The 56,150-nt window shown below is 64.3% G+C and carries 51 protein-coding genes and 1 pseudogene (2 of these 52 cut by a window edge); 27 read left to right on the forward strand and 25 right to left on the reverse strand.

Annotated features, from left to right (window positions below):
* Positions 1-996: the 5' portion of a murein L,D-transpeptidase family protein gene (locus AAFG16_RS44120; protein ID WP_342735348.1), read on the reverse strand. It extends 138 nt beyond the left edge of the window; only the first 996 of its 1,134 coding nucleotides appear in the window; it begins with the start codon at positions 994-996; the stop codon falls past the left edge of the window.
* 153 nt (positions 997-1,149) lie between these two features.
* Between AAFG16_RS44120 and AAFG16_RS44125 the strand changes: the two are divergent.
* Together AAFG16_RS44125 and AAFG16_RS44130 are read left to right on the forward strand one after the other, a co-directional pair.
* Positions 1,150-2,502: pseudogene (locus AAFG16_RS44125) on the forward strand (IS1182 family transposase); the annotation flags it as partial.
* A gap of 246 nt (positions 2,503-2,748) precedes the next feature.
* Positions 2,749-3,012: a hypothetical protein gene (locus AAFG16_RS44130; RefSeq protein WP_283082422.1), complete on the forward strand. Its 264-nt coding sequence runs from the start codon at positions 2,749-2,751 to the stop codon at positions 3,010-3,012.
* 143 nt (positions 3,013-3,155) lie between these two features.
* Here the strand turns inward: AAFG16_RS44130 and AAFG16_RS44135 are convergent, their stop codons facing one another.
* Positions 3,156-4,526, reverse strand: coding sequence for an IS1182 family transposase (locus AAFG16_RS44135; RefSeq protein ID WP_342735350.1), 1,371 nt, complete (start codon positions 4,524-4,526; stop codon positions 3,156-3,158).
* 263 nt (positions 4,527-4,789) lie between these two features.
* On the opposite strand from AAFG16_RS44135, the gene AAFG16_RS44140 reads away from it, so the two are divergent.
* Positions 4,790-5,914 (forward strand): hypothetical protein, encoded by a 1,125-nt coding sequence (locus tag AAFG16_RS44140; RefSeq protein WP_342735352.1) that lies wholly within the window; start codon positions 4,790-4,792, stop codon positions 5,912-5,914.
* A 280-nt stretch (positions 5,915-6,194) separates the two neighbouring features.
* Here the strand turns inward: AAFG16_RS44140 and AAFG16_RS44145 are convergent, their stop codons facing one another.
* From AAFG16_RS44145 to AAFG16_RS44170, 6 genes are all read right to left on the reverse strand, one after another.
* A complete protein-coding gene (locus AAFG16_RS44145) occupies positions 6,195-7,394 on the reverse strand; it encodes an ABC transporter substrate-binding protein (protein ID WP_342735354.1) in 1,200 nt (399 codons plus the stop codon).
* 106 nt (positions 7,395-7,500) lie between these two features.
* Entirely contained in the window at positions 7,501-9,339 is a 1,839-nt protein-coding gene (locus tag AAFG16_RS44150; RefSeq protein ID WP_342735356.1) for an AMP-dependent synthetase/ligase, read from the reverse strand.
* Between the two features lie 149 nt (positions 9,340-9,488).
* A complete protein-coding gene (locus AAFG16_RS44155; protein ID WP_342735358.1) occupies positions 9,489-10,277 on the reverse strand; it encodes an ABC transporter ATP-binding protein in 789 nt (262 codons plus the stop codon).
* A 3-nt stretch (positions 10,278-10,280) separates the two neighbouring features.
* Positions 10,281-11,039, reverse strand: a complete 759-nt coding sequence (locus tag AAFG16_RS44160) for an ABC transporter ATP-binding protein (RefSeq protein ID WP_027562020.1) — start codon at positions 11,037-11,039, stop codon at positions 10,281-10,283.
* Complete coding sequence (locus AAFG16_RS44165) at positions 11,036-12,187, reverse strand: branched-chain amino acid ABC transporter permease (RefSeq protein ID WP_283082428.1); 1,152 nt, start codon at positions 12,185-12,187, stop codon at positions 11,036-11,038. The genes AAFG16_RS44160 and AAFG16_RS44165 overlap by 4 nt, the downstream gene beginning before the upstream one ends.
* A gap of 6 nt (positions 12,188-12,193) precedes the next feature.
* Positions 12,194-13,069 carry a branched-chain amino acid ABC transporter permease gene (locus AAFG16_RS44170; RefSeq protein WP_283082429.1) on the reverse strand — a complete coding sequence of 292 codons (876 nt, stop codon included), beginning with the start codon at positions 13,067-13,069 and terminating at the stop codon, positions 12,194-12,196.
* A 262-nt stretch (positions 13,070-13,331) separates the two neighbouring features.
* On the opposite strand from AAFG16_RS44170, the gene AAFG16_RS44175 reads away from it, so the two are divergent.
* The gene (locus tag AAFG16_RS44175; protein ID WP_283087105.1) at positions 13,332-14,081 is read left to right on the forward strand and encodes an ABC transporter ATP-binding protein; all 750 of its coding nucleotides are present in this window, start codon (positions 13,332-13,334) and stop codon (positions 14,079-14,081) included.
* Positions 14,078-15,604: a permease gene (locus tag AAFG16_RS44180; protein WP_342735362.1), complete on the forward strand. Its 1,527-nt coding sequence runs from the start codon at positions 14,078-14,080 to the stop codon at positions 15,602-15,604. The genes AAFG16_RS44175 and AAFG16_RS44180 overlap by 4 nt, the downstream gene beginning before the upstream one ends.
* A 33-nt stretch (positions 15,605-15,637) precedes the next feature.
* Here AAFG16_RS44180 and AAFG16_RS44185 read toward each other — a convergent pair whose 3' ends face one another.
* Complete coding sequence (locus tag AAFG16_RS44185; protein WP_342735364.1) at positions 15,638-16,804, reverse strand: acyltransferase; 1,167 nt, start codon at positions 16,802-16,804, stop codon at positions 15,638-15,640.
* Positions 16,805-17,167: 363 nt separating this feature from the next.
* On the opposite strand from AAFG16_RS44185, the gene AAFG16_RS44190 reads away from it, so the two are divergent.
* From AAFG16_RS44190 to AAFG16_RS44205, 4 genes are all read left to right on the forward strand, one after another.
* Positions 17,168-17,980, forward strand: coding sequence for an MBL fold metallo-hydrolase (locus tag AAFG16_RS44190; protein WP_342741081.1), 813 nt, complete (start codon positions 17,168-17,170; stop codon positions 17,978-17,980).
* A gap of 65 nt (positions 17,981-18,045) precedes the next feature.
* On the forward strand, positions 18,046-18,990 hold the full coding sequence (locus AAFG16_RS44195) for an EamA family transporter (protein WP_342735366.1): 945 nt from the start codon (positions 18,046-18,048) through the stop codon (positions 18,988-18,990).
* 74 nt (positions 18,991-19,064) lie between these two features.
* On the forward strand, positions 19,065-19,595 hold the full coding sequence (locus tag AAFG16_RS44200; RefSeq protein WP_342735368.1) for a hypothetical protein: 531 nt from the start codon (positions 19,065-19,067) through the stop codon (positions 19,593-19,595).
* 218 nt (positions 19,596-19,813) lie between these two features.
* Positions 19,814-20,866, forward strand: coding sequence for an amidohydrolase family protein (locus AAFG16_RS44205; protein ID WP_342735370.1), 1,053 nt, complete (start codon positions 19,814-19,816; stop codon positions 20,864-20,866).
* 82 nt (positions 20,867-20,948) lie between these two features.
* Here AAFG16_RS44205 and AAFG16_RS44210 read toward each other — a convergent pair whose 3' ends face one another.
* Positions 20,949-21,404: a cupin domain-containing protein gene (locus AAFG16_RS44210; RefSeq protein ID WP_342735372.1), complete on the reverse strand. Its 456-nt coding sequence runs from the start codon at positions 21,402-21,404 to the stop codon at positions 20,949-20,951.
* Positions 21,405-21,638: 234 nt separating this feature from the next.
* Here AAFG16_RS44210 and AAFG16_RS44215 point away from each other — a divergent pair, with 234 nt between their 5' ends.
* Entirely contained in the window at positions 21,639-22,193 is a 555-nt protein-coding gene (locus AAFG16_RS44215) for a hypothetical protein (RefSeq protein WP_342735374.1), read from the forward strand.
* 227 nt (positions 22,194-22,420) lie between these two features.
* On the opposite strand, the gene AAFG16_RS44220 is transcribed toward AAFG16_RS44215, so the two are convergent.
* The gene (locus tag AAFG16_RS44220) at positions 22,421-23,677 is read right to left on the reverse strand and encodes an aminopeptidase (protein ID WP_342735376.1); all 1,257 of its coding nucleotides are present in this window, start codon (positions 23,675-23,677) and stop codon (positions 22,421-22,423) included.
* Positions 23,678-23,790: 113 nt separating this feature from the next.
* A complete protein-coding gene (pcaB, locus tag AAFG16_RS44225; protein ID WP_342735378.1) occupies positions 23,791-25,152 on the reverse strand; it encodes a 3-carboxy-cis,cis-muconate cycloisomerase in 1,362 nt (453 codons plus the stop codon).
* A 445-nt stretch (positions 25,153-25,597) separates the two neighbouring features.
* On the opposite strand from pcaB, the gene AAFG16_RS44230 reads away from it, so the two are divergent.
* Complete coding sequence (locus AAFG16_RS44230; RefSeq protein WP_342735380.1) at positions 25,598-27,151, forward strand: winged helix-turn-helix domain-containing protein; 1,554 nt, start codon at positions 25,598-25,600, stop codon at positions 27,149-27,151.
* 177 nt (positions 27,152-27,328) lie between these two features.
* Here AAFG16_RS44230 and AAFG16_RS44235 read toward each other — a convergent pair whose 3' ends face one another.
* Entirely contained in the window at positions 27,329-27,751 is a 423-nt protein-coding gene (locus AAFG16_RS44235; RefSeq protein WP_027562006.1) for a GFA family protein, read from the reverse strand.
* Positions 27,752-27,900: 149 nt separating this feature from the next.
* Positions 27,901-28,689, reverse strand: coding sequence for a methanethiol S-methyltransferase (gene mddA / locus AAFG16_RS44240; RefSeq protein WP_283082439.1), 789 nt, complete (start codon positions 28,687-28,689; stop codon positions 27,901-27,903).
* A 133-nt stretch (positions 28,690-28,822) separates the two neighbouring features.
* Here mddA and AAFG16_RS44245 point away from each other — a divergent pair, with 133 nt between their 5' ends.
* Positions 28,823-30,373, forward strand: a complete 1,551-nt coding sequence (locus AAFG16_RS44245; RefSeq protein ID WP_342735384.1) for a winged helix-turn-helix domain-containing tetratricopeptide repeat protein — start codon at positions 28,823-28,825, stop codon at positions 30,371-30,373.
* A 56-nt stretch (positions 30,374-30,429) separates the two neighbouring features.
* On the opposite strand, the gene irr is transcribed toward AAFG16_RS44245, so the two are convergent.
* Positions 30,430-30,909, reverse strand: a complete 480-nt coding sequence (irr, locus tag AAFG16_RS44250) for a Fur family transcriptional regulator Irr (protein WP_342735386.1) — start codon at positions 30,907-30,909, stop codon at positions 30,430-30,432.
* A gap of 183 nt (positions 30,910-31,092) precedes the next feature.
* Here irr and AAFG16_RS44255 point away from each other — a divergent pair, with 183 nt between their 5' ends.
* Positions 31,093-31,404, forward strand: coding sequence for a hypothetical protein (locus AAFG16_RS44255; RefSeq protein WP_283082441.1), 312 nt, complete (start codon positions 31,093-31,095; stop codon positions 31,402-31,404).
* A 3-nt stretch (positions 31,405-31,407) separates the two neighbouring features.
* Here the strand turns inward: AAFG16_RS44255 and AAFG16_RS44260 are convergent, their stop codons facing one another.
* The 3 genes from AAFG16_RS44260 to AAFG16_RS44270 all read right to left on the reverse strand — a co-directional run bounded on the left by AAFG16_RS44260 (position 31,408) and on the right by AAFG16_RS44270 (position 33,598).
* Complete coding sequence (locus tag AAFG16_RS44260) at positions 31,408-31,977, reverse strand: DUF2147 domain-containing protein (RefSeq protein WP_342735388.1); 570 nt, start codon at positions 31,975-31,977, stop codon at positions 31,408-31,410.
* 32 nt (positions 31,978-32,009) lie between these two features.
* On the reverse strand, positions 32,010-32,666 hold the full coding sequence (locus AAFG16_RS44265; protein WP_342735390.1) for a DUF3313 domain-containing protein: 657 nt from the start codon (positions 32,664-32,666) through the stop codon (positions 32,010-32,012).
* A gap of 296 nt (positions 32,667-32,962) precedes the next feature.
* On the reverse strand, positions 32,963-33,598 hold the full coding sequence (locus AAFG16_RS44270; protein WP_342735392.1) for a TetR/AcrR family transcriptional regulator: 636 nt from the start codon (positions 33,596-33,598) through the stop codon (positions 32,963-32,965).
* Between the two features lie 216 nt (positions 33,599-33,814).
* On the opposite strand from AAFG16_RS44270, the gene AAFG16_RS44275 reads away from it, so the two are divergent.
* From AAFG16_RS44275 to AAFG16_RS44290, 4 genes are all read left to right on the forward strand, one after another.
* On the forward strand, positions 33,815-35,365 hold the full coding sequence (locus AAFG16_RS44275; protein WP_342735394.1) for an ABC transporter substrate-binding protein: 1,551 nt from the start codon (positions 33,815-33,817) through the stop codon (positions 35,363-35,365).
* 239 nt (positions 35,366-35,604) lie between these two features.
* On the forward strand, positions 35,605-36,576 hold the full coding sequence (locus AAFG16_RS44280) for an ABC transporter permease (RefSeq protein WP_342735396.1): 972 nt from the start codon (positions 35,605-35,607) through the stop codon (positions 36,574-36,576).
* Complete coding sequence (locus AAFG16_RS44285) at positions 36,573-37,412, forward strand: ABC transporter permease (protein WP_342735398.1); 840 nt, start codon at positions 36,573-36,575, stop codon at positions 37,410-37,412. Before AAFG16_RS44280 ends, AAFG16_RS44285 begins: the two co-directional genes overlap by 4 nt.
* 2 nt (positions 37,413-37,414) lie before the next feature.
* The gene (locus AAFG16_RS44290; RefSeq protein ID WP_342741082.1) at positions 37,415-39,034 is read left to right on the forward strand and encodes an ABC transporter ATP-binding protein; all 1,620 of its coding nucleotides are present in this window, start codon (positions 37,415-37,417) and stop codon (positions 39,032-39,034) included.
* A 448-nt stretch (positions 39,035-39,482) separates the two neighbouring features.
* Here the strand turns inward: AAFG16_RS44290 and AAFG16_RS44295 are convergent, their stop codons facing one another.
* Entirely contained in the window at positions 39,483-39,668 is a 186-nt protein-coding gene (locus AAFG16_RS44295; RefSeq protein WP_342735400.1) for a hypothetical protein, read from the reverse strand.
* Between AAFG16_RS44295 and AAFG16_RS44300 the strand changes: the two genes are divergently transcribed.
* The 3 genes from AAFG16_RS44300 (at position 39,655) to AAFG16_RS44310 (ending at position 41,114) form a co-directional block, all read left to right on the forward strand.
* Positions 39,655-39,831, forward strand: a complete 177-nt coding sequence (locus AAFG16_RS44300) for a hypothetical protein (RefSeq protein ID WP_283087162.1) — start codon at positions 39,655-39,657, stop codon at positions 39,829-39,831. The two genes, AAFG16_RS44295 and AAFG16_RS44300, sit on opposite strands and share 14 nt — an antisense overlap.
* Positions 39,828-40,037, forward strand: coding sequence for a hypothetical protein (locus tag AAFG16_RS44305; protein ID WP_027561994.1), 210 nt, complete (start codon positions 39,828-39,830; stop codon positions 40,035-40,037). The genes AAFG16_RS44300 and AAFG16_RS44305 overlap by 4 nt, the downstream gene beginning before the upstream one ends.
* A 147-nt stretch (positions 40,038-40,184) precedes the next feature.
* Positions 40,185-41,114 (forward strand): AEC family transporter, encoded by a 930-nt coding sequence (locus tag AAFG16_RS44310; RefSeq protein ID WP_283082449.1) that lies wholly within the window; start codon positions 40,185-40,187, stop codon positions 41,112-41,114.
* A gap of 12 nt (positions 41,115-41,126) precedes the next feature.
* On the opposite strand, the gene AAFG16_RS44315 is transcribed toward AAFG16_RS44310, so the two are convergent.
* Positions 41,127-41,411 carry a hypothetical protein gene (locus AAFG16_RS44315; RefSeq protein WP_283082450.1) on the reverse strand — a complete coding sequence of 95 codons (285 nt, stop codon included), beginning with the start codon at positions 41,409-41,411 and terminating at the stop codon, positions 41,127-41,129.
* Positions 41,412-41,594: 183 nt separating this feature from the next.
* On the opposite strand from AAFG16_RS44315, the gene AAFG16_RS44320 reads away from it, so the two are divergent.
* From AAFG16_RS44320 to AAFG16_RS44335, 4 genes are all read left to right on the forward strand, one after another.
* Positions 41,595-41,915: a hypothetical protein gene (locus AAFG16_RS44320; RefSeq protein WP_283082451.1), complete on the forward strand. Its 321-nt coding sequence runs from the start codon at positions 41,595-41,597 to the stop codon at positions 41,913-41,915.
* A 223-nt stretch (positions 41,916-42,138) separates the two neighbouring features.
* Positions 42,139-42,864 carry an outer membrane protein gene (locus AAFG16_RS44325; RefSeq protein ID WP_342735404.1) on the forward strand — a complete coding sequence of 242 codons (726 nt, stop codon included), beginning with the start codon at positions 42,139-42,141 and terminating at the stop codon, positions 42,862-42,864.
* Between the two features lie 165 nt (positions 42,865-43,029).
* Entirely contained in the window at positions 43,030-45,183 is a 2,154-nt protein-coding gene (locus AAFG16_RS44330) for a methyl-accepting chemotaxis protein (RefSeq protein ID WP_342735406.1), read from the forward strand.
* A gap of 219 nt (positions 45,184-45,402) precedes the next feature.
* Positions 45,403-46,464: an MBL fold metallo-hydrolase gene (locus AAFG16_RS44335; RefSeq protein ID WP_342735408.1), complete on the forward strand. Its 1,062-nt coding sequence runs from the start codon at positions 45,403-45,405 to the stop codon at positions 46,462-46,464.
* A 199-nt stretch (positions 46,465-46,663) separates the two neighbouring features.
* Here the strand turns inward: AAFG16_RS44335 and aroQ are convergent, their stop codons facing one another.
* Entirely contained in the window at positions 46,664-47,095 is a 432-nt protein-coding gene (gene aroQ, locus AAFG16_RS44340) for a type II 3-dehydroquinate dehydratase (protein WP_283082455.1), read from the reverse strand.
* 339 nt (positions 47,096-47,434) lie between these two features.
* On the opposite strand from aroQ, the gene hemA reads away from it, so the two are divergent.
* Both hemA and AAFG16_RS44350 read left to right on the forward strand, forming a co-directional pair.
* Positions 47,435-48,664, forward strand: a complete 1,230-nt coding sequence (gene hemA / locus AAFG16_RS44345) for a 5-aminolevulinate synthase (protein ID WP_342735410.1) — start codon at positions 47,435-47,437, stop codon at positions 48,662-48,664.
* 378 nt (positions 48,665-49,042) lie between these two features.
* The gene (locus AAFG16_RS44350) at positions 49,043-52,552 is read left to right on the forward strand and encodes a PAS domain-containing hybrid sensor histidine kinase/response regulator (RefSeq protein ID WP_283082457.1); all 3,510 of its coding nucleotides are present in this window, start codon (positions 49,043-49,045) and stop codon (positions 52,550-52,552) included.
* A 13-nt stretch (positions 52,553-52,565) separates the two neighbouring features.
* On the opposite strand, the gene AAFG16_RS44355 is transcribed toward AAFG16_RS44350, so the two are convergent.
* The 4 genes from AAFG16_RS44355 to AAFG16_RS44370 all read right to left on the reverse strand — a co-directional run bounded on the left by AAFG16_RS44355 (position 52,566) and on the right by AAFG16_RS44370 (position 55,524).
* Positions 52,566-53,390, reverse strand: coding sequence for an SDR family NAD(P)-dependent oxidoreductase (locus AAFG16_RS44355; RefSeq protein ID WP_342735413.1), 825 nt, complete (start codon positions 53,388-53,390; stop codon positions 52,566-52,568).
* Between the two features lie 17 nt (positions 53,391-53,407).
* The gene (locus AAFG16_RS44360; protein ID WP_283082459.1) at positions 53,408-53,971 is read right to left on the reverse strand and encodes a cytochrome P460 family protein; all 564 of its coding nucleotides are present in this window, start codon (positions 53,969-53,971) and stop codon (positions 53,408-53,410) included.
* 72 nt (positions 53,972-54,043) lie between these two features.
* Entirely contained in the window at positions 54,044-55,072 is a 1,029-nt protein-coding gene (locus AAFG16_RS44365) for an alpha/beta hydrolase (protein ID WP_283082460.1), read from the reverse strand.
* Between the two features lie 32 nt (positions 55,073-55,104).
* Positions 55,105-55,524, reverse strand: a complete 420-nt coding sequence (locus AAFG16_RS44370) for an organic hydroperoxide resistance protein (RefSeq protein ID WP_342735415.1) — start codon at positions 55,522-55,524, stop codon at positions 55,105-55,107.
* A gap of 198 nt (positions 55,525-55,722) precedes the next feature.
* Here AAFG16_RS44370 and AAFG16_RS44375 point away from each other — a divergent pair, with 198 nt between their 5' ends.
* On the forward strand, positions 55,723-56,150 hold the 5' end (the start) of the coding sequence (locus AAFG16_RS44375) for a winged helix-turn-helix domain-containing protein (RefSeq protein WP_342735417.1). The gene runs 2,413 nt beyond the window's last position; 428 of the gene's 2,841 nt are visible here — the first part of the coding sequence; its start codon is at positions 55,723-55,725; its stop codon lies off the right edge, out of view.

Consider the following 56,150-nt stretch of genomic DNA (forward strand, 5'->3'; position numbering starts at 1 on the left):
CAGTTGCGGCAGATAAGATGCATACGGCATCACTTTCGCAAGCGTCACTCTGACCAGATACTTTGCTAGAAAAGCCTCGTTCATTCCGCCGTCCAGTCCGCTGTAGATCGGGGCTGCCGGCACGTTGTCATTGAGCAATCGCGCGAATTCGAGTTCGTCGGTGCGTTGCTTCTCAAGCGCCCGCCGCGCAATTTTGGAATCCACGACAAACGCGGGGCATTTATCGGTGGGACTGAACACGAGAGGATAAGGCGAATTTGGTGGAGCTTGCGCATCGAACACATAGCGTCGATTGCACACGTCCACCCTAGGTTCGAGATGCGTCGTCTCGAAGTGATCGCTGCCGACTTTGAGCATTTTCCAGAAGGAGAGGTTCGGGCTATTTCGATGCTGCGCCAGGTTTGCCGGCGTCAGGCGGAATGGATAAGCCTGGACCTGAAAGGACGGTCGGCCGCCGAGGAATGAGTCCCGCGCTAGCGAATAGATCTCGCTTATCTGTTCGTCGGTCATGGCATAGCAACCGCTCGATGAGCAGTCGCCATGGATCATGAGTAAGCTGCCGTCGCGATTGTTTGCCTTGTCGAAGCTGTTGGGAAAGCCGACGTTGATCGCAAGATGGTAATCGGAGTTGGGATTCATCAGCTCGGGAGTAATCGTATAGAACCCCTCTGGAGCCTGACGGTCACCCTCCTTCAGTTTCGGCCCGAGATCCCCCGACCATCGACAGATCGGGTACACCTTGAGGATTTTGAAAAGGCCGGTGGTGTCCTGTTTCCAGACTTCGAGCTCCGCCTCTTGCTTGAAGACGCGCACAAGGATAGGCGAGTATTTTGGCATCTTCTTTTGTCGGAGCAGCGAGAGCAACTCGGGTGGTAGCTCCTTTGTTGCCTTGGCCGGCAAGCGGTTGCTGTTTTCGCCAAGGCAGGTGGCCGGCGACAACGCCGCGAAAAAAGCTGCAGTCAGCACAAGCGCACGGAGTGCCGTGGCGCCGATCATGACCTTACCTCGGGCGTGGAATCTGCTCATTTGGGTAGCGTGTAGTTAGTGGGTCCGTAAGGCAAGCCCAGATGGGCGCAGTCTCGGAGAAGTTCGAGCTTGTCGTCGGCCTTGGGGATGCCAAGACGCTCGGTCTCGTCGTCCGCTTCGGGCCCTGTCCGTGTGATCGATGCGTTTGTCGATGCGCTCGATTTGGCCGAGATGAGCTTCGAGGTTGAGCCGGCGGCGACCGGTCGGCCATCGTACCATCCCTCGGTTCTCTTGAAGCTCTACATCTATGGCTATCTGAACCGGGTGCAGTCGAGTCGGCGGCTCGAACGAGAAGCCGGACGCAATGTCGAACTGATGTGGCTGCTGGGTCGGCTCACTCCCGATCACAAGACGATTGCCGACTTCCGCAAGGACAATGGCCTGGCGCTGCGCAGGGTGTGTGCGCGCTTCGTTGAACTCTGCCGTGGGATGGGTCTCCTGACGACGGCGAGCGTTGCCATCGACGGCAGCAAGTTCAAAGCGGTGAACAACCGGGACAGGAACTTCACCCGGGCGAAGGTGGAGCGGCGACGCTCCCAGCTGGAGGAGAGCGTCGCGCGGTATCTAGGCCAACTTGACACGGCCGACCGGCAGGAGCCGACGGAGGCCCTGGCCACGAAGGTGACGAGGCTTACCGAAAAGCTGACGAAGCTGAAGGAGGAAATGGGCAAGCTTGCCGCTTACGAGAAGCAGATGCTTGCATCGCCTGACCAGCAAATCTCCTTGACTGATCCCGATAGCCGCTCGATGGCGACGAGCGGCCGCGGCTCCGGCGTCGTCGGCTACAATGTGCAGGTCGCCGTGGATACCGAGCACCATCTGATTGTGACCCATGAGGTAACGAACAGCGGCTCAGATCGGGCTCAACTGGCCAATATGGCAAAGCAGGCGAAAGAAGTGCTCCAGACCGATGCGCTCGAGGCCGTTGCCGATCGCGGCTACTTCAGCAGCGTGGAGATCCTCGCGTGCCACGAGGCCGGCATCACGGTAACTCTGCCCAAGCCACAGACGTCGGGTGCCAAGTCAGATGGGCGCTTCGGCAAGCAGGATTTTGTCTATTTGCCTGAAGAGGACGCCTATCGCTGCCCAGCTGGAGAGCAACTGCCTTATCGCTTCACGAGCGAGGAAGACGGGAAGCGGCTACGGCGCTACTGGACCACGGCCTGTCAAAATTGTTCGCTTAAATCGCAGTGCACGACAGGGCCAGAGCGGCGGATTCCACGATGGGAGCATGAGCATCTGCTCGAGGCTGTGCAGCAGCGTCTCGATGCAAACCCACAAGCCATGCGCCAGCGTCGAGAGACAGTCGAGCATCCGTTCGGCACGATGAAGGCCCGCATGGGAGCGACACACTTCCTCACCAAAACGCTTCCAAAAGTAGCCGCCGAAATGGCACTCTCGGTGCTGGCCTATAATCTGACACGGGTCATGAACATCGTCGGGATCAAGCCGCTGATCGCTGCGATCGGGGCCTGAGACACACGCGGCTCCCCGCTTCCGGGACCGACGCCCTTTGAGATCGTTTTTACACGGCCAAGGCCCTTAGCGGACCAATCGAGGCAGTGTGCCCGACGGCAGCTTTTGACCCGAAGACGACATCCGAGGAGGTCGCCAGACAATAGCCTTGCTGAGATCACTCTCCTTGACATTTCAGCTTGTCGACGCTGACGCTGCATTGCTCAGCGATTGTCCCAGCCTTCGCAGCGTTGGAAAGGTATCACCATGAGGAAGACGTTGTTGGCCCTCGCCGCCGTCGCGACTTTGGTCGTTTCAGCAGCCTCGCCCACTTATGCTGGTCCGCGCTATGATTACGGCCCCGGCGGCAATCCGTATCCGCGCACTTATCCTGGACCCGGCGGCTATCCGTACTGGTCGGGCTATGTCGATGCCCCGGTTGGAGAGCCGATCCCGCCTTGCCACTGGATAACCCAGCGCTTCTGGGACGGGCATGGCTGGCGCGAGCGCCGCGTGCGCATCTGCGGCTGATCGGGTCGCGGCTGTTTCGATTGTCTGTTTTTGGCCGATTTTGTTGCAAAAGGCGGCTGTAACCGACGGATGTCTTTCGGCCATTCGGTAAGGCGGACCGGCTTTGATCCGCCGTCCCTGACGCTCTCAATGCAACTCCTACGCTACGCAATGCACAGGGCATGAGCGGGTGGTGGTCGCGCAACGAACAACGCGAGGCGCCTCAGATTTTGAGCGATGGCGGCCAGAACAAACTCGTCCTGGGCGCCCCGTGGGCCACGAAGCCGAAGTCGACCGAGCCTCAGGATGCGCTTCAAGTGTGCAAACTGCATCTCGACCTTCTTGCGCTGACGTCGCGACGTCTCGAAGCCCTCGGTGCCAGCGAACGACCGGGCGACGTCCCGGGCGTGCTCATGTATGTCGCGCGGGATCTTGCGCGATGGTTCTTTTGGACAGCACTGCGGTTTAAGCGGGCATGCGTCGCAGTCGAGCTTGCTCGCACGATACAGAAACGTTTTACCCTCGTGCACGGTGCCGCTCGTCCCGAGCCGCTTTCCGCCCGGACAGTGGTAGACGTCGCTGGTCGGATCATATCGAAAGTCACTGCGTGAGAAGGTGCCGTCATCTCGCTTCGACTTGTCGAACACGGGGATATGTGGCGCGATGCCCTTCTCCTCGACTAGCCAGTTCAGCATCGGAGCAGCCCCGTAAGCGGTATCCCCGACAAGCCGCTCCGGCTTGAGACCAAAGCGCTCCTCGGTTCGTTCGATCATGGTCTTTGCTGCACCGACTTCGGCCTGGCGAATGGCGCGGGACGCCTCGACATCAACGATGACGCCGAACTTCACGTCGATGAGATAATTGTCGGAGTAAGCGAAGAATGCTGGTCCCTTGTGAGCTCCGGTCCACTGGGCCGCGGGATCGGACAGCGAGATGAACTTCGGGACAACGTCGCTGGCCGCGCCCCACGCCGTATCGTCGAGGGTTGCCAGATACTCCTTCACCGCGCGGCTTGACCTCGCCGGATCGCGATCCTTGCGCCAATCCTGACCCGCAATCGAGCGCTGCTTGTTGGCGTCGGCAGCAATCAGGCTCGCATCGACGGCAAAGCCTTCGCCACCAACCAGACCCGCCAAAATGCACGCCTCGACGACGCGTTCAAACACGCGACGGAAAACATCCCCCTCGCGGAAACGCTCGTTGCGGGCCCGCGAGAAGGCCGAATGGTCTGGGATGGCATCTTCAATGCCGAGTTTGCAGAACCAACGATAGGCGAGGTTCACCTGTACTTCACGACAGATCAGCCGCTCCGAGCGGAGCGCAAAGACATACCCCAGGACCAGCATCCGGATCATCAGCTCCGGATCGATCGACGGACGACCCATGGACGAATAATGAGGAGCAACTTCGCTGCGAAGCCACGACAGATCGAGAGCAGCGTCGATCTTCCGCACCAGATGATCTTCGGGAACCGCGTCGCCGAGATGAAACTCGTAGAACAGTTGACCTTGGTCACTCTTCAGACGGCCCATCATGGATCGACCTCGTCGCGATTCACGTCAACACAACGGAATCACGCTTGCCGGCTCGTCTCAACTGACTTTTGCAACAAAATCGGCCCTTCTCGGACCTCGTGCAATGTCTGCTTCTGGGCCGCTGTTGGGGAATAAGCGGACATCGCGGATTTATGAGTACACGCTCTTGTGGCCTTGTGGCCAGGACCTCATCCCGCCACAAACCCGTTTCGCCCGCGGTTCCGGGGCGCTAGCATGGCGCCTTCTATGCGGGGGCGAGTGGAATGCGGTTCATCGTGCTGTCTGTGCTTGCGCTGCTGGCGTTGCCGGCGGCACCAGGATTGGCGCAATCCGGCCCATCCGACCGCTCCGTCACCGATCGGCTGCCGCTATTTGCCCGAAACAACTGCCAGTCGATTCGCGATCCCGGCAACCAATTGTTCTGCGGCGATCCCGAACTCGCCGCGGCGGCCGAGAAGCTGAGCACTGCGATCGAGGCGCGGCTCGCTCGCCTGCCCGATCGCCTGCCCGCGATCGAGGAGAACGCGATCTGGATCCGCCAGCGCAATCTCGGCTGCGGCAATGTCGGTCAGACCGCGATCCGCTCCGACGAGTTCGACCGGGTCAAGGCGTGCCTGCTCAAGGTGACCGAGGAGCGCGCCGCGATCGTGCGCGACCCGGACTTCGACTGCCTTGCCGCCAACACCGCGGCGGGCGCGCTGATCTGCGCGGACCCGGCGCTCGCACTCACCGAGACCGAGCTCAACAGCCAGGTGCTCGGCCTGATCGGCAAGCTCGACACGACCGCGGCGCGCTTTGCCTACGCCGAATACGGCCGCTGGACGCGCGAGCGCGACCGCAAGTGCAATCTGGTCGGCAAGGAGAACGTGCCGCTGGCCGAGCTCGAATCCGCGGAAGACTGTCTCGCCAATTTTCTGGAGCACAAGAGCGAGGAGATCCGCGCGGCGAAAGGCGATCCGAAGAAGGTGTTCGGCCGGCAGGTCGCGGCGCGCTCGCCCGACACCGATGCGGTCGATTTCTGCGCCGCGCGGATTCACGCGGCCAATTCCTGCGGCAACTTCCTTCGCATCAACCGCGTCTATACCATCGACAGCCAGGTCACCGAGCAGGAAGCGCAGGTCACCGGCGAGATCGAGATGGCCGTGCTGGCGCCCTTCACCACCTGCAGCAAGGTCGCCTCGACCTGCACCGGCACTTGCTGGAATCCCAGGACGGGCCAGCCGCAGCGCGGCGCCGGCAACAAGGAGCGATCCGGCGAGGCGTTCAACGTCACGCGCCGGCTGAGGATCCAGCGGACCTTTGCGTTCGTCAAAGCCGCCGACGGCTGGCGTTGCCGAGAAGACGAGCTGGCTCCGGTGAATTCGGGCACGGCGGGCGGCGGATCGTAGCTCTTACCCTCCCCTCCAGGGTAGGGCCATCGCGTATGGCTTGCACGATGCGGCGACATCGGCACTGGGCTCCCTCTCCCGCTTGCGGGAGAGGGTTGGGGAGAGGGTGTCTCCGCAACGGGATAATCCCCAAGAGGAAAGAACCCTCACCCGCCGCGCTCTGCGAGCGCGTCGGCCTCTCCCGCAAGCGGGAGAGGCGGAGCAAGCCCGCAGACAATCCTGGTGAAATCCATATGCGCTTACCCTCCCCTGGAGGCCCTCCAGGGGAGGGGCAGCAAGATCAAAACATCAGATTGTCCTTCACCAGCACCCAGCGGCCGCCCTTGACCTGCTGCACCTGGGTGATGGTGTTGGCGAGGTGGTCGGTCTTGGAGAACCTGGTCGGCGGCGAGTTGAAGATGTCGAGGAATTTCTCGCCCGACTCTAGTGAATCAAGCATCTTCTGCCCGGTGAGGTCCTTGCCCGCCTTGTCGGCGTAGAAGGCGAAGGTCGTCACCGCGTTGTAGCCGATGATGGCCTGCGTGTTGGCGTCGGTGCCGAACATCTTCTTGTAGTTGGCAAGCCAGTCCTTCACCTTGCCCTTGGCGTTGTCGTCGTAGGGAATCTCGAACTGGCTCGCGGCGTAGAGCCCTTCGACCGCATCCTTGCCCAGCGCCGGCACCTCCATCACGTTGGTCGGCGTGGCGCCGAGGAAGGTGACGTCCCAGCCAAGCTTCTTCGCCTCACCCATCGCGCCGATGGGCTCGCGCAGGACCGCGCCGAGCACCACGAGATCGCAGCCGTCGGACTTCATCTTGGCGATCTGCGCGCTGAAATCGGAGGCGCCGCGCTTGTAGCTCGTGATCGAGGCCGGCTGCACCTTCATGGCGGTGAGCTGCTGGTTGAAGCCGTCGAGCACGTTCTTACCGTACTCGTCGTCCTGATGCATGATGCAGGGCTTCTGGAATTTCTTCCATTCCATCATGTATTTCAGCGCCGCCCGCGTGCTCTCGACATAGGGCAGCAGATTGTTGAACTTCAACCGCTCCTGCGGCTTGGCCGGATCGAACTTGAAGGTGAACTCGGCCGCCGTCAGCGGGAACAGCTGGAGCACGCCGGCGTCGAGCAGGATATCCTGCGCCGCGAGCACGGTCGGCGACCCCATCGCTCCCACCATCGCGAAGATCTTGTCGCGCTCGATCAGCTTCTGCGAAGCCAGCACGGCCTTCTTCGGATCGTACCCGCTGTCCTCGACCACCAGCCGGAGCTTGCGCCCCTGGACGCCACCAGCCGCGTTGATCTCCTCCACCGCCATCTTCATGCCGTTGGAGACCGGCACGCCCCAGCCCTTGATCGGACCCGACAGGTCCTGATGGGTGCCGATGACGATCTCGGAGGCCGAGATCCCGTCATTGGTGACCTTGGTTTGCGCCGCGGCCGGCAGACAGGTGAGCGCCATTGCACTCACAGCAAGACCGAACGCGCAGAACGATTTCGACATTGACGTCTCCTCTCCTTTGGGCCCGTGTTACGCGAAGGGCGGGGGCCGCCGCTCCTTCGCTTCTTGTCCGCACATGTCCGCGATCTCAAGGCGCGGAACAGGTGTCTCACGCCACCGCGCGCTCGCGATACATCGCGTCGATCTCGGCGGCATAGCGCTTGTTCACGAAGCCGCGCTTCAGCTTCATGGTCGGCGTCAGCTCCTCGTCCTCCGGGGTGAGCTGGCGCTCGATCAGATAGAACCGCTTGATGGCCTCGACGCGGGCGAAGTTGGCATTGACCTGTTCGATCTCGCGCCAGATCAGGTCCTGGATCTCCACCGCCCGGCACAGGCTGGCATAATTGGTGAAGGGGATGTCGTGGTCCTGGGCGAACTTCTCGACGTTCTCCTGGTCGATCATCACGAGGCAGGTCAGATACGGCCGCTTGTCGCCGATCACCACGGCGTCCGAGATGTAGGGCGAGAATTTGAGCTGGTTCTCGATCTCGGACGGGGTGATGTTCTTGCCGCCTGAGGTGATGATGATGTCCTTCATCCGGTCGGTGATGCGGACGAAGCCTTCATTGTCGATGGTGCCGACGTCGCCGGTGTGCAGCCAGCCGCGCGCATCGATGGTTTCCGCGGTCCTCTCCGGCTGGTTCAGATAGCCCATGAACAGGAAGTCGCCCTTGATCAGGATCTCGCCCTCGGGAGACAGCGCGACCTCGCCCCAGGACACCGCCTTGCCGACCGAACCGAGTTTTATGCGCTCCGCCGGCATCATGGTCGCGACGCCGCAATTCTCGGTCTGGCCGTAGACCTCGTGCATGTCGATGCCGAGCGCGAGATACCAGCGGATCAGCTCCGGCGCGATCGGCGCTGCGCCAGTGAAGGCGATGCGGCAGCGGTCGAGCCCGATCATGCGGCGGATGTTGCGGAACACCAGCCGATAGGCGAGGTGGCTGGCGATGCGAAGCGGAAGGGGCGGTGTCTTTCCCTCGAGCCGGCAATCCGTCATGCGCAGACCGATCTCGATGGCACGGCGATAGACCCATTGCTGGAACGGCGTCGCGTCCTTCAGCGCGATGGTGATGGCGGAGTAGAACTTCTCCCAGATCCGGGGCACGGCAAAGAAGACGGTCGGCTGTACCTCGCGCAGATTGTCCGGCACGGTCTCCGGGCTCTCGGCGAAATTCATCACCGAGCCGAGCGCGACCGAGATGTAATAGCCGGCGACCCGCTCTGCGACATGGCAGAGCGGAAGAAAGATCAGCCGGTCGTCATCTTGTCGGGCAGGAATGAAGTCGTTGGCGTGGCGCATCTGATGCGTGACGCTGCGGTTGGAATGCATCGCGCCCTTCGGCGGACCGGTCGTGCCAGAGGTGTAGACGAGAATGACGAGATCGTCCGCGCTGCGGCTGTCGATCATCTCCTGCCACAGCGCCTCGCGGCCGGCCATGTGGTTGCGCCCGAGCGCGCGAAACTCGTCCAGCGACATCACCATGTCGTCGACGAAGCCGCCGAGGCCCTCCATGTCGAACACGATGATCTTCTGCAGGCTCGGGCAGCGCGCGCGGCAGACGAGGATCTTGTCGAGCTGTTCCTCGTCCTCGGCGAAGATCACCCGGGTGCCGGAATCGTTGACGAGATATTCGACCTGGGACGACGAATCGGTCGGATAGATGCCGGACGAGACGCCGCCGGCGCACAATATGCCCATGTCGGCATGGACCCATTCCGGCACCGCGTTGGCGATGACGGAGGCGACGTCGCCGGGCAGGAATCCGATCGCGCGGAGCGCGTAGGCGACCTCCCTGGAGATCGCGAGCCATTCGCGCCAGCTCGTCGGCTGCCAGATGCCGAACTTCTTCTCGCGGATCGCCGGCCTGTCGCCGCGCGTCTCGGCGGCGAGCAAGAAGCTCTTCGCGATCGTATCAGCGACCGTCAGCACCGCCGGTCGGGCCATGCACTCTCCTCCTTGTCGCCTTCCCCTCCGCTGCCTGCCTTGCCGGCGGTCCATGTTGGCGGATAGGCCATTCCATTTTAACGCCAAATCTTCCTCTAGCGCCAAATCTTGCTTTAGCGCCAAGTCTTGCTTTAGCGCCAAGTCTTGCCTTAGCGCCAAGTCTTCTTCTTCTTCCAGCGCCGCTCGCCTCGCGCGCCCTGTTCCTTGGCGCCAAGGTAAAATTCCTGAATGTCCTGGGAATGCATCAAGCGATCGCAGGTGTCGTTCATCACGATGCGGCCGATCTCAAGCACATAGCCGTAATGCGCGGTCTCCAGCGCCACCTTGGCATTCTGCTCGACCAAGAGGATCGACATGCCCTGCTCCTCGTTGACGCGGCGGATGATCGTGAAGATCTCCTTCACCAGCAGCGGCGACAGGCCGAGCGAAGGCTCGTCGAGCAAGAGCAGCGTCGGCCGGTTCATCAGCGCGCGCCCGATCGCGAGCATCTGCTGCTCGCCGCCGGAGAGCTGGCCGGCCGGCTGGCTGATGCGCTCCTTCAGCCGCGGGAAATAGCCGTACACGCGCTCCAGATCTTCCGCGACGCCGTCGCGATCCCGGCGCGGATAGGCGCCCATCATCAGGTTCTCGCGTACCGAGAGGAACGGAAACACCTCGCGCCCCTCCGGCACGTGGCTGAGGCCGAGCCGCACAATCCTGTCAGCTTCCATGCGCTGGATCGGCTTGCCCATGAACTCGATCGCGCCCTTCTGCGGATCGAGAATGCCGGAGATGGTCTTCAAGACCGTGGTCTTGCCGGCGCCGTTGGCGCCCAGCAGCGTGACGATGCGGCCGCACGGCACCTCGAGCGAGATGCCGCGGATCGCCATGATCGGCCCGTAATAGCTCTCGATGTTGGAGAGTTTCAGGATGATGTCGGGCGCCACGGTCGCATCCATGCGTCAGGCTCCGAGATACGCGGCGACGACGTCGGGGTGCTGCTGCACCTCCGCCGGCGAACCCATCGCGAGCACGCGGCCATAGTTGAGCGCGATGACGCGGTCGGAGACGCGGTTCACCAGCGACATGTCGTGCTCGACCATCAGCACGGTGATGCCGAGCTCGCTCTTCATGTCGCGGATCCAGAACGACATGTCGTCGGTCTCCTCGACATTGAGCCCGGAGGACGGCTCGTCGAGCAGGATCAGTTTCGGCTCCGAGCACAGCGCGCGGGCGAGCTCGATCACCTTGCGCACGCCGTAGGGCAGCCCCGAGATCAGCTTGTCGCGGTACGGCTCGAGGTCGAGGAATTCGATCACCTGCTCGACCCGGCGGCGATGCACCTTCTCGTTGGCGCGCACGCTCGGCAGGAACAATAGCTCCTGCCAGAGCTGCGTGGTGGAATGGCGGTGGCGTCCGACCAGCAAGTTCGAGAGGACGGTGGCATTCTCGAACAGCTCGATGTTCTGGAAGGTGCGGGCGATGCCGAGCCTTGCGATGTCGTAGGGCGGCTGCTCGGTGATGTCCTGGTCCTCGAAGAAGATGCGGCCCGAGGTCGGCCGGTAGATCCGCGAGATCAGGTTGAAGATCGAGCTCTTGCCGGCGCCGTTGGGGCCGATGATCGAGAGGATCTCGCCCTTCTCCACCGCGAACGACACCGCATCGACCGCCTTGAGGCCCCCGAAATGCAGCGACAGGTTCTCGGCGCGGAAATAGCTCATCGGTTCCGCTCCGACTTCACGTAGATCTTCTGCCGCTTGAAGGTCGCGCGCTTGTAGAGCGGGAATAGCTGGAAGAAGAGTTTGATCTTCAGCCAGCGGCCGTAGAGCCCGAGCGGCTCGAACAGCACAAAGAGAACGATGATGATGCCGTAGATCGCGCCCTTCAGGCCGTTGAGCGAGGCGAAGGCCGCGACCTTCGACTGGATATTGCCTGCCGTCGCGGGGCCCGCGCCGAACGTTGCGGCAATGCCGGCGATGATGCCGGGCATGTCGTCCTTCAGGTAAGTCAGGAACGGATCGATCATCACGATGAAGATCGCCCCCAGCACCGCGCCGTGCAGGCTGAAGCTGCCGCCGATCAGGATCACGATGATGAACTCGATCGAGAGCTGGAGCGTGAACATCTCCGGCGAGATGAAGGAGAGCTTGTGCGCGAACAGCACGCCGGCGAGGCCGGTGATCGCCGCCGAGATCGCAAAGGACTTGACCTTGTAGAGCGCGACATTGACGCCCATGCTGCGCGCGGCCGTCTCGGAGTCCCGGATCGCGACGAAGGCGCGCCCCGTCGGCGAGCGCAACAGATTGAGCGTGCCGACGATAGTCAGCACCAGCACGGCAAGGCACAGGAAATAAAAGGTCGGGCTGTCGCGCGGCACGGTGACGCCGAGCAGCGACAGCGTTTTGACCCGCATGCCCTCATTGCCGTTGGTGACGCTCTCCCACCGCGCCAGGATCTCCTCGACGATGAAGGCGAAGGAGATAGTGGCGATGACGAGATAGATACCCTGGAGCCGCAGCGCGGGAAAGCCGACCAGCGCGCCGATGCAGCCGGTCAGCACGCCCGCGGCGAGGAAATAGACCGGGAACGGCACGTTGTATTTCTGCAAATAGGCCGCCGTGTAGGCGCCGATCGCGAGGAAGGCCGCATGCCCGAGCGAAGCCTGACCGGTGAAGCCGGTCAAAATCATCAGCGCCACGCCGACCGTCGCATAGATGCAGACGAAGACGAGCTGGCTCATCAGGTAGCTGGAGAGCACGTAAGGCGCGATCAGCAGCAGCGCGAGCAGGATGCCGTAGGAGACGACATAGCCCGAATGCGGAAACAGCCTGATGTCGTCCTCATAGTCGGTCTTGAACAGGAAGCGCATGGCGGTTCAGACCTTCTTGCGGACGTGAAGGCCGAACAGGCCTTCGGGCTTGAGTAAGAGCACCGCGAGCAGCACGATATAAGGCGCGACGTCCTTCCAGCCCTCGGCCAGATAGAATCCCGCCATGCTCTCGATCACGCCGATCAGGACGCCGCCGACGACCGCGCCGGGAATCGAGCCGAAGCCGCCGAGCACGGCGGCCGGAAATGCCTTGAGGCCGAGCACGAGGCCGACATTGGAGTGGATGAAGGTGATCGGCGCCAGCAGCACGCCGGCGCAGGTCGCGACCGCCGCGCTGATGGCCCAGACCACCGATACCACCCGCTTGACCGGAATGCCCATGTAATAGGCCGCCAGCATGTTCTCGGAACTGGCGCGCATCGCGGTGCCGAGCGTGGTCTTGTTGAAGAACAAATAGAGCAGCGCGCAGAGGATGATCGTCGCCGCGATCACCGACAGCTTATCATGGGCGAGCACCAGCGAGCCGATGCGCAGGACGCCCTGGCTGAACGGGGTGTCAATCTTGAAATCGTCGGTGCCCCAGACCATGCCGGCGACCGAGCGCAGGAAATAGCCGAGGCCGATCGTGGCCATGATGATGGAGAATTGCGGATAGCCGAGGATCGGCCGCACCACCACGCGCTCGGCCAGCATGCCGAACAGCGCCATGGCGGCGACCGCACCGGCAAAGCCGATCCAGTAATTCAGGCCCATCATGCCGATGAAGGTGAAGGCGAAGAAGCCGCCGAGCATCATCAGATCGCCCTGGGCGAAATTGACGACCTCGGTGGCTTTATAGACGAGCACGAAGCCGAGCGCGATCAGGCCGTAGACGCAGCCGAGCGCAACACCGCTGACCAGCTGCTGAACGAAATCCAGCATCGCCGCGCATCCTCCCGATGCAACCGGCGGTTCTTTGTGACCGCCTCGCCGCATCTTGTGTCCAGTCGCTACGCAGTCGTTTCGCCGCGTTCGCGCATTCGTCCCGGCGCCAATTCAGCCCGAACCGCCAAGCGCTGTCAACAAACGGTGACTTGCCTTTAGTCGAAACCGGATGGTGGAATTTGTGGGCCGTAGATTCACGGTGCCGAAACATCTTCGGGTCATGGTCGCGGGCGATGCAAAACCGGATGGTGTGGCCGTCATGAAGCCGGACAAGTCGGCGCTCGAAGTCCGAGGGTTAACGAAGCGTTTTGACCGTTTGGCGGTCGACAGCCTCGATCTCACCATCCATGCCGGCGAATTCTATGCGCTGGTCGGCCCCAACGGCGCCGGCAAGACCACCACTTTGCGCATGGTTGCGGGCCTGCTCAGGCCCGATGCCGGCGCGGTCTCGATCTTCGGCATCGATGCGCTCCAGAACCCCGTCGCCGCCAAGCAAGTGATGGCCTGGGTGTCCGACGAGCCCATGATTTATGACAAGCTGACGCCGCTCGAATATCTCGAATTCGTCGCCGGCCTCTGGGGCATCGCGCCGTCGGTCTCCGAACCGGTCGCGCAGGAGCTCCTCACCTCGCTCGGCCTCGCGCCGCACCGGCATGAACGCTGCGAGGGCTTTTCCAAGGGCATGCGCCAGAAGGTGGCGCTGGCCGGCGCGCTGGTGCACGATCCCCGCCTCATCATCCTCGACGAGCCGCTGACCGGGCTCGACGCCGTCTCCGCCCGCCACGTCAAGGGGTTGCTGGGCGAGCGCGTCCGCGCCGGCTGCACCGTCATCATGACGACACACATCCTGGAAGTCGCCGAGCGCATGGCCGACCGCATCGGCGTGATCGCCTCGGGCCGCCTGGTCGCGGAGGGCACGCTCACCGAATTGCGCCAGCAGAACGGCCATGCCGACACCAGCCTGGAAGATCTCTTCATCGCGCTGGTGACGCTCCAGGAAGCCGCATGAGCTCGGCGACCGCGCTGTCCTGGTTTGCCCGCCACGAGCTCCGCCTCGCCTGGCGCGAATGGTTCGCCATGATGACGGGCGGACGGCGCAAGCGGGCGCGCGCGGCCGTCATCGGCCTTCTCTTCTTCGCAGCGCTGCTGCACGTCCCGGCCTGGGCCGTGATCGGCCGCTTCGCCGATCTGCAATTGCCGCTCGACAAATCCTCGCTGATCGTAATCACGGCGACGATCTTCCTGGCGTGGACCTTGATGCTCTCGCAGGCGATCGAATCCGTGACGCGGGTGTTCTACGCCCGCGCCGATCTCGACCTGATCATGTCCTCGCCAGCGACGCTCGCCAATCTGTTCTCGGTGCGCATCGCCGCGATCGCGCTCACCGTCACGGTGATGGCGCTCTTGTTCTCGACGCCGTTCGTCGACGTGCTGGTGATCGGCGGGGGTCCGCGCTGGCTCGCGGCGTTCGGCGTCGTCATCGCCATGGGCCTGTCGGCCGCCGCGATCGCGATCGCCGTCACCATCCTCTTGTTCCGCTTGATCGGCCCGGCGCGGACGCGCTTTGCGGCCCAGATCCTGGCCGCGATCATCGGCGCCGGTTTCGTGATCGCGCTCCAGGTCGCCGCGATCATGTCCTACGGCACGCTGTCGCGCTTCACCATCCTGACCTCGGGGAGCCTTGCCGCCTATGCCCCCGATGTCGACAGCATCTGGTGGTGGCCGGCGCGGGCGACGATGGGCGACAGCGAAGCGCTGTTGCTGCTTCTGGCGCTCGGGCTCGTGCTGCTCGGAAGCGTAATGGCGATGTTCTCCGGCCGCTTCGCCGACACCGCGATCGATGCCGCGGCTTACGGCAGCTCCGGCCGCAGGCGCGCGAAGGAGCGTCCGTTCCGCAGCGGATCGCGGCAGCAGGCGCTGCGGCGCAAGGAATTCAAGCTGCTCTGGCGCGATCCCTGGCTGATCTCGCAGACCCTGATGCAGCTGCTCTACCTGGTGCCGCCTGCGCTCTTGCTCTGGCGCAGCTTTGCCGACAGCTCCGCGGCGGTGACGCTGATCACGCCCGTCATCGTCATGGCGGCCGGTCAGCTCGCGGGCGGCCTTGCCTGGCTGACGATCTCCGGCGAGGACGCCCCTGATCTCGTCGCCACCGCGCCGCTGACGCCGTCCAGCGTCATCCGCGCCAAGATCGAGGTGGTGCTGATCGCGATCGCCGCCATCTTCTGCCCGCTGATCGGCGCGCTCGCCCTCGCCTCTCCGTACCAGGCTGCGGTCAGCGCCGGAGCGATCATCATCAGCTCGGCCTCGGCGACCGCGATCCAGCTCTGGTTCCGGGTGCAGGCAAGGCGCAGCCAATTCCGCCGCCGCCAGACGTCGTCGCGGCTTGCGACCTTCGCCGAGGCGTTCTCCTCGATCGGCTGGGCCGCCAGCGCCGCGCTGCTGCTTGCCTTGCCGATCGCGGGCCTCATCAGCGGCTTGATCACCGCCGGCCTCGTCGCCATCACCTGGAAGTTCAGCCCGCGGCGGGAGTGACGGGCATCGGTTGCCTGCGAGGCCACCGCCGCTTCAGGTGTCGAAGGCCGGTTGTGTGCTGCGTAGAGCGGCGGCCTTGCGCCGATCCATCAGGCGCCTGACCCAGTTGCGCCCGGGCTCTTCCACGAAGCGATATGTTGCGACCGACAGCAGCACGGTCAGCACCAGCATGGCGATTTGGAGGAGATCGCCAAGCCAGAGCGATCCATTCAAGGAGACCACCTTCGTTGGTTCATGGTCCGAGCTGAGCGCATAGGAGACAAACAGATCCATATGCCCAAGACGCTCGACGACCATGAGGATCGCCCGCACAACCGCCCTGACGAGCGGATGCAGCATGTAGATCGAGTAGGTCAGGGTCCCGATCATGAGCATGAATGGCGCCGTCAGCCGATGGCTGACCCCGCCGGCCTCACGCGCGAACACGAGAACGACGAGCGTGAACACCAGTGGCGAGGCCACCTGCAGGATGACGCTGCTTCCCGCGACCGAAACATACCCAACGACGAGCATCAGGCTCGCCGCCTCCAGCCATGTCTCGCCTGATGGCGCCAGGCGCGCTCGCAAGAGCGGGAAGCGCTCGCGCAAGTCGAAGCAGACGACGCCGAGTGCAAAGCCATAAAGGCAACGCACGAGGCCGTAGTCGTAGGTCGCGTTCATCCCATCGGGGCTGATGGTGGCGAGCACCACCGGCCCGACAACGATCGGGAGCAGCCAGGGCCAGATCGCGGGCCCGATCCTGCTCACGACGGCGGCGAAGATCACGTAGGCGGCGAACTCGGTGCTGATGCTCCAGCTCGCGAAGTTCAGCCAGTTCTGCGGATTGACGCCGAGGCCCTGCACGAGAAGGATGTTGGTGACGACGGCCTGGAGCAGGTTCGCCCCGACGCCGTCCTTCGCAGCATCGATGGGAATGAACAGCAGCAGCGTCACGAGGTGCAGCGGGTAGATCCGCCCCAGCCGCAGCATGAGAAAGCGGCCCGTGCCGAAGCCCGCGGCGAGGCGCGAACGATAATTCGACGCAATGACGAAGCCGCTCAGCACGAAGAAGAAATCGACGAACAAATAGGCATGTCTGGTGAGCGGCAGGAAGGACAGATGGCTGATCACGTCGAAGTGAAACAGCGCGACCATGCAGGCGCAAATGCCACGCCAGCTGTCGAGCGCATGATATCGGGTGATGTTTTCAGCCGAGGCCATCGAAAACGGGTAGGCAGAAAACGCCACTGTCACAAGCAACGGTTGAATCTATACTTAATGTATCAGGCAGTCGCGGCATGACGCAGCGGCAACGACTCGACGGCGGTCTGGGCGCGTGAGAGCGGCACAAGCGGCTATATCGGCTTCGGGTCCGCTACGCTGCAACTCGGCTGGACCGGCATCGCCGCCGATGTCTCGACCTATGCGCTCAGCGTCCAGAACACCAACGGTGCGATCCACTATGTCACCGCCCAGCTCTCCCGAGCTGCGTCACTTTTCCGGATCATGCCTCGACGGCATGACGCCCGAACGATTCGAAGCTACACTGACCGGATCGTCGATTGAATGGCGGGCGGACTGATGATGTATCGACTCTTGCTGACGGCTTTGGCGTTCTTCGGCTGGCTGCTGGCGCCTGCCCTTGCCCAGCAGCCACAGCGCAGCGAGTGCCTGGCGATGGCCAATGCCGCGCCGAGGGTCTTGTCGGTCGCCTTCAGGCAGGCGGCGGCCGCCGCGGAGGTCGAGATCACCTATGCCGGCCACTCCACCTATTTCATCGACACGCCCGGCGGCTTGCGCATCGCCACCGACTATAGCGGCGCCTATCAGGTGGGCCGGCTGCCCGACGTCGTCACCATGAACCGGGCCCACAGCACCCACTACAGTCTGTTTCCCGACCAGCGCATTCCCCATGTGCTGCATGGTTGGGGCGACGACGGCAAGCCGGCGATCATCTCGGAACGCATCGGCGACACCTTCATCCGCAACGTCACCACCGACATCCGCCGCTATTTCGGCGACGATGCCGGCGTCGACATGATCCGCGACGGCAATTCGATCTTCATCTTCGAGGTCGCCGGCCTCTGCATCGGCCATCTCGGCCACCTCCACCACAAGCTCGACGACAGCCATTTTGCCCAGATCGGGCGGCTGGATATCGTGATGGTGCCGATCGACGGCACCTACACCATGTCGCTGGGCGGCGTCTCCGAGATCACCAAGCGCCTGCGCGCGTCCGTGGTGCTGCCGATGCATCGCTTCGCCACCCCGCTCGACGAGTTCATGGACCGGATCGGCCAGCAGTTCGAGATCGACCGGCGCAGCGCGCGCTCGTTCCGGATGTCGCGCGATGCACTGCCGTCGAAGCCGACGGTGATCATCCTCGACGGCGTCTGACCCGCGGGAACGCATGAACCGCCTCCGACTTGGTTGCTTCGAGATCGTCTTCGATCGGAGCAATCATGAGCAGAAGGTTCCTCATCATCGGCGCGTTCGCCGCCATCTATCTGCTATGGGGTTCCACCTACTTCGCCATCACGCTGGGCCTGAAGTCGATCCCGCCATTTCTGCTGATGGCGCTTCGCTCGCTCTGCGGCGGCATTGTGTTATTGGCGATGAGCGGTGGACAGATCGCGAGCGTTTCGTTGCAAGCATGGGCCATGGCGAGCCTGTGCGGACTGCTGTTCTTCGTCGGGTGTCACGGAGTGCTCGCCTTCGCCCAGCAATCGGTTCCTTCGGGCGTGGCAGCCATCGTGCTCGCCACGATCCCGTTCTGGATCCTGCTGATCGATCTCGTGTTCCCTGGGGATCAGCGGCCGCGGCCCGTTGCCCTGCTGGCGCTCGTGCCGGGCTTCCTGGGCGTTGGACTCGTGGCATGGCAGAACGTCGAGCAGGCCGGCATCAGCATTCTTCCCGTCGTCCTCCTGCTCGCTGCGGCCTTGTCGTGGTCGGCCGGGACCGTGCTGTCCCGGCGCATGTCGAACCAGACGTCCGCCATCCTGCTGTCAGGCATGCAGTTGTCGATCGGCGGTGCCGTCCTGTTCGCGATCAGCTGGCTGACGGGCGAGATCGAAAGCTTCAGGCCGGGCGACGTCTTGCCGATGTCGCTCGCAGCGGCGCTTTGGCTGATCATCGCCGGCAGCGTGATCGGATTCGTCGCCTACAACTGGCTGCTGGAGAACGTCTCGACCTCGCTGGTGTCGACCTACACTTTCGTCAACCCGGTGATCGCGGTGCTGCTCGGCACCGTCGTGCTGGGCGAACCGTTCTCGCCCATGATGCTGCTCGGCGCGGGGCTCGTCATCGTCTCTGTCATCGTGATTTGGCGCGCGGAGCGCACAGAGAGCGGACGGACGAAAGATGAGGCCGATCGGGGCATCAAGAATATGACCCTGCACAAGACCTGACGATCGCGGACGGCAATTTTCTCCAAGTCATCCGCGGTCCGCTCGTGCTGATCTCCGGACAACGGGAGATCGACATGACCGACTTTGCGAGATTGTTGCACGCCGATGGACCAAATCCGGAGCACGCATCGGCGCTCCAGCTCTATGGCCGCTTCGTCGGCGATTGGCGCGCCGAGATCACCGCTCGTGGCGCCGATGGAACGAAACACACCGCGCCGGGCGAGATCCATTTCGGTTGGGTGCTGGAGGGCCGCGCCGTGCAGGACGTCTGGATCATTCCGCGGCCCGCCGGCAGCCCGGCCTTTCCAGTCGCGGGCAATTGGTACGGCACGACGCTGCGGGTCTATGATCCCTCCATTTCCGCGTGGCGGATTTCCTGGTTCGATCCCGCACGCTGCGTCTTCCGGCAACAGATCGGCCGCGCGCGCGGCGCCGACATCGTGCAGGAAGGCACGACCGACGCGGGCGAGCTGACACGCTGGAGCTTTACCGAGATCACCGGGGGTTCGTTCCATTGGCTCGGCGAGGTCAAGCCTGCCACGGCAGCCGCGTGGCGGCTGGTGGTCGATGTGAGGGCGACACGGTGCAAAAGCGCGATGGCATGAAGATGCATCACCATCGCGCTTTTGGTCATTGTATGAGCATGATCTTTTCGGAAAACCGCTACGCACTTTGCGCTAACGCGGCCCTTCGGGTCCGGATCATGCTCTAGGGCTGAGCGCTGTGCTTGCGATGACGGGTGCGGTTGCGCAGCGCGCGCTGCTGCGTGAGGCGATGAGGTGCTAGGCTCCCCCCACAAAGAATATAGAGGGAGCGAACGCCTATGGCCGCAACTGGCTTGCCCGCCAACACGAGCGGGCTGTTCCTCGAGCCGCGCGAGGACTGGCTCGCGCAACATCAGGAGGAGATCATCGATCCGGCCCTGCCGATCGTCGATCCCCATCACCATCTCTGGAATCGCGGACACCGCTATCTGATCGAGGAGATGGCTGACGACATCGCCTCCGGCCACAACATCATCGCCACCGTCTATGTCGATTGCCGCTCGATGTATCGCGCACATGGACCCGAGGCGTTCCGACCCGTCGGCGAGGTCGAGTTCGCGAGCGGCGTCGCCGCCATGAGCGCGAGCGGTGGCTACGGCAAGGCGGCGATCTGCGCCGGCATCGTCAGCCACGCCAATCTGCTGCTGGGCGATGCCGCAAAGCCGGTGCTGGAAGCGGAGATCGCCGCCGGCAATGGCCGCTTCCGCGGCATCCGGCATTCCTCGGCCTGGGACCAGGACCCCGCGGTCGCCGGCATGTACGCGAACCGGCCGAAGGAGTTGTTGCGGGACCCGACCTTCCGCAAGGGCTTTGCCTGCCTCGCGCCGCTGGGCCTCAGCTTCGATGCCTGGCTGTTCCATCCGCAGATCGGCGAGCTGACCGAGCTCGCGCGCGCCTTTCCCGACACCAGAATCGTGCTCGACCATTGCGGCGGTCCGGCCGGAATCGGTCGCTTTGCCGGACGGCGCGAAGAGGTGTTTCCGCAGTGGCGCGCCTCGATCCAGGAGATCGCCAAGTGCGAGAACGTGGTGGTGAAGCTCGGCGGGCTCGCGATGTGCCTGCTCGGCTATGACTTCCATCTGCGCGCGAAGCCGCCGTCATCCGAGGAGCTTGCCGCGGCCTGGCGGCCCTATGTCGAGACCTGCATCGAGGCGTTCGGCGTGAGACGCGCGATGTTCGAGAGCAACTTTCCGCCGGACAAGGGCCAGTGCAGCTACCAGGTGATCTTCAACGCCTTCAAGCGCATCGCAGCGCCCTTGAGCGAGGCCGAGAAGACGGCGCTGTTCTCGCAGACCGCGACCGAATTCTATCGGCTCGATCTGCCGTCATGACGAGAAGAGGGGCCGGGATATTGATCCCGACCCCTCTTCGTCGTGGCCGCTGGGAAGCGTGCTCGAAACTTTATTGTTTGCTCTAGCCGGCGCCCATCAGCGAGGCCGGACGGCGTTCGCCGGTCGCGACGAACATCTTCTTGAGCTTGTTGACGACGCGGATCAGGAAACCGATCATCACCGGATTGGTCTTGCGGCAGAACGCGATCTTCTTGACGTAGCCCTCGACGTGCCATTTGGCATGGGCGCCGTCGCGGAAGAAGATGACGTCGCCGGGGCCGTAGCGCTTCGGCGGCATGCCGTCGCTTTCGAGCACGATCGATCCTTCCATGATCATGATCGTCTCGTCGATGTCGTAGTACCAGTTGAAGCGGCCTTCGGTGCAGTGCCAGATGATGGTCGAGGCGGTGCCGTCGGCGCTGGTCGACAGGATATGCGAGCGCGATACCGGGTTGCCCTCGATGATCCAGGACGGCTCGATCGGCCGCAGCTCGAGGTCCACATTGCAACTACCGACTTCAATCAATGCGCGCGACATCTGCTTCCCCAAGGAATATAATATGGCTGCCGGGACTCGGCCCGGATTGTTTCCAAAGATGTTGGAACGCTAGTAGCCGGTTTTTAATTCTTTCTTACGCAGGCCCCGCAAATCAGCCGCAAGTTGCATGTGCGAAGCAGCAAACGCGACGATTTCCCTGCAAATCCGCGCACATGAACCCATCTTTTCCAGGGTGCGACAAAATGCGCGAAGCAGCCAAAGGAGCCCATGCCGATGCCCCTGACGCCCGAGGTCCTCACAACCAACGATGAGGTCGTCGCCTGGCTCGGCAGCCTCGATGTCTCCTTCGCGCCGGACGAAGAGACCTGGTTCACCATCGACGGCATCGAAAGCCCCCGGCAGATCGGCAGTGACAGCGCCGGCGGCGCCTTTGTCCTGCTGCCATCGCAGAATGTGCTCTACGTCTCATCGGAGGGCCGCGCCGGGATCATCGCGGAGAATTTCGAGGCGTTCATCCAGCTCGTGATCGCCCGCCCCTACTGGCTCGACATCCTGAAATTTTCCGCCGGCGGCGACCTCGCCGAGATGCGGCGCGCGGCCGATGCGCTGGAGGCGACACTCGACGACGAGGACGACATCAACGAGGCCCGCGAGCAACTCCGTGCTGCGCTTGACCTGCCGGACGCGAATGATCCGGTCAGCGCGCTCTACGACGCGGTCGCTGCTTCCGACGTCGTCGTGCGGGCGACCGACGCCAGCCCGTTCACGACGCTGTTCAACCGCTTCAGCATCGACAACAACCCGATGCTGCGCGACGCGGCGGCCTGAAACGAATCATAGAGTGAGAGTTCAGGAGGGATTGTCGCCTGGACCTTCACCTCTCCCCAGCGGGGAGAGGTCGGATTGCTCAGGCGCGCAATTGCGCGCCTGAGCAATCCGGGTGAGGGGCCGCGGCACCCAGCGAGACCAGAACCCCTCACCCGCATCGCATCTTGCGATGCGACCCGACCTCTCCCTACGGGAGAGGTGAAGAGCTCCCGGGGCTCGAGCGTGCCCTACTTCGCCCACTCGCCCTTGCGGAACACCGGCACCTTGCTGCCGTCAGCCAGGATGCCGTCGATGTCGGTTTCGGCGGTGCCGATCATCCAGTCGATGTGGATCAGGCTCTGGTTGCCGCCTTGGGCGGCGATCTGCTGCGGCGTCAGCTGCGCGCCGTTGACGAAGCACTTCGAATAGCACTGGCCGAGCGCGATGTGCGAGGCCGCGTTCTCGTCAAACAGCGTGTTGTAGAACAACAGTCCGCTTTCCGAGATCGGTGAGGAATGCGGCACCAGCGCCACCTCGCCGAGGCGTCGCGCACCCTCGTCGGTGTCGAGCACCTTGTTCAGCACCTCCGCGCCGCGCGAAGCTTTTGCGTCGACTATCTTGCCGTCCTCGAAGCGCACCGCGATGTTGTCGATCAGCGTGCCCTGATAGGACAGCGGCTTCGAGCTCACGACATGGCCGTAGACGCGCCGGCAATGCGGCGTGGTGAAGACCTCCTCGGTCGGGATGTTGGCGTTGCAGCTGATGCCGTTCTTGGAGAGCGAGGCGCCGCCTTCCCATTCATGACCGTCGGCGAGCCCGATGGTGAGGTCGGTGCCGGGTCCCGAGTATTGCAACGCGCGAAAGCGCTGGCCGTTGAGCCAGTTGGTGCGCTCGCGCAGCACCGCATTGTGGCTCGCCCAATTGCCGATCGCGTCCTCACGGTCGACGCGCGACGCCGCGAAGATCGCATCCGCGAGCTTGCCGATCGCGACGTCTTCCGGATCGTTCGGAAACACCTGCTTGGCCCAGGACGGGCTCGGATAGGCGATGATATTCCAGTTGGTGTCGAAATTGACGATCTTTTCCAGCGCCGGCTGATAGGCCATCGAATTGGCCTTGCTGGCGCGCGCGACCTTGGAGGGATCCTCGCCCGACAGCAGCATCGGATTGTCGCCGACGATGGCGAGCCGCGCGGTGTTTTCTGAGAACGCCTTGGCCATGCCCTCATAGAGCCAGCCGGCGGCGCGGTCGAAACTGTCGTCGTGACCGTGGCGGTAGCGCGCCAGCGTCATCTCCTCGTCCGACAGGATCGGCGTCACGATGCCGGCGCCGGCCTTGTAGGCATGCACGGCGATCCGCCGCACCAGCGGCAGCGCGATCGCGGGCGCCGTCAAGAGCAGATCCTGTCCCGGCCGCAAGCCCAGGCCCACCTTCACCGCCACCTCGGCCAGCCGGTCGAGTTTCGCGGGATCGATGGGAGCGGCGGAATTGCGGTGATCAGTCATGCGGAGTCCTCTGCCGAAAGTCTGACGTTCAATCTAAGCCTAGCATCGCGAGACACAAGTGCGCGAGCACCTTGCGACACATGAAAGATACGCAATTTCACCCATCTTGGTTTTCAACGCGTTGCGGATTTCAGCACCCGGTCGACCATCGCGGGCGCGAGACCGAGGTAATTTTTCGGTGAGGTGAGCGCCTCGATCGTGGCGCGGTCGATGCGGCTTGCGACGCGGGAATCGGACGAGAGCGCGTCCGCCAGCGTCAGGCCCTTCTCGTTGGCGAGCCGGCAGGCGTCGTAGACGACGTCATGCGCCTCCTGCCTTCCGATCTGCGGCGCGAGCCCCATCATGACCGCTTCGGCCACGATCAGGCCGCGGCTGATGGCGAGATTGTCGTTCATCTTCGCTTCGTCCACGATGAGGCCGGCGAGCGCGAACTTGGCCTGGTGCAGCGCGCCCGCGGTGAGCACAAAGCTTTCGGGGATGGCCATCCATTCGGCGTGCCAGGGACCGGTGGCGCGTTCGAAGTCCTGCACCATCGCGTCCAGCATCAGCCCGGCGTGCTGGCGCACCGCCTTGCTTGCCGCGAGCATCAGCTCCGAGGAGATCGGGTTGCGCTTCTGCGGCATGGTCGAGGAGGCGCCGCGGCCCTTGACGAAGGGCTCATAGAGCTCGGCGAACTCGGTCGAGGCCATGATCATGATGTCGAGCGCGATCTTGCCGAGCGAGCCGGTCACGAGCGCGAGGAAGTTCACGCCTTCCGCAAACCCGTCGCGCGCGACATGCCAGGTCGAGGCGGGCACGCCGAGCTTCAGCTCATTGCAGAGCGCCTCCTGCACCTCAAAACCCTGGTCGCCGAGCGAAGCAAGCGTGCCGGCGGCGCCGGCGAACTGGCCGACCAGGACGCGCGGCTTCAATTGCTTCAGACGCTCGGCGTGGCGGTCGAACATCGCGAGCCAGATCGCGGTCTTGTAGCCGAACGTGACCGGCAGCGCCTGCTGGAGATGGGTGCGGCCGGCCATCGGCGTGTCGCGATAACGCTTGGAGAGGTCCGCGAGGATCTTGCGCAGCTCGGCGATGTCGCGCTCGACGATCTCAAGGCCCGCGCGCAGTTGCAGCACCACGGCGGTGTCCATGATGTCCTGCGTGGTCGCGCCCCAATGCACGTAGCGGCCGGCATCGCCGCATTGCTTCACCATCTGATGCACCAGGGGGAGGATCGGATAGCCGACGATGTCGGTCTCCTGCCGGAGCAGATCGAAATCGAGTGCGGTGACGTCGGTCCGCGCCGCGATCTGGTCGGCCGCCTCCTGCGGGATCACGCCGCATCGCGCCTCCGCTTTCGCCAGCGCCACCTCGACCTCGGCATAGCGGCCGACCAGCGCGACGTCGGAAAACACCTCGCGCATCTCAGGCGTGCCGAAGGCGTCGCGGAACAGCATGGAGTCGAGCACAGTGGTGGAGGCGGGAAAAGCGGGCATGGGCGTTTCTTTATGGTTGGTGTTTGTGTGGAGGGCAGCTTACGCGGGGCGTGCTGTTCGGCAATGGACATTCACTGTTCGGTGCATATGCAAATGCCGTCATTGCGAGGAGCTCTTGCGACGAAGCAATCCAGAATCCCTCCGCGGAAAGACTCTGGATTGCTTCGCGGAGCCTGTCATCGGGCCGCGCTTCGCGCGGACCCGTTGGCTCGCAATGACGAAGGAGAGGACGGAGGCCTCATGAGCGCAGCGACACCTCGCGAGAAGCTGCCGGAAATGGCCACAATTCTAATTCCGGTTGTATTCCCCCTTGAAATCCGCATGGCAGCCATCACGCAAACGTGCTGAACCCTGTTGCCCCTTCGGCGGACTCACAGACTTCAAGTCGAAATCCATTTTCGATTTCATCATTGCCAGATGTTGCCGTGAGGATTGAGTTTTCGACGTGCAGTTTCTGTTCCGGGATCACCTTCTCGACACCGACCGGCGCGAGCTGAGCCGCGAGCAGGTTCCCGTGGCCGTGGAGCCGCAGGTTTTCGATCTCGTCGTCCACCTCATGGAAAATCGCGATCGGGTCGTCAGCAAGGACGAGCTGATCGACAAGATCTGGCACGGGCGCAGCGTCTCCGAATCCACCCTGACCAGCCGGATCAACGCGGCGCGGAAGGCGATCGGCGACAGCGGCGCGAACCAGGCCCTGATCCGCACCATCGCGCGCAAAGGCTTCCGCTTCGTCGGCGACGTCCAGACCCAGTTCGGCGCGGCCGAGCCCGGCCGTATTGCCGCAGCGCCGCAGATCACGCTCGCGCTGCCCGACCGGCCCGCGATCGCGGTGCTGCCCTTCACCAACATGAGCGGCGATCGCGAGCAGGATTATTTTTCCGACGGCATCAGCGAGGACATCATCACCGCGCTGTCGAAGCTGCGCTGCTTCTTCGTCGTCGCGCGCAACTCCTCCTTCATCTACAAGGGCCGCGCCGTGCACATCCACGAGGTCGCGCGCGAGCTCGGCGTGCGCTACGTGCTCGAAGGCAGCGTGCGGCGGAGCGGCGAGCGGCTGCGCATTTCGGCGCAGCTCAACGACGTCTCGACCGGCAGCCATCTCTGGGCCGAGCGCTACGACCGCGAGCTCGCCGACATCTTTGCCGTGCAGGACGAGATCACCGAGGCGATCGTCGCCGCGATCGAGCCGCAGCTCTATGCCGCCGAGAGTTTTCGCGCGCAGCAGAAGCCGCCGGGCAGTCTCGATGCCTGGGACCTCGTGATGCGCGCGCTGTCGCATTACTGGCGCATCACGCGCGAGGACAATGCCGCCGCGCAAGGCCTGCTGGAAAAGGCTATTGCGATCGATCCCGCCTATGGCAAGGCGCTCGGCCTGTTCGCAACCAGTCATATCTTCGGCGCGCATATGGGCTGGGCCGACATGGCCATGACCGTGCCGGTCGCCGAGCGCGCCGCGGTCGCAGCGGTGGCGGCCGATCGCGAGGACGCCTGGGCCCATCACGGCCTCGGCTATACGTATCTCTTCCGCCGCCGCTTCGACGACGCGCTGGCGGAGTTCGAGCTGGTGCTAAAACTCAATCCGAATTTCGCGATGGCGCACGCCTTCCATGGCGTGACGCTGTGCTACGCGGGAAAATGGCAGGACGGCGATGCCGCCGCGCGCCGCGCGCTGCGGCTCAGCCCGCGTGATCCGCTGGCCGCGATCTATTGCGGCGTTGTCGCCTATGCTCAGTTCATCGGCCACAACTATGAGGCATCCATGCAGATGGCGCGGGAATCGATGCGGCAGCGGGCCGATTTCGTCGGCGCCCATCGCGTGCTGACGGCGGCGGCCGGCATGTCGGGCGATCCCGAGCTCGCGGCCTCCGCGCTGCAAGGCCTGAACCGTGCCCAGCCTGGCATCTCGCTCGCCTGGATCACGCGCGAGCTGCCGATGCTGCGGGCCGAGGATCGCGAGCATTACCTGGAAGGATTGCGGCGCGCGGGGATGAGGTAGGCGCTACACTGACGGTGCACCCTCTCCCCTTGTGGGAGAGGGTGGATTCGATGCAACGCATCGAAGCCGGGTGAGGGGTTTCTATCCTCGCGAGCGGTCTTGCATGCGGAGGGAAACCCCTCATCCGGCGCTTCGCGCCACCTTCTCCCACAAGGGGAGAAGGAAGAACAGAGTCCCCTACTCCTGCATCATCTCGCCGCTGCCGCCGAACTCGGCGGGAAAGTCCTTCAGCTTCGGCAGGCCGTCGCGCATCGGCAGCACGGTCTCGGCATAGTTGACGTGGACGCCCGGCGTAAACGCGAGCGTCGGGATGGTCGCGGTGAAGACGTCGATCAGGTCGAGCGGCGGATGGTTGGTCATGAGATGGCCGCCGCACTTCCTGCAATATTTGCGCTGGCTGAGCGGCGTCTTCACAAAAGTCTCGACGTGCTGGGCGCCTTCGGTGATGCGCACCGCTTCGGGCTTCCACAGGCTGAAGGCGTTCACCGGTCCGCCCGACCACGACCGGCAGGAGCGGCAATGGCAATAGCCCATCGCCGCCGGCTCCCCCGTGACCTCGATCGTGACCGCGCCACAGAAGCAGTTTCCGACATGTTTCATTGGGTCGTCTCCGTTGAGTATGAGATTTGGTGAGTGAGAAGAGATTTGGTCAGGCGAGCAGGCTGCGCACTCCCCGTTCGTCGAAGGAGGGGCGAAGAGACACCGCGCGCATCCTCCTTTCGGAGGACGCGCGCGGATGGACGCGAGGCCTATACTGACCGGCGCCAGGGAATAAGCATCGAAACCCGTTGTTTGTACTGCCGGTATTCGTCGCCAAAGAGGCCGATGAGATCGTGCTCCTCCAGCGCGATGCCGACGAAAATGTACATCGTGGTCACGGCCGCGAACAGCAGGTGGCCGACGGTCATCACAGGCGCCGCCCAGAACGCGATGATGAAGCCGAGATAGATCGGATGACGGACGAACTTGTAGAGCATCGGCGTCTTGAAGCGCACCGGCGCCTCCTCCTTGCCGACGAGATGGTTGGTCACCTGGCTGAGGCCGAACAACTCGAAATGGTTGATCATGTAGGTGCTCATGAACACCAGCACCCAGCCGGCGAACGACAGCGTGACCATGGTCACGGCAAGGTCCGGATTGCCGACGTCCCATACGACCGATGGCAACGGACGCCACTGCCAGAACAGGAGCAGCAATGACAGGCTCGCGAACAGGACGTAGGTCGAGCGCTCCACCGCCTTGGGGACGAATTGCGTCCACCATGCCTTGAAGCGCTGACGCGCCATCACGCTGTGCTGAACGGCAAACAGGGTCATCAGCAGCAAGTTGATGATGACGGCCTCGGCCGTCGGCGTGTCGGTTCCGGTGTCGATCGTCTTCGGCACCACCAGCCCCATCACGAAGCCGATAGCGTAGAGAATGGTGACGAAAAACACGAGATATGCCGCAATTCCGTACAGAAAGGCGATGAACTTGAAAACGCGTGAGCCCGCAATGTCCGGGCCGATCGAATGAACCTGATGATCAATTTGGGTCATAGAACGCTCCGTTGTGCCGAAGCATCGGCACTATTTGGTCTTCGCACCATGCCGGATCGGCCTGCCAGAGACTTTCGCGGACGGTTGATTTTCGCCTGAGACGACTTTGATTTTTGCTTGAGACGACAGAAACGTGCGATTTCTCTTTGAAAACAACGTGCTCGACGGCGACCTGCGGGAACTGACCTGTGACGGCGCAGCCGTGCCGCTGCAGCCGCAGGTGTTCGATTTGCTGCTTTATCTGGTCGCGCAGCGCGCCCGCGTGGTCACCAAGGATGACCTGATCAGCGCGATCTGGAGCGACCGAATCGTGTCGGATTCCGCGCTGAACAGCCGGATCAACGCCGCGCGCAAGGCGATTGGCGACGATGGTGCGGCGCAGCGGCTGATCAAGACCATCCCGCGCAAGGGCTTTCGTTTCGTCGGCGAGGTCCGGGAACAATCGGCAGCGCCATTGGCGGCGACCGAGCCCGCCCCTGCCAGGCCGCGCACTGCTGCGGACCGGCCGGCGATCGCGGTGCTGGCCTTCGAGAACATGAGCGGCGATCCCGCGCAGGATTATTTCGGCGACGGCATCAGCGAGGACATCCTCACCGCGCTGTCGAAGCAACGCTGGTTCATGGTGATCGCCCGCAACTCGTCCTTCACCTACAAGGGACGCGCGGTCCATATCCGGCAGATCGCCGAGGAGCTCGGCGTCCGCTACGTCGTCGAGGGCAGCGTGCGCAAGGCCGACAATCGCGTGCGCATCACCGCGCAGCTCAACGACGCCACGTCAGGCAGCCATCTCTGGGCCGAGCGCTACGACCGCGAGCTCGTCGACGTCTTCGCCGTGCAGGACGAGATCACCAACGCGATCGCCGCGGCGATCGAGCCGCAGATCCACGCGGCCGAGAATTTCCGCAGCCGTCGCAAGCCGCCCGCGAGCCTGGACGCCTGGGACCTCCTGATGCGGGCGCTGTCGCATTACTGGCGGGTGACGCGGCAGGATCACGAGGCCGCGCAGGCGCTGCTCGAGCGCGCCATCGGGATCGATCCGAACTACGGCCAGGCATTGTCGGTGCTGGCGGTGAACCACATGTTCGGCGTGCATCTCGGCTGGGCCGAGCTCGCCCGCGTAGCGCCGGCCGCGGAAGCCGCTGCACTGAGGGCGGTGCGCTGCGACCACGAGGATGCCTGGGCGCATGCCGCGCTCGGCAGCGTGTTCTTCTCGACGCGCCGGCTTTCGAACGCGCTGTCCGAGTTCGAGCAGGCGCTCGCGCTCAATCCCAACTTCTCGCTGGCGCAGGGCTATTACGCGCTGGCGCTGTCCTATGCCGGACGCTCACGGGACTCGTTCGACGCGGCGCAGCGGGCGATCCGGCTGTCGCCGCGCGATCCCTCGCTCGCGATCTATCACGGCATCGCCGGCTATGCCCGCTTCACCGAGCGGCACTATGACGAGGCCATCGCGCTGGCGCGCGAGGCAATCCGCCACCGCGGCGACCTCACCGGCGCCTACCGGGTGCTCGCGGTGTCCGCCGGCATGACCGGCGACACCGCGCTGGCGGAGAGCGCGCTGGGCGAGCTGCGCCGCACCCAGCCGGGCATCTCGCTGCACTGGATCGCGACGCAGCTGCCCTGGGCCAGCGAGGCCGACCGCGAGCATTACCTGGAAGGGTTCCGGCGCGCGGGGTTGAGGTGACATCTCTTACCCTCCCCTGGAGGAGGATAAGAGCGGAGGGTAAGAGCGCGGCGGCGTTACATGCTCTTTCGGCGCAGATGCACGATGACGTCGAGCCGCGCGATCTCATGGCCGGGAAGCGCCTCGGGCATTCTGGTGAAGGCGAGGCCATCGGCGACATCGACCAGCACATCCTCGCCTTCGAGGTAGAAGTGCGGGTGCACTGACGTGTCGGTATCGAAGAACGACTTGATGCCGTCAGCGGCGATCCGGCGCAACAGGCCGGCTTCCGTGAACTGATTCAGGGTGTTGTAGACGGTCGCAAGCGACAGATAGGCGTTCGCGGCCATTGCCTCTTCATAAAGGCTCTCCGCGGTGACGTGACGGTGGCCACGCAGGAACAGCAACTGGCCAAGCGCCAGGCGCTGGCGCGTTGGCCGCAGGCCGGCATCGACGAGCAATTGCAGGCAGTGCCGCATGCCCTCATCAAGCTCAGGTCCGACGCCGTCAGATCCGCTGTCGTCGGCCGTAGCGATATTCGTGGCCTGCATGTCCATCGATCGTCTCACGTCTGCAAGAACCAGGACGCGCAACAGAACATCCCGCCAGTTGCTATTGGATCGCAGAAGCGGCGACCCGGCTTTGATCCGGATCAAATTCGGCGCCGCCCCGCCTCTGACCTATCGCAAGGCTGTCCGGTTTATTCCCGGCCACAATGCGAAGATATCGATGAGGCTCACATGTCCAGGCCGGTTCCCGACAAGGCAGAGGTCGCGCTCGAATATCCCGACAAGTTCTATGTCGGCACCTTCGAGCATTCATCGCGTTTCGAGGCGCGGCTCGACGGCAGCGGCGTTGCGCTCGTGCTGCAACATCCGGGCGCGGCCGATGAGCGCAAATCGGTGCACCTGCACATCAATTTCGGGCTGCTCGCCGGCATCCTGCGGGAGCTTGCCGGCAGCGTCGCCGCCCTCCCCAAGGACGACATCGCACATCGCGAGCAGCTCGCAGACGCGCTCGACGAATTGCGAAAGGCGCTGCGGACGCCCTGAAGGCTACTTCGTTTTCACCTGGATCGGCTTCGGCGCCGGCACGGCGGCCCATTCCTTGTCGGCGCGGGGGCCGTTGAGATCGCCGGTCAGTCCGACGAGCTGGCCGGGCAGCACGTCGAGCGTCTGCTGCCAGGTCTGGGTCTGGCACAGAAATCTTATGAGGCAGCCCTTCAGCTTGAGGCGGTCGGGAGACTCGCGCCAGAGCGAGACCGAATAGGACCTGCCGTCCTCGGCATTATAGATCTCGCCCGCAAACCGCCCCTCGGCCGTCGCCTGCAAGCCCATGATGAGCTGGTGGCCGAGCAGCGCCCGGGCGCGCTTGTCGGGATCCGGATTCTGGCTGTCGCGATAAGGCTGGCCGCGCTTGTCGGCGGGCTCTTTCATCCAGACGATGAAGCCGCAGATGCGATCGCGCGACGGACCGCAGCGCTCGAGCCGGATGCGCGCGCGGCCGTCCTCGACCAGCCAGGTGCCGCTCGGATCCGGCGGTGCGGCGGCGCCGGCGCGGTCGCCAAAGGCCATCAGCACGATCGTGATCGCGATGCGCAGCACGAAGCGAAGCAGGAGGTTCATCAGTGGCACCTTTCGTTGGATTGGTCGCGGCGTCAGTTCAGTTGCGCCATCAGCGCGTCGGCGCCCTTGTCGAGGCCGGCGGTGGCGGCTGCGAGCGCGCCTGCGGTGGCCTTGATGTCGTAGGCGCCGGGATATTGCTTGGTGACGTAGGCGCTGATCAGCCGTGAGGTCGTGGCGTCGAAGATCTCGACGCCGTAGATGACCGAGCCGGTCAAGGTGCCCTCGCCGTCGCGCGCGGCCTGCACGCCGTTATAGACCGCACCGGCGACGTCGAAGCGGGAGAGCGTGCCGAGCACGGGCGTGTTGGTGACGGCGCCGGTAAGCGTCAGCCTGATCCGCAGCGTGTTCGGCCCGCGATCGCGTACCAGCGCGAAGCGGCCCCGCAGGCGGTCGGCGAAGCAATTCTGCATGTGGGCGGCGAGCGTCGCCTTGTCCTTGGCGGACATGTCGCCGAACTGATGATCCTTGCCGCGGTAGATCACGACGGGATCGAGGATCACTTTATTATAGGCGCGCCAGTCGACCGGCGTGGAATAGCGATAGGGCACACGGGCGTCTGACTTGTCCGGCGCCATGTAGGCCGACGACGCCATCTCCGAATAGGGCACGGGCACGACCGAGGCGCAGCCGGCCGCGGCCACGCAAAACAGCAGCGTTCCCAGACCGCGCAGGGCGATCGAGCGATCCATTCCAGACTCCTCTAGTGGCTTTTGTGAAAGGCCGATTTTGCAAGAGGCCTTTTTGGGAAGGTCTTTTGAGAAAAGCTTCGGTGGCCGCAGCCGCGTATGGGACCAGACGCGGCTGCGGCGCTCACCATCGCCGGCCCGGGGCTTCTCCGGGGCCAGTTCGGAAGCCTCGGGCCGTCTCAGTGTTTCGATTTATAAAACCGACCAGTTGGTTTGTAAAGTCGCAAAATGACAGCCTGACGCATTTGGCCGCAGGCGCGGCTTTGTGCAGGTCATGGCAAGCTTTCGTTGACGATGAATCAGGCGCGCTTGCGCCGCGTTGCGGCCTTTGCCGCCGACGGCGCCGCAGATTTGGCGGCGCGCGTGGCCGGCTGTTCGAGGCCGGTCCACTGCGTATCATCGAGCAGGCGCGCGAACAGTCGCTGGTGCTCGTCCTTGTCGAGCGGCGACATGCCGAACAGCGAGCTCAGCAGCAGGCCCATCGCGCCGGCCCAGCGCAGCATCGCAAGATCGGGATCGGTGGCTTCTTCCCTGATCGCCGCCATCCTCTCCATCTCGCGCTCGCGCGGCAGCGCCATCAGGCGGGGATTCTCGACCATGGCCGCAACCAGCGCCAGCGCAGCGGAGTTCGGCGAGGCCGCGGCTTCGCGGACGGTGGCGAGCTGGGTCGCCAGATTGGGATTGGCGGAGGTCTTGCTCACCTTCGCCATATAGGCTGTCGAGAATTCCTCGAAATGCGCCATCTGGCGCTCGAGCAACGCCTTCAGCACCGCTTCCTTGGTGCGGAACTGGTGCATCACGCCGCCCTTGCTGAGACCGCTCTCGCGCGCGATCGCATCGAGCGTCAGTCGGCCCGGACCGTCGCGCGCGATGATCGCGATGGCCGCTTCGAGCGCGGCATTGCGGGATCGTTCGGAGCGGGTGGCGTTGTCCATGGCCGACTTGTCTCCGTGACAAGACAATGAATCAAGTAAAAACGGGACGCGCTGTACATTTTTTGGGCGAACGCTGTCGAGACTTTCATCTTGCGGCGCCGAATGGGACTGTGTGAGCCTCGATATCGGATGGGGACTGAGATGGGCCGGCCGTCGCTTCGCGCGCGAGCACGTCGCGAAGCGTTTGCGGCCGGCCGCGCTTGAGAAAGATACGATATGCCAAAACGAGTGTTGCTTGGTCTCCTCCTGGCTTGCGGCCTCACGGCCCCGGCGCTGGCGCAAGAGCCGAAAACGGGGGGCGTGATCAATGCCGTGATCCAGCCCGAACCGCCCGGCCTGATGCTTGCGCAGGTCCAGAACGGCCCGACCCAGATGGTCTCGGGCAACATCTTCGAGGGCCTTTTGCGCTACAGCCCCAAGCTCGAGCCGCTACCGGAGCTGGCCGAAAGCTGGAGCGTCAGCGAGGACGCCAAGACCTACACCTTCAAGCTCAAGAAGGGCGTGACCTGGCATGACGGCAAGCCCTTCACCGCCGCCGACGTTCTGTTCTCGATGGAGATGCTGAAGCAGACGCACGCCCGTGCGCGCACCAATTTGGCGCAGGTCGACAAGATCGAGACGCCGGACGACTATACGGTGGTCTTCACGCTGAAGCAGCCGTTCGGTCCGTTCCTCGGCATCTTCGAGGTCGGCTCGATGCCGATGGTGCCGAAACATCTCTACGAAGGCACCGACTGGAAGACCAACCCCTACAACAACGCACCGGTCGGCACCGGCCCCTTCATGTTCAAGGAGTGGCAGAAGGGCTCGTTCATCCGCCTGGTCAAGAACCCAAACTACCACGAAAAGGGCAAGCCCTACATCGACGAGATCTACTGGCAGATCATCCCCGACGCGGCCGCGCGCTCGGTGGCGTATGAGACCGGCAAGGTCGACGTTCTGCCCGGCGGCTCGGTCGAGAATTTCGACGTGCCGCGGCTCTCCAAGCTGAAGGACACCTGCGTCACCGGCGCCGGCTGGGAGTTCTTCTCGCCGCTGGCCTGGCTATGGCTGAACAACCGCCAGGGGCCGCTCGCCGACAAGCGGGTGCGGCAGGCCATCATGTACGCGATCGACCGCGATTTTGCCAAGGACGTGATCTGGAACGGGCTCGGCAAGGTCGCGACCGGCCCTTCGTCCTCGGCCATCAAATACTACACCGACGACGTGAAGAGATATCCGTACGATCCGGCCAAGGCCAAGGCGCTGCTGAAGGAAGCCGGCTACAAGGGCGAGAAGATCCGCCTCTTGCCGCTCGCCTATGGCGAGACCTGGCAGCGCTGGGGTGAAGCGGTGAAGCAGAACCTTCAGGACGTCGGCATGAACATCGAGACGATCGCCACCGACGTTGCCGGCGGCAACCAGAAGATCGGTGACTGGGACTACGACATCGCCTTCACCTATCTCTACCAGTATGGCGATCCCGCCCTCGGCGTCGGTCGCAATTACATCTCCAGCAACATCGCGAAGGGACAGATCTTCAACAACGTCGAGGGCTACGTGAACCCGGAGATCGACAAGCTGTTTGCCGACGGCGCGACCGCGACCCCGGATTCCAAGCGCAAGGAGATCTACGACAAGGCGCAGAAGATCCTGGTCGAGGACGTGCCGGTGGCCTGGATGCTCGAGCTGCAATTCCCGACCATCACGCGCTGCAAGGTCAAGAACCTGATCACCACCGGCATCGGCGTCAATGACGGTTTCAAGGACGCATGGCTCGACAAGTGAGCCTCTTACCTCTCCCCGCCTGCGGGGAGAGGTCGACGCGCCCCGAGCGATGCGAAGCATCGTCTCGCGCGCGGCGGGCGAGGGGGTACAGGTCTCTCGGCAACGTCCTGCCGTGGGGAGAGGCCCCTCACCCCAACGCTCTCAGAGCGAGCGAAGCTCGTCTCGCCCCCGCAAGAGCGGGGCGAGGGAGCGCACGACCCCACTGGCTCCTGGTCACCTCACCAAGATGACTTTCTAAGATGCTCTCCTTCGTTGCCCAGCGCGTCCTCAAGGGCGTGATCGTCCTGCTCGCGATCGTCGTCCTCAATTTCTTCCTGATCCGGCTTGCGCCCGGCGATCCCGCGGTCGTGATGGCGGGCGAGGCCGGCGCCAGTGACCAGGTCTTCGTCAAGCAGCTCCGGGAAAAGTTCGGCCTCGACAAGCCGCTGCCCGAGCAGCTCTTCATTTACGTCAAGGGCGTCGTCAGCCTCGACCTCGGCTTCTCCTTCCGCCAGCAGGCGCCGGTCGCGAAGCTGATCGGCGAGCGGCTGCCGGCGACGCTGCTGCTGACGCTGACGGCATTCGCGATTTCGCTCGCGCTCGGCGTTATCTTCGGCACCTTCGCCGCGCGCTTTGCCGGGACCTTCCTCGACACCGCCATCACCGTGTTCGCGCTGATCTTCTATGCCATGCCGATTTTCTGGGTGGCCTTGATGGGCATCCTCCTGTTCTCGGTCACCATGGATTGGCTGCCGAGCTTCGGTTACGAAACGGTCGGCGCCAACTACACCGGGCTTGCCCATGCGGTGGACGTCGCAAAGCACCTGGTCATGCCCGCGATGACGCTCGGCCTGTTCTTCATGGCGACCTATACCCGCATGACGCGCGCCTCGATGCTCGAGGTGAAGCGCCTCGACTTCGTCAAGACCGCGCGCGCCAAGGGCCTCAGCGATGCCGTGATCCAGCGCCGCCATGTGCTGCGCAACGCGCTGCTGCCGGTCGTGACGCTTGCTGGCGTGCATTCCGGCACACTGATCGGGGGCGCCGTCATCACCGAGACCGTGTTCGCCTGGCCCGGCATCGGCCGCCTGATGTACGACGCCCTGCTGCAGCGCGACTACAACCTGCTGCTCGGCGTGTTCGTGATCTGCTCCGCCATGGTGCTGATCTTCAACCTCATCACCGACCTCGTCTATCGCCTGGTCGACCCGCGCATCGAATTCGCCTCATGAAACAGTTCTGGAAATCGATGCTGAAGAGCCCCAGCGGCGTCATCGGGCTCGTCATCTTGCTCTTCGCGATCTCGGTCGCGGTGTTCGGACCGATGCTGTTCCCGAACTCGCCCTGGCGCATGGTGCAGCGGCCGTTCCTGCCGCCGTTCACGCTCTCGACGGTACCGCTCGGCACCGACGCACTCGGCCGCGACGTCTTCGCCGGCATGATCTTTGGCGCCCGCGTCTCGCTGCTGGTCGGGCTCGTCTCCACGCTGGTCGCACTCGTCGTCGGCGTGCCCATCGGCGCCATGGCCGGCTATTTCGGCGGCAAGGTTGACGACGCCTTGATGCGCTTTACCGAGTTCTTCCAGACCATTCCGAGCTTCGCGCTCGCCATCGTGCTGGTTGCGATCCTGCAGCCCTCGATCTATTCGATCGTGGCCTCGATCGCGGTGGTGAGCTGGCCGCCGGTCGCGCGCCTCGTGCGCGGCGAGGTGCTGTCGCTGCGTACGCGCGAATATGTCCAGGCCGCAATCGTCACCGGCCAAAGCAACAGCTGGATCATCCTGCGCGAGATTTTGCCGAACGCGTTGTCGCCGGTGATCGTGCTGGCATCATTGATGGTGGCGACCGCGATCCTCCTGGAATCCTCGCTGGCCTTCCTCGGCCTCGGCGATCCCAATCTGATCTCCTGGGGCTACATGGTCGGCGCCGGCCGCACCGTGATCCGCCAGGCCTGGTGGATCACGGTGTTTCCCGGCGTCGCCATCCTGATCTCGGTGCTCGGGCTGAACCTGATCGGCGAAGGGCTCAACGACGCGCTCAATCCGCGCCTGTCGCGGGAGGGCCGCTGATGATGACCGCGCCGCCTGCCGTCTCCATCAAGAACTTGCGGATCGCGCTGCCCAAGGGCGCCGAGCGTCCCTTCGCGGTCGACGGTGTTTCGCTGGACTTGCGGCCCGGCAAGATCGTCTGCGTCGTCGGCGAGTCCGGCTCCGGCAAGTCGATGTGCGCCCACGCGCTGATGGGCCTGCTGCCCGATACGGTCTCGGTCACATCAGGCGAGATCCAGTTCGAGGGACGCGACCTGCTCAAGCTCGATGACGACGGCTGGCGCGATTTGCGTGGCCGCCGGCTCGCGATGATCTTTCAGGAGCCGATGACCGCGCTCAATCCGTTGATGCGGATCGGCGACCAGATGGCGGAGATGTTCGAGGCCCACGGCCTGCTCACGCCGAAGGAGCGGCGCGCGAGGGCGTTGGCGCTGGCGCGCGAGGTCGGCCTGCCCGACCCCGAGCGCATCGTGCGCGCCTATCCGCACCAGCTCTCCGGCGGTCAACGCCAGCGCGCCATGATCGCGATGGCGCTCGCGCTCGAACCGGCGGTGCTGGTGGCGGACGAGCCGACCACAGCGCTCGACGTCACCACACAGGCACAGATCCTCAAACTGATCCGCAACCTCCAGCGCAACCGCAACATGGCGGTGATGTTCATCACCCACGACTTTGGCGTGGTTGCCGATATCGCCGACCAGGTCGTGGTGCTCAGGCACGGTAAGGTCGTCGAGGAAGGTCCCGCCGCGACGGTCTTCAACGAGCCGCGGCACGACTACACCAAGGCGCTGCTCGCTGCCGTGCCGTCGATGGACCCGCCGAAACGCGCGCCGCTCGACGACCAGGCCAGGGCCGTCGAGGTGATCGGGCTGGACAAGACCTATGTCACGTCGGGCGGCTGGTTTCGCGAGGACCGCCGCGTCGATGCCGCGCGCGCGGTGAATTTCAACATCCTCAAGGGCGAGACGCTCGGCCTCGTCGGCGAGTCCGGCTCCGGCAAATCGTCGGTCGCGCGCCTCGTGATGCGGCTGATCGAGGCCGACTGTGGCACGGTGCGGATCGGCGAGACCGACCTCACACAGCTCTCCGGCAGGGCGCTGCGCGCCGAGCGCCACCGGATCCAGATGATCTTTCAGGATCCGTTCGCTTCGCTCAACCCGCGGCGCAAGATCGGCCACATCATCGCCGACGGCCCGATCGCAGCGGGCACCGATCCCAAGGTCGCGTTCGAGCGCGCTCGCGATCTCCTCAAGATGGTCGGCCTGGATGCCGGCGCGCTCGAGCGCTATCCGCACGAATTCTCCGGTGGCCAGCGCCAGCGCATCGGCATTGCCCGCGCGCTTGCACTGGAGCCCGAGATCATCGTCGCGGACGAAGCCGTCTCCGCGCTCGACGTCTCCGTGCAGGCGCAGGTCTTGAAGCTGCTCGAAGATCTCAAGGCGCGCCTTGGGCTCTCGATGCTGTTCATCACCCATGATCTGCGCGTCGCCGCGCAAATCTGCGATCGCATCGCGGTGATGCAGCGCGGCGCCATCGTCGAGCTGAAGCCGACCGCGCAGCTCTTCGCCGCGCCGGAGCACGCCTACACGCGCGAACTGCTCGCGGCGGTGCCGGGACGGAAGGAACGTGCGCCGGCGGCGTGAGGCCGCAAATCGCGACTATCGCTTGGCCGGAGGGTTCGTGTTGTTCCAGTTGGGGACCGAGTTGGTCACACCGACCGACGGCTGATTAGATGTTCCGACCGATGGCGCGGTGACCGTCCCGACAGTTTGTCCGGAACTTCCAACTGTGCCTTGTTGTGCGGGTACGCCCGGGCTGAGGCGCGTGCCGCTTTGTGAGCCCGCCGACGTTTGCGCGCTTGCGGCGAGCGGCACAGCCGCCAATCCAAGAGTAACAAGTGTGGCGATAGCGCGTCTTGTTCTTGTCATGACTGATCCTTTCGAGCGCGGTCCTTTGATCGCATCGGCCGTTCGGCAGGTCGAACCGCTCGTGCATTGAACGATTGTACAACTCCAAGCCCGCAAAAATGTGCCGCGGCACGATCGTACTGCGGGGCTCAACACTGCATCACGATGCCGGGAAGCGGCTCTGTCAGACGTGGCGTGAGGCAGAGGCGTTGCTGAGGTATTCTCTTCCGCTCAGGAACGGATCGGTCACGGGCTTTTTATCCCTTGTGACCGCCAGCACGGCTGCAACGACGAAGCCGGCATCCCATATTCGCATGGAATGATTTCCATCATCTGATGATGGATCGAGGATCATATTGGAGGCCGACATGGGCCAGGTTATTCAGTTTGTGTCGAAATCGGAGCGCGAACGTCTTCGCCTCATCCAGGAAGCGCGCGCGATTTACGACAGCATCTTCCCGCCGGCCGATCCGGCCGGCGATCAGTCGAGCGGAGCCGACGCGCGCCAGAGCGACAGGGGCAACCTCGCATGATCAAGATCATCGCCGTGCTTTGCAGCCTCGCCTCTCCGACCAATTGTCACGAGCAGCTCGTCACCAGCTCGGACTTTGCGCAGGTCTCGGTGCAGTCGTGCCTGATGGGCGCGCCGCAGCTCGCCGAATGGATGAACCAGCATCCGGCCGAGCGCCTGGCAGCGTGGCGCTGCGTGATCGGTCAACAGAACGGCCGGGGCATTTAGCGGCGCGAGGCCGCTTTCTCCGAACGGTCCGGCCGTCACGGCTGTCGTGACCGGCGACCTTTCGAGCCAGGAACGGCTCGAACACAGTGACGACCATCCATTGCCGGAGTAACCTGCCCTGCACCGTTGGCAGCAGGGGGAAATCGGATGGAGGTCGCCAGCCTCGTTCTTCCCGTATTCGCGATCATCGTCACCGGGTGGCTCGCCGGCGAGTTCGGCTATCTCTCGCGCTCGCTCGCCGATGCGCTGGTGCATTTCGCCTACAACGTGGCGATGCCGGCGCTGCTGATCGTCACCATCGCCCAGGAGCCGGCGCGCAATCTCTTGGAATGGCGCTTCCTGCTCGCGTTCGGCGGCGGCTCCCTCATCTGCTTCGCGCTGGTCTTCGTCGCCGTTCGCGGAAAGCATGATCTCGCCAGCAGCACGATCCACGGCATGGCGGCGGCGATGACCAATACCGGGTTCGTCGCGCTGCCGATCCTGCATGCGATCTACGGCCAGCCCGCCGTCCTGCCCGCCGCGGTGGCGACGGTGTTCGTGGCCGCGGTGATGTTTCCGATCACCGTCATCCTGCTGGAGCGGAACGCGCGCGAGCCTGCGCATTCCGCCGGCCTCGCAAGGCAGATCCTGCTCAACCCGATGGTGCTGTCGACCCTCATCGGCCTCCTCTGGTCGATCACGGGCTTGCGGATTCCAGCAGCCGTCGCGGCCTATCTGAACATGATCGCGGCCGCGCTCACGCCCTGCGCGCTGTTTGCCATCGGGCTCGGCCTGTCGGTCGAAGGCCTCCGCTCGAACCTGAAGGCATCGTTCGCACTCGCCGCCATCAAGCTGGTGATCATGCCGCTGCTCGTCTACGGGCTCTGCGTGATCCTGGGCCTCAATCCGCTCTACACGGTGGCCGCCGTCATCTGCGCGGCCGTGCCGACGGCGAAGACCGTGTATGTGCTGGCGCACGAGCACAAGGTCGAGGAGAAGCTGGTTGCGGCCACGGTCTCGGTCACGACGATGCTGTCGGTCGGAACATTGCTGGTCGCGCTCTACCTGCTCTCGGGCCTCGCCACCGGATCGCGCTGATCCACATCGGCGCTATCGGGTGGTGTTGCTCCAGGTCGGCACCGCATTGGTCACGCCGACCGACGGCCAGTTGTACGTTCCGATCGACGGCGCAGTAACCGTGCCGACCGTCTGTCCGGACGAGCCATAGGAGGCCTGGGGCTGCGCGACCGGCGCGCCGACGCCACGATAGGTCGGAGCCACCACGCTGGTGCTGTAATGCCGGCTGGACCGGTGCTTCTTCGCTTCAGCCGCGTAGGGCGCGGCAAGCAGTCCGGTCGTGATAAGTGCGGCAATGGCGAGTTTCATGCTGGTCATGGCTGATCCCTCGATCGCTGGGAGCCCCTCGTGCCATGTGTTCATTCGCCGGCCGATGTCCATAGGCACTCGTTCATAACTCCGTGCACAGGCGAATGTGGCGACGCGGACGGCCGCCTTCGGATGGACCCGAATCAGCGCTAGTGCTTTGCCTTCAGTGATGTCCCCTGGACGAAAAGCAGCATGACCGGCGCCGAACTGAAGCAGCTCCGCAACGACCTCTCCGATGCCCTCGGGCGGACGCTCACTGCAGCCGATATGGCAAAGCTTTGCGGATTGCCGGAGAAGGGCGGCGCCGACACCATCCGGCGCTGGGAGGTGAGCGGTCCGTCACCGTCCGCGACCAAGGTGCTGCGCGTGCTCGCGATGGCGAGCGAGCGCTATCCGATCATGGAGAAGTTCGACATCTTCGATCGTCACGACGTGCGCGAGGAAGACCGGCCGGCCAGGCGCGCCGCGTTCCGCGAACAGATGCGCGACGAGGCGCGGCGGCGTCTTGGTTAACGGAAGCCGCGCGAAGGTTGCTCGATCGGCTTCGAATTAAGCCTTCCTTCAGCATTTCTTAAGCCGCCATTAAGCACGAAAATCATTTGCAGCCCAATACGTTAGGTTGGGTGCCGCTGTGCCACGGATGTGACAGCATTTTCGACAAAAGCGAGCTATCTGCAAAACCAACGCGGCGCGGACAGCGCGCCTGCCGGGGACCTTTAGTGCTGGAGTTTGGACTATGAAGAAGATTCTGATCGCGACCGTTGCGCTGCTCGTGGCGGGCGCTGCCGCGCCGGCCGTCGGCGCCGATCTCGGTAATCGCAATTACTACAAGACGCCCGCGCCGGCCTATGCCGCACCGATCTACAACTGGACCGGCTTCTATATCGGCGGCCATGTCGGCGGCGCGTTCTCCAGCGACAACAATTTCAACGGCCTCTCCACCGGCAACAACGGCAACGGCCGTTTCCTCGGCGGCGTGCAGGTCGGCGCGGACTGGCAGTTCAACCCGAATTTCGTGGTCGGCGTCGAGGGCCAATATTCCTGGCTCTCCGGCAGCGTCGGCGCGGTGTTCCCGGGCGGTATCGCCTACACCAATGACCAGCGCGGCCTCGGCTCGCTCACCGGCCGTGTCGGCTACACATGGGGTCCGGGCCTCGTCTATGTGAAGGGCGGCTACGCCTATTCGAACAACAACGAGAAGGTGACCGTCGGCGGCGTGCCGACCGCCTTCGTCATCGATGGCGATCACAAGAACGGCTACACCGTCGGCGCCGGCATCGAGTACATGTTCGCCCCGAACTGGTCGGCCAAGGCCGAGTACCAGTACTACAATTTCGGCGATGCGCACTTCACCGGAGGCCCGCTGACGGGCACCGGCAACTTCACCACCGACGACCACACCATCAAGGCGGGCGTCAACTACCGCTTCAATTGGGCGAGCCCGGCCGTCGCGCGCTACTGATCGGTTAGCAAAGTCTTATCCCGACGAAGGGCCGGCGTTCTCGCCGGCCCTTCTTTTTTCGCCCTGCGGAACCAATGCAAGCAATTGCACCAATTGCGATTTTTTAACCGGCCCTGCGGATACTGCGCGCCACAAAATAGAAGCAAGAGCGTGGGGGAATTTTCGATGGCGATCCGTCTGGGCGTTGGCCGCTTGCTCGGTCGATTCAAGCCTCGCTTCAAGATGCCGAAATGGGGCGTGCGCGGCAGCCTGTTTGCGGCCTTCGGCGTGATCGCGGGCATGGGCCTCGTGATCGCAGCCGGCGCTGGCCTCGCGCTGCAGAATCTCGGCGGACGCATGACCGAGCTGAGCGGACGTGACATTCCGCGCCTTGCCGCCAGCCTGCAATTGTCGGCCTTAAGCGCCAGCCTTGCGGCACAGGGACCGGCCCTGCTCGCGGCTCAAAGCGAGGAAGCCCTCAACGAGCGCACCAAGAAGCTCAAGGAATTGCAGGAGCAGACTCAGCAGAAACTCAACGAGATCATCGAGCTCGGTGCCGACAAGTCCGTCGTCGCCGGACTCAGCGACACGATGAAGAGCATCAACGAGGCGGCCCAGAGCCTGGCCAAGGCCGCCCGCGAACGGCTGGACATCGCAGCCCTCCATGACAAGCAATATGACGCGCTACGCAACGCGCAGGGCGCGTTCGTCGGCGCAGCCAGTCCGGCGATGCTGGAGGCGCAGACCCGCGTCAACGCCATTCTCGGCTCGGCAAACCTGTCGGCCGAAGATGCCACCGAAGCAGCGCAGACCGTCGGCCAGCTCGGCAACGTCGTCGCCAGCGGCAATCTCGCCGCCGCCGACATGAGTGCAGCACTGTCGGCGAGCACGAGCGACAAGCTCGACGACATCCAGAAGGAGTTCAAGACGGCCCAAGGACGCCTGCGGTCGAACCTCGATCTGCTGGCGGACAACGAGGGTAACAAGATGCTGCGCGCGACGGCGGAAAAGCTGCTTGCGCTCGGCACCGGCAAGACCGGCGTGTTCAATCTGCGTGAAAAGGAGCTCGACTCCATCGACTACGGCCAGACCATCCTGGACGAGACGCGCAAGCTCAATGTCGGCCTTGGCATCAGCGTGCAGCAGCTCGTCGACGGCGTGCAGAAGGAGACCAATGCCTCGACCTTCCAGGCCCGGCAGGAGATTTCGCTCGCGACGTCGGTCATGCTGGCGCTGGGCGCGCTGATGCTGGTCTGCTCCGCGCTGTTCGTCTGGCTCTATGTCGGCCGCAACATCCTGCGCCGCATCCGCGAGCTTCAGCGCGCCATGCAGCTGCTCTCGGCCGGCGACCTCGATACCGAAATCGTCCGCTCCCGTCAGAACGACGAGATCGGCGCGATGAAGGAAACGCTGACGGTGTTCCGCGCCAGCATGATCGAAGCCCGCGCATTGGCGAGCGAGCAAGACAAGGATCGCGTCGCCAAGGCCGAACGCGCCGCCCATATGGAAGCCAGGATCGCGGAGTTCGAGGGTGCCGTGCGAACCGCGCTCGACAATCTGGCGCAATCGGCCAATTCGATGCAGTCGACCGCGCAGAGCATGTCGAACACCGCCGACCAATCCAACGCGCTGGTGAACGCGGTCGCTTCCGCTGCGGAGGAGACCTCGGTCAACGTACAGACCGTCTCGTCAGGCACCGAGCAGCTGTCGTCCTCGATCGAGGAGATCAGCAAGCAGGTCGTCACTTCCGCCGCGATCGCCAAGAAGGCGGTCGACGAGGCCGGCGCCACCGACACCACGGTGCAGAGCCTTGCCGACAGCGCGAGCCGCATCAGCGTCGTCGTCGACCTGATCCAGACCATCGCCTCGCAGACCAATCTGCTCGCCCTCAACGCCACCATCGAGGCGGCGCGCGCGGGCGAGGCCGGCCGCGGCTTCGCGGTGGTCGCCTCCGAGGTGAAGAGCCTCGCGAGCCAGACCGCCAAGGCGACCGAGGAGATCCGGACCCAGATCGCCAGCATGCAGCAGGTCACGACCTCCGCGGTCGGCGCCATCCAGGGCATCGGCCGGATCATCGGCGAGATCAACGACGTCACGACGACGATCGCCGCCGCGGTCGAGGAACAGGGCGCGGCCACCCGCGAGATCGCCCGCAACATCCAGCATGCTGCGGGGGGCACCAGCGAGGTCTCCAGCAACATCGTCGGCGTCTCCACCGCATCGGCCGAGGCTGGCGCGGCGGCAGGCGAAGTGCTGAGTGCATCGGACGCGCTCCGCCGCGAGGCCGACATGCTGCGCGGGGAGATCGACGCGTTCCTCAACAACATGCGGGCGGCCTGATTGTCATTCCGGGGCGGCGCGTCGCGCCGAACCCGGAATCTCGCTCGACAACCTCCAGATTCGCGGGTTCGCGCTCACGCGCGCCCCGGAATGACTGCGTTTTTTGGCAGGCTTCAACCGGCACACGGAAATACACCGCCCGGAATGACCGCCATGCGGAGACCACGGCCCGTCCTTTTTCGGCTGGCGCACCGCCCGCGCTGGGTTTAAGCCGGTAGCATGAACGCAAAAACCGACACCGTGCAGTCCTCGGCCGAGGCGCTGCGCTATCCCTGGGACCAGCATCCCGGCCACGACGAAGTCGTCGAAGTCCGACCCGGCGTGTTGTGGGCGCGGCTGAAGCTGCCGTTCCGCCTCAACCATGTGAACATCTATCTGCTCGCCGACGGCGACGGCTATACGATGGTCGATGCCGGCTTCGGTAACGAGGAGACGATCGAGGCCTGGACCAAGCTGTTCGACGGGCCGCTGAAGGGCGTCAACATCACGCGGCTGATCGTGACGCATTCGCACCCCGATCATGTCGGTCTCGCCGGGTGGATCGTCGAGCGCTTCAACTGCCCGCTGGTGATGTCGCAGGTCGAATATCTGCAATCGGTCTATCACCAGAACCGCGGCACCGAGGAGCGGCGCGAGGCGCAGCGGCTGTTCTTCCGCCGCCACGGCATGGACGAGTCGCTCACCGAAAAGCTGCTCGGCCGCGGCCAGGATTATCTCAAGCGCGTCTCGGTGCTGCCGCCGTCCTACCGCCGCATCTCGCATGGCGACGAGGTCGTGATCGGCACGCGCCGTTTCAAGGTGATCACCGGCGGCGGCCACGCGCTCGACCAGGTGATGCTGTATTGCGCCGACGACAAGCTGTTCCTGTCCGCCGACCAGGTGCTGAGCAAGATTTCGCCCAATGTCAGCGTGTGGGCGGTCGAGCCCGACCAGAATTCGCTCGGCGAATATCTGGCCTCGCTCGCGAGCCTCACCACCACCCTGCCCTATGATCTGCTCGTGCTGCCCGGCCACGGCGTGCCGTTCTACGGCCTGAAGACCCGCATCAAGCAGCTCGCCGACCACCACGAGGAACGCTGCCGCCTGATCGCGGAGGCCTGCCGCGAGGTGCCGCAGACCTCGCGCGCCCTGGTGCCGGTCGTGTTCAACAAGCATGTGCTGGACGAGCACCAGATGGGCTTTGCCGCCGGCGAGCTCGTCGCTCACGTCAACTACATGATCGTCGAGGGCCGACTGACGGCGGAGACGAAGGACGGCGTGCTCCAGTTCAGGACGACGTGAGCTCTTTCTTCACCTCGCCCCGCTTGCGGGGAGAGGTCGGAATTCGCGCGTAGCGGATTCCGGGTGAGGGGGACTCTCCGCGAGTCCAATTCACCATCTTTGCCAAAGCAGCCCCTCACCCCAACGCTCTCAGCGCGAGCGAAGCTCGTCACGCCCCCGTAAGAACGGGGCGAGGGAGCGCAGCGGCGGCTCCAGCAGCTCACTTCATACTCGCGATCGCGTGCAGCGCGGCGATGTAGCCGAACGGCCCGAGACCGCAGATCACGCCGGTGGCCACGAACGAGATCTTCGAGTGGCGGTGATATTCGTCGCGGGCGTGGATGTTGGAGATGTGGACCTCCAGCACCGGGCCCTCGAACGTCTTGATCGCGTCCATGATCGAGACCGAGGTGAAGGACAGGCCCGCCGGATTGATGATGATCGCATCGGCATCCTGCCGGGCCGACTGGATCAGGTCGACCAGCACGCCTTCATGGTTGGACTGGTGGAAGGCGAGCTTGAGCCCGAGCTTTGCGGCGGCGTCTTCGCAGCTCGCATTGATCTCTGCGAGCGTCGTCGTGCCGTAGATGTGCGGCTCGCGGATGCCGAGCATGTTGAGGTTGGGACCGTTGAGGATCATCACGCGCTTCATGAAAAGGTCCTTTCGAAGGCCTGGTTTGAGCATGCTCTCAGGGCCAATGGCGCATGCGCTGCGAAAATCGGATTGGGTAAAGCCGGCGGCCGCGGTCAAGAAAGCGCGTGCCGAGCCGCGAAGGAAGACCAAGGCTGGCCAGACCCGCACGCGGTTAATGCTGCAAAGCAACATGACCTCTCGCGCGAGTTTGATCGGGATCAACTTTCAAATCGCACGATAGGGCATTTTGCCCAAATGCCCCTCACCCCCAAATGTGGGATAGCGCATAGACATTAGAGCTGGAAAAGCTCTAAGAAGATGCGGCCCTTTTGGTCAGTTCCGTCTCAGGTTTTGCCGATGGATTACAGCCAGTTCTTCAATTCCGCCCTCGATCGCCTCCATACCGAGCGGCGCTACCGCGTCTTCGCCGATCTGGAGCGCACCGCCGGCCGGTTCCCGCACGCGGTGTGGCACTCGCCCAAGGGCAAGCGCGACGTCGTGATCTGGTGCTCCAACGACTATCTCGGCATGGGCCAGCACCCGAAGGTGGTCGGCGCCATGGTCGAGACCGCGACCCGCGTCGGCACCGGCGCAGGCGGCACCCGCAACATCGCCGGCACGCATCATCCGCTGGTGCAGCTCGAGGCCGAGCTCGCCGACCTCCACGGCAAGGAAGCCGCGCTACTGTTCACCTCGGGCTATGTCTCGAACCAGACCGGCATCGCCACCATCGCAAAGCTGATTCCGAACTGCCTGATCCTGTCGGACGAGCTCAACCACAATTCGATGATCGAAGGCATCCGTCAGTCCGGCTGCGAGCGCGTCGTATTCCGTCACAACGATCTGGCTGATCTCGAAGAGAAGCTGAAGGCTGCGGGTCCGACCCGGCCGAAGCTGATCGCCTGCGAGAGCCTCTATTCGATGGACGGTGACGTCGCGCCGCTCGCAAAAATCTGCGATCTCGCCGAGAAATATGGCGCGATGACCTATGTGGACGAGGTCCACGCCGTCGGCATGTACGGCCCGCGCGGCGGCGGCATCGCCGAGCGTGACGGCGTCATGCACCGCATCGACATCCTCGAAGGCACGCTCGCCAAGGCGTTCGGCTGCCTCGGCGGCTACATCGCCGCCAACGGCCAGATCATCGACGCGGTGCGCTCCTACGCGCCGGGCTTCATCTTCACCACCGCGCTGCCGCCGGCGATCTGCTCGGCCGCGACCGCCGCGATCAAGCATCTGAAGACCTCGAGCTGGGAGCGCGAGCGCCATCAGGACCGCGCCGCCCGCACCAAGGCGATCCTGAATGCCGCTGGGCTGCCGGTGATGTTGAACGACACCCACATCGTGCCGCTGTTCGTCGGCAATCCCGAGAAGTGCAAGCAGGCGTCCGACCTGCTGCTCGAAGAGCACGGCATCTATATCCAGCCGATCAACTATCCGACCGTCGCCAAGGGCACCGAGCGGCTGCGCATCACGCCCTCGCCCTATCATGACGACGGCCTGATCGATCAGCTCGCCGAAGCGCTGCTGCAAGTGTGGGATCGCCTCGGCCTGCCGCTGCGCGAGAAGTCGCTCGCGGCGGAGTAGGCGCTTTCGCCGCTCTCCGAATAACTCTCACCGAGCCCGGGGCTACCCCTCTCCCCGACCCTCCCCCACAAGGGGGGAGGGAGCGAGGCAGGTGTGCCTACCTTACGTTGATCTGTCGCCCCGACCTGGCTCGTCGCCGCCGCGACAATCGGCACTCTCTCTGTTCCCTCCCCCCTTGCGGGGGAGGGTCAGGGAGAGGGGTGCCACACGGGGACTCTCTCGGTGGGCCAAGACGCCCCAGGCGACGCACCTTAACGACACCCCCAGTTCCCGCTCCTGCCCTGCCATTTCGCTGTCGCCTCCACCGGTCCAACGCGCTAGATTTGCAGGGAAAATGAGATCGGGCGCCTCGCGCGCCCAGGAAGAAGCACGCTCGCCATGCTGCACGACTGGGGCGTGATCGCCGCCGCCTTCGGCTATATCGGCTTCCTGTTCCTGGTGGCGAGCCATGGCGACCGCCGCTCGCCGGCGGGGCCCGGCCGCGCCTCGGGGCTGATCTATCCGCTGTCGCTGGCGATCTACTGCACCTCCTGGACCTTCTTCGGCTCGGTCGGCTTCGCCACCCGCACCTCGACCGACTTCCTTGCGATCTATGTCGGCCCGATCCTGATGATCGGGCTTGGCGCCGGCGTGCTCCGCCGCGTGATCCAGCTCGCCAAAACCCACAACATCACCTCGATCGCCGACTTCATCGGCGCGCGCTACGGCAAGAGCCAGGCGGTGGCGGCAACCGTGGCGCTGATCGCGATCATCGGCTCGGTGCCCTACATCGCACTCCAGCTCAAGGCGGTGGCGTCCTCGCTGGAGACCATCCTCAGCGAGGACCAGGCGTTCTCCCACATCCCGATCCTGGGCGACATGGCGCTGATGGTGACGCTGGCGATGGCGGCCTTCGCGGTTCTGTTCGGCACGCGGCAGACCGACGCCACCGAGCACCAGCACGGATTGATGCTGGCGGTCGCGACCGAATCCATCGTCAAGCTGGTCGCCTTTCTCGCCGCCGGCATCTTCGTCACCTTCTGGATGTTCTCGCCCCATGAGTTGATCGAGCGCGCGATGAAAACGCCGGAGGCGGTGCGCGCCATCAACTATTCGCCGTCGATCGGCAATTTCCTGACCATGACGCTGCTGTCGCTGTGCGCGGTGATGCTGCTGCCGCGCCAGTTCCACGTCAGCGTGGTGGAGAATTCATCCGATGCCGAGGTCGGCCGCGCGCGCTGGCTGTTTCCGCTCTACCTCGTCGCCATCAACGTGTTCGTGATTCCGATCGCGCTCGCCGGTCTCGTCACCTTCCCGTTCGGCACGGCTGAACCGGACATGTATGTGCTGGCGCTGCCGATGGAGGGAGGCGCGGACCTGCTCAGCGTCGCCATCTTCGTCGGCGGCCTGTCGGCGGCAACCGCGATGGTAATCGTCGAATGCGTCGCGCTGTCGATCATGGTCTCGAACGACCTCGTGGTGCCCCTGGTGCTGCAACGGCGGCCGGAGGGACGCACCGGCGGGGCCGATTTCAGCGACTTCCTGCTGCGCTCGCGGCGCCTGGCGATCTTCGCCATCATGGTGATGGCCTATTTCTACTATCGCGCGCTCGGCAACACCCAGCTCGCGGCAATCGGCCTGCTCTCCTTTGCCGCCATCGCCCAGCTTGCACCGAGCTTCTTCGGCGGTCTGTTGTGGCGGCGGGGGACCGCGCGCGGCGCAATCGGCGGCATGATGGTCGGCTTCGCGGTGTGGCTCTACACGCTGTTCATGCCGAGCTTCATGGATTCCTCGACCACAGGCATCCTGCTGCTCCAGCACGGCCCGTTCGGAATCGAGGCGCTGCGCCCGCAGGCCTTGTTCGGCGCCGACCTGCCGCCGTTGATGCATGGCGTGATCTGGTCGCTGTCGCTCAACATCCTCACCTATGTGCTGCTGTCGCTGGCGCGCCAGCCCTCGTCGATCGAGCTGGTGCAGGCCGATCTGTTCGTGCCCAACACGCTCGCGCCGATCTCGCCGAGCTTCCGCCGCTGGCGCACCACCGTCACGGTGCAGGACATCCAGACCACGGTCGCGCAATATCTCGGGCCGGACCGCGCGCGGCATTCGTTCGAGGCCTTCTCGGCCAGACGCAACATGCGGCTGGAGCCTGCGGCGCCTGCCGATTTCGAGCTGTTGCAGCACGCCGAGCACCTGATCGCCTCCTCGATCGGTGCGGCCTCCTCGCGCCTCGTGATGTCGCTGCTGCTGCGCAAGCGCACGGTGTCGGCGAAAGCCGCGCTGAAGCTGCTCGACGATTCCCATGCCGCGCTGCATTTCAACCGCGAGATCCTCCAGACCGCGCTCAACCACGTGCGTCAGGGCATCGCGGTGTTCGACGCCGATCTGCAACTGATCTGCTCCAACCGGCAGTTCGGCGACCTCCTCAACGTCCCCCCGCATTTCATCCAGTTCGGCACGCCCTTGCGCGAGATCCTGGAATTCATGGGCGTGAGCGATCTGGCCGGTGACACCGATCGCGAGGCGATGATCGAGCAGCGGCTCGTGGCCTACACCACCGACAGCGAGCCCTATCTGGAGCGCCTGCCGGAACGCCACATGGTGATTGAGGTGCTGACTAACCGCATGCCCGGCGGCGGCTTCGTCATCACCTTCACCGACGTCACGCCGACCTTCGAGGCTGCGGAAGCCCTGGAGCGTGCCAATGCGTCGCTGGAAAAGCGCGTGCGCGACCGCACCGAGGAATTGACGCGGCTGAACTCCGAGCTGGCGCGGGCCAAGAGCGCGGCGGAGGACGCCAGCAGCTCCAAGACACGCTTTCTTGCAGCCGCCAGCCACGACATTCTCCAGCCGCTGAATGCGGCGCGGCTCTACATCACGAGCCTGATCGAGCGCCAGCACAGCGGCGAGGAGACGCGGCTGGTCGAGAACATCGACGAATCGCTGCAAGCCATCGAGGAGATCCTCGGCGCGCTGCTCGACATCTCGAGGCTCGATGCCGGCGCGATGGCGACCTCGATCTCGAGCTTCAGGATGGCAGATCTGATGCGCTCGCTGGAGATCGAGTTCGCGCCGATCGCGCGCGCCAAGGGTCTCGCGCTCGCCTTCGTGCCCTGCTCGCTTCCGGTCGAATCCGATCGCCTGCTGCTGCGGCGCCTGCTCCAGAACCTGATCTCCAACGCGATCAAATACACCCCGCGCGGGCGCGTGCTGGTCGGCTGCCGCCGCCGCGGCCCCTCGCTCAAGATCTGCGTCTACGACACCGGCGTCGGCATTCCCTCGGCCAAGCGCGCCGAGATCTTCAAGGAATTCCACCGCCTCGAACAGGGCGCGCGGATCGCGCGCGGCCTCGGGCTCGGCCTCTCGATCGTCGAACGGCTGGCGCGCGTGCTCAAGCACGGCATCGCCATCGACGGCAACAAAAGCGGGGGCTCCGTGTTCTCCGTGACGGTGCCGACGGCGAAGGCGGTCACACATACGGCCGCCGTGACCAGCGCGACGCCGCTGGCCCGCACGCCGATCTCGGGCGCCCTGATCGTCTGCATCGAGAACGACGCGGCGATCCTCGACGGCATGCGCACGCTGCTGAAAGCCTGGGACGCCGAGGTGATTGCGGTCGCCGATCCCGAGGGTGCGATCGCGGCGATCGAAAAAGCCGGCCGCCGCGTCACCGGCCTGCTCGTCGACTATCATCTCGACCGCGGCAACGGCATCGCCGCGATCCGCGACATCCGCCGCCGCTTCGGCGATACCATCCCCGCGATCCTGATCACCGCCGACCGCAGCCCCGCCGTGCAGGTCGCCGCCCGCGACGAGAAGATCGCGGTGCTCAACAAGCCGGTGAAGCCGGCCTCGCTGCGCGCCCTGCTCGGCCAGTGGCGCACCCAGCAGATGGTGGCGGCGGAGTGAGACGCGCGGACGTTCAGAAGTCCGTGGAGACGCTGAGCGCGCGCCACCTCTCCAGCTCGTCGAGACGCTGCCGGTCGGTCGCCGCGATGGCGCTGACGGCATCGCTGCCGAGCGCGATGCGCAGAGGCGGGCGATCCATGTTGGCAAGCTTCAGCACGACAGCAGCGGCCTTGGCCGGGTCGCCTGGCTGGCGGCCATCGTAATCACGCTGCATCCGGACGGCGGCGCCGACCACCGCGTCGTACTCCGGACGCCCCTCGTCGGTGTCATGCGCGGCCTGAGCAAAGCCCGTTCGGAAACCGCCGGGCTCGACGATCGTCACATGCACGCCGATCAGCGCCATCTCGCGCGCCAACGATTCCGAGAATCCCTCGATTCCCCATTTCGCGGCCGAATAGGCCGCTCGGGCCGGAGCACCGATCCGCCCGCCAACGGACGAGACCTGCACGATGTGCCCGCGACGCTGCTGGCGCAGCACGGGAATCGCGGCCTTGGTGACGATGATGGTGCCCATCAAGTTCGCTTCGATCTGCCGCCGGTACGATGCCAGGCTCGTATCCTCGACCGATCCAAGATCGCCATAGCCGGCATTGTTCACGACCACGTCGAGACCACCGAATGCTTCCACCGCAAAGCCGATCGCCGTCTGCGCGGCGACCTCGTCGGTCACGTCGAGCGTTGCAAGCCGCAGCCTGTCGCCAAAGCGTTCAAGCAAGGCTTCGAGCGGCCTCGTGTCCCGGGCCGATGCAACCACGCGATCTCCCGCCGTAAGCGCCGCTTCGGTGATGGCGCGGCCGAGCCCGCGCGAGCTGCCGCTGATGAACCAGGTCTTCGACATGACCGTCTCCCGAGCGCTCAGGGCGCGAGCCGCGTGAACACGTAATCGCGGCTCTTGGCGCGGGCCTCGTGGCAGCCCCAGCAGGTGCGGTGCTGCGCCTCATCCACCGGCTTGCCATTGACGAAGCGGCCAAAGCCCCAGCCACCGGTGGAGGCATATTTTTTGGCGTCCTTGACCATCACCTGCACCGTGGTGGCGGCGCCGGGAATTGTCGCGGATGCGAACTCGGGCGACTGTTTCCGCTTCCAGGCGCGCTTGACCAGAATGGTGCCGTCGGGGAACGGCAGCCTGCCGGCCTGATAGGCCTCGATTGCGGTCTGGTTGCCGACAACAGCGCGAAGCTCGTCGAGCGGCGCGGCCTCTTCGGCCGGCGCGATCAGCTCCCACTGCTTGTACCCGTCAGGAATCGTGACGCCGAAGATCGGCGAGGCGTCGGCCGGATTGCTTTGCGCCGGCCCTTCAGCAAGAGCGATCGAGACCAGATAGGGCACACAGGTCAGGAGAACGACAAGAAGCAGCACGGCCAATGTGATCGCCGTGGCGCCGAAGCGCTTTTTCATTTCAGGTTCGCTGGACGTCATGAGGTTTCTTTATGCTTGGGGCGCGGCACGTCCTCGGTCCAGCCGCGCTGGACCGAGGCGTCAAATGAATGCTCAGGTGCCCTCGGCGTCGATGACAGCCTTGGCAAACGCTTCCGGTGCCTCCTGCGGCAGATTGTGACCGATGCCGCCGGTGATCAGGCGGAAATCGTACCGGCCCTCGAACTTCTTGGCATAGGCGCTGGGATCGGGGTGCGGCGCGCCGTTGGCGTCGCCCTCCATCGTGATCGTCGGAACGCGGATCACGGGAGCTGCGGCGAGCTTCTTTTCGATCTCCTCGTACTTTGCTTCGCCCTGGGCGAGCCCGAGCCGCCAGCGGTAATTGTGGATCGTGATCGCGACATGATCCTTGTTGTCGAGCGCCGCCGCGCTCCGGTCGAACGTCGCGTCGTCGAACTTCCATTGCGGCGAGGCAAGCTTCCAGATCAGCTTTGCGAAATCATGCGTGTACTTCTCGTATCCGGCGCGGCCGCGCTCGGTCGCGAAATAGAACTGGTACCACCATTGCAGCTCGGCCGACGGCGGCAGCGGCGCATTTCCCGCGGCCTGGCTCGAGATCAGATAGCCGCTGACCGACACCAGCGCGCGGCAGCGCTCCGGCCACAACGCAGCGATGATGTCGGCGGTGCGCGCGCCCCAGTCGAAGCCGGCGACGACCGCCGTCTTGATGTCGAGCTTGTCCATCAGCGCGATGATGTCGACGGCCATTGCAGCGGGCTCGCCGTTGCGCGGCGTCTCGCTGGAGAGGAACTGCGTCGAGCCGTAACCACGCAGATATGGGATGATGACGCGATAGCCGGCCTTTGCCAGGATCGGCGCGACATCGACGAAGGCGTGAATGTCGTAGGGCCAGCCGTGCAGCAGGATCGCGACGGGACCGTTCGACGGGCCAGCCTCGGCATAGCCGACGTTGAGGACGCCGGCATCGATCTGCTTGATCGGGCCGAAGGACGCGTTCGATGCTCGGGATCGCTGCGCTTCGGTTTGGGCGAGGGCGAGGTCGATCACGCCGAGGCCGACGGCGACGGTCCCTGCGGCGACGCCAAAAAACTTGCGACGATGCTGGTCGATGAGCTGCTTCATGATGGTGCTACCCGGTTGGTGGTTGGTGATGGTCAGATCAGTGCGACCGTGACGTCGATATTGCCGCGCACGGCCCTGGAATAAGGACAGGTCTGGTGCGCCTCATCGACGATGCCGCGCGCGACCTCGTGATCGAGGCCCGGCAGGCTGACATTGAGGCGCGCCCGCAGAGCGTAAGTGCCATCGTCATGGAGAAGGTCGATTTCCGCATCGATCGCGCTTTTCCTGGGAAGCACGATTTTGCGCTTCCGCGCGGCGATCTCCATGGCGCCTTCGAAACATGCCGACCAGCCGGCCGCGAACAACTGCTCGGGGTTGGTGCCGACGCATGCTCCGCCCGGTGGCGACAATTTGACATCCAGGCGGCCGTCGGAGCTGCGGGACATGCCGTCCCCTCGTCCGCCGCTGGTGTGGGTCCTCGCCGTGTAGATCAGCTTTGCCGCTTGCGTCATGAAAGTCTCCTTGCCGTCGCGCACCTGACTAGCAGCCACCTCCGCAGCGCGCCCGTTGGGAGTTGTGAGAAATTGTGAGACCGGCAGGGAACCCGGTCGGGGAGGCCCTGCAGACGCGGTCTGATGCCGATGCAAAGCCGGTCTTGCCGGATCGACGCCCGCTCGTTATGCGGTCCTGCAAATGAGCAAGATTTCGTGATGACTGAACCGGCCGCGCCCGCGGCATCGACATTGTCGTTCGGGCCATTCATCGTGACGCCGCATGAGCGGCTCGTCACGCGCGACGGCGTCGCGCTGCCGATGGGTGCCAAGAGCTTCGATACGCTGATCGCGCTGATGTCGCAGCCGAACGAGGTCATCAGCAAATGGGACCTGATGGCGCAAGTCTGGCCCGGCATGGCCGTCGAGGAAGCCAATCTGCGCTTTCACATTGCGGCACTTCGCAAAGCCCTCGGCGACGGCAAAGACGGCGCGCGCTACATCACCACGCTCTCCGGCCGCGGCTATTGCTTCGTTGCGCCGATCTCGCAAGCGGAGATTCAGGCAGAACGTCGCACAGCACCGCGGCGCGAGCTGCCGCCGGTGAAACTGCCGAACCGGCTGCAGCGGATGGTCGGGCGTGACGA

This window comes from Bradyrhizobium sp. B117 (assembly GCF_038969555.1).
In the GTDB taxonomy this organism is placed as follows: domain Bacteria; phylum Pseudomonadota; class Alphaproteobacteria; order Rhizobiales; family Xanthobacteraceae; genus Bradyrhizobium.

What these genes read in the sequence shown, in the direction of transcription:
- AAFG16_RS44210 (WP_342735372.1), bottom strand. Translation starts at nt 21,404, where the DNA reads ATGTCGCGCGCATTGATTGAAGTCGGTAGTTGCAATGTGGACCTCGAG.
- AAFG16_RS44185 (WP_342735364.1), bottom strand. Translation starts at nt 16,804, where the DNA reads ATGGCCTCGGCTGAAAACATCACCCGATATCATGCGCTCGACAGCTGG.
- AAFG16_RS44320 (WP_283082451.1), top strand. Translation starts at nt 41,595, where the DNA reads ATGACCGGCGCCGAACTGAAGCAGCTCCGCAACGACCTCTCCGATGCC.
- AAFG16_RS44205 (WP_342735370.1), top strand. Translation starts at nt 19,814, where the DNA reads ATGGCCGCAACTGGCTTGCCCGCCAACACGAGCGGGCTGTTCCTCGAG.
- AAFG16_RS44180 (WP_342735362.1), top strand. Translation starts at nt 14,078, where the DNA reads ATGAGCTCGGCGACCGCGCTGTCCTGGTTTGCCCGCCACGAGCTCCGC.
- AAFG16_RS44215 (WP_342735374.1), top strand. Translation starts at nt 21,639, where the DNA reads ATGCCCCTGACGCCCGAGGTCCTCACAACCAACGATGAGGTCGTCGCC.
- AAFG16_RS44370 (WP_342735415.1), bottom strand. Translation starts at nt 55,524, where the DNA reads ATGACGCAAGCGGCAAAGCTGATCTACACGGCGAGGACCCACACCAGC.
- AAFG16_RS44360 (WP_283082459.1), bottom strand. Translation starts at nt 53,971, where the DNA reads ATGACGTCCAGCGAACCTGAAATGAAAAAGCGCTTCGGCGCCACGGCG.
- AAFG16_RS44305 (WP_027561994.1), top strand. Translation starts at nt 39,828, where the DNA reads ATGATCAAGATCATCGCCGTGCTTTGCAGCCTCGCCTCTCCGACCAAT.
- AAFG16_RS44195 (WP_342735366.1), top strand. Translation starts at nt 18,046, where the DNA reads ATGAGCAGAAGGTTCCTCATCATCGGCGCGTTCGCCGCCATCTATCTG.
- AAFG16_RS44160 (WP_027562020.1), bottom strand. Translation starts at nt 11,039, where the DNA reads ATGAGCTATTTCCGCGCCGAGAACCTGTCGCTGCATTTCGGGGGCCTC.
- AAFG16_RS44350 (WP_283082457.1), top strand. Translation starts at nt 49,043, where the DNA reads ATGCTGCACGACTGGGGCGTGATCGCCGCCGCCTTCGGCTATATCGGC.
- AAFG16_RS44170 (WP_283082429.1), bottom strand. Translation starts at nt 13,069, where the DNA reads ATGCTGGATTTCGTTCAGCAGCTGGTCAGCGGTGTTGCGCTCGGCTGC.
- AAFG16_RS44365 (WP_283082460.1), bottom strand. Translation starts at nt 55,072, where the DNA reads ATGAAGCAGCTCATCGACCAGCATCGTCGCAAGTTTTTTGGCGTCGCC.
- AAFG16_RS44220 (WP_342735376.1), bottom strand. Translation starts at nt 23,677, where the DNA reads ATGACTGATCACCGCAATTCCGCCGCTCCCATCGATCCCGCGAAACTC.
- AAFG16_RS44270 (WP_342735392.1), bottom strand. Translation starts at nt 33,598, where the DNA reads ATGGACAACGCCACCCGCTCCGAACGATCCCGCAATGCCGCGCTCGAA.
- AAFG16_RS44325 (WP_342735404.1), top strand. Translation starts at nt 42,139, where the DNA reads ATGAAGAAGATTCTGATCGCGACCGTTGCGCTGCTCGTGGCGGGCGCT.
- AAFG16_RS44285 (WP_342735398.1), top strand. Translation starts at nt 36,573, where the DNA reads ATGAAACAGTTCTGGAAATCGATGCTGAAGAGCCCCAGCGGCGTCATC.
- AAFG16_RS44355 (WP_342735413.1), bottom strand. Translation starts at nt 53,390, where the DNA reads ATGTCGAAGACCTGGTTCATCAGCGGCAGCTCGCGCGGGCTCGGCCGC.
- AAFG16_RS44165 (WP_283082428.1), bottom strand. Translation starts at nt 12,187, where the DNA reads ATGCGCTTCCTGTTCAAGACCGACTATGAGGACGACATCAGGCTGTTT.
- AAFG16_RS44255 (WP_283082441.1), top strand. Translation starts at nt 31,093, where the DNA reads ATGTCCAGGCCGGTTCCCGACAAGGCAGAGGTCGCGCTCGAATATCCC.
- AAFG16_RS44330 (WP_342735406.1), top strand. Translation starts at nt 43,030, where the DNA reads ATGGCGATCCGTCTGGGCGTTGGCCGCTTGCTCGGTCGATTCAAGCCT.
- AAFG16_RS44150 (WP_342735356.1), bottom strand. Translation starts at nt 9,339, where the DNA reads ATGGCCCGACCGGCGGTGCTGACGGTCGCTGATACGATCGCGAAGAGC.
- AAFG16_RS44190 (WP_342741081.1), top strand. Translation starts at nt 17,168, where the DNA reads ATGTATCGACTCTTGCTGACGGCTTTGGCGTTCTTCGGCTGGCTGCTG.
- AAFG16_RS44290 (WP_342741082.1), top strand. Translation starts at nt 37,415, where the DNA reads ATGACCGCGCCGCCTGCCGTCTCCATCAAGAACTTGCGGATCGCGCTG.
- AAFG16_RS44280 (WP_342735396.1), top strand. Translation starts at nt 35,605, where the DNA reads ATGCTCTCCTTCGTTGCCCAGCGCGTCCTCAAGGGCGTGATCGTCCTG.
- AAFG16_RS44275 (WP_342735394.1), top strand. Translation starts at nt 33,815, where the DNA reads ATGCCAAAACGAGTGTTGCTTGGTCTCCTCCTGGCTTGCGGCCTCACG.
- pcaB (WP_342735378.1), bottom strand. Translation starts at nt 25,152, where the DNA reads ATGCCCGCTTTTCCCGCCTCCACCACTGTGCTCGACTCCATGCTGTTC.
- AAFG16_RS44310 (WP_283082449.1), top strand. Translation starts at nt 40,185, where the DNA reads ATGGAGGTCGCCAGCCTCGTTCTTCCCGTATTCGCGATCATCGTCACC.
- AAFG16_RS44315 (WP_283082450.1), bottom strand. Translation starts at nt 41,411, where the DNA reads ATGACCAGCATGAAACTCGCCATTGCCGCACTTATCACGACCGGACTG.
- AAFG16_RS44135 (WP_342735350.1), bottom strand. Translation starts at nt 4,526, where the DNA reads ATGATGGGCCGTCTGAAGAGTGACCAAGGTCAACTGTTCTACGAGTTT.
- AAFG16_RS44295 (WP_342735400.1), bottom strand. Translation starts at nt 39,668, where the DNA reads ATGTCGGCCTCCAATATGATCCTCGATCCATCATCAGATGATGGAAAT.
- AAFG16_RS44145 (WP_342735354.1), bottom strand. Translation starts at nt 7,394, where the DNA reads ATGTCGAAATCGTTCTGCGCGTTCGGTCTTGCTGTGAGTGCAATGGCG.
- AAFG16_RS44265 (WP_342735390.1), bottom strand. Translation starts at nt 32,666, where the DNA reads ATGGATCGCTCGATCGCCCTGCGCGGTCTGGGAACGCTGCTGTTTTGC.
- AAFG16_RS44235 (WP_027562006.1), bottom strand. Translation starts at nt 27,751, where the DNA reads ATGAAACATGTCGGAAACTGCTTCTGTGGCGCGGTCACGATCGAGGTC.
- AAFG16_RS44335 (WP_342735408.1), top strand. Translation starts at nt 45,403, where the DNA reads ATGAACGCAAAAACCGACACCGTGCAGTCCTCGGCCGAGGCGCTGCGC.
- AAFG16_RS44200 (WP_342735368.1), top strand. Translation starts at nt 19,065, where the DNA reads ATGACCGACTTTGCGAGATTGTTGCACGCCGATGGACCAAATCCGGAG.
- AAFG16_RS44175 (WP_283087105.1), top strand. Translation starts at nt 13,332, where the DNA reads ATGAAGCCGGACAAGTCGGCGCTCGAAGTCCGAGGGTTAACGAAGCGT.
- AAFG16_RS44140 (WP_342735352.1), top strand. Translation starts at nt 4,790, where the DNA reads ATGCGGTTCATCGTGCTGTCTGTGCTTGCGCTGCTGGCGTTGCCGGCG.
- AAFG16_RS44130 (WP_283082422.1), top strand. Translation starts at nt 2,749, where the DNA reads ATGAGGAAGACGTTGTTGGCCCTCGCCGCCGTCGCGACTTTGGTCGTT.
- hemA (WP_342735410.1), top strand. Translation starts at nt 47,435, where the DNA reads ATGGATTACAGCCAGTTCTTCAATTCCGCCCTCGATCGCCTCCATACC.
- AAFG16_RS44155 (WP_342735358.1), bottom strand. Translation starts at nt 10,277, where the DNA reads ATGGATGCGACCGTGGCGCCCGACATCATCCTGAAACTCTCCAACATC.
- mddA (WP_283082439.1), bottom strand. Translation starts at nt 28,689, where the DNA reads ATGACCCAAATTGATCATCAGGTTCATTCGATCGGCCCGGACATTGCG.
- irr (WP_342735386.1), bottom strand. Translation starts at nt 30,909, where the DNA reads ATGGACATGCAGGCCACGAATATCGCTACGGCCGACGACAGCGGATCT.
- AAFG16_RS44260 (WP_342735388.1), bottom strand. Translation starts at nt 31,977, where the DNA reads ATGAACCTCCTGCTTCGCTTCGTGCTGCGCATCGCGATCACGATCGTG.
- aroQ (WP_283082455.1), bottom strand. Translation starts at nt 47,095, where the DNA reads ATGAAGCGCGTGATGATCCTCAACGGTCCCAACCTCAACATGCTCGGC.